This is a genomic window from Agrobacterium tumefaciens str. B6 (assembly GCF_001541315.1).
In the GTDB taxonomy this organism is placed as follows: domain Bacteria; phylum Pseudomonadota; class Alphaproteobacteria; order Rhizobiales; family Rhizobiaceae; genus Agrobacterium; species Agrobacterium radiobacter.
Window position 1 is genome coordinate 57,672 of record NZ_LMVK01000006.1, and the last position, 57,244, is coordinate 114,915.

Sequence of the window (57,244 nt, forward strand, 5' to 3'; positions counted from 1 at the left end):
CCGGCCGCAGATTGCAGACACTTGCGGTAATGGCCGGAAAAGTGTGAACCGGATCACCAAACTTGTCGAGCGAAACCGGCTGGACATGATATTCCAGATCGGCGGTTTCCTTTTCCGGCGAGGAGCGGGTGAAGACGCCGAGCTGGCTCGGCGCCATCGACATCGGCCCGGAGCGGGTGAGCGCATATTCGAGACCGATCCGCGCCTTGCCGAACAGGGTGGACGCCCTTTCATTCAACGTCAGAACACCGGAAACCTTGTAGACCATGCGCAGTTGCAGATGGTCCTGCAGGTTTTCTCCTACACCCTGAACCTCCGCCACCGTATCGATACCGGCAGCCTGCAACACATCGCCACGACCGACACCGGAGAGCTCCAGAATATGCGGCGAGCCGATCGCACCGGCGGACAGCACCGTCTCGCGCCGGGCGCGCATCTTTTTCAAGACGCCGTCATGGAGGAACTCCACGCCCGTCACCCGGCCTTCTTCGATGATGAGCCGCTTGACATGCGCCTTGGTCAGAACCGTCAGGTTCTTGCGGCCAAGCGCCGGCTTCAGGAAGGCTTTCGCCGTGTTCCAGCGCCAGCCGGCCCGCTGGTTCACATCGAAATAACCGGCGCCCTCATTGTCGCCCCGGTTGAAATCATCGGTCGCGGGAATGCCGGCTTCTCCTGCCGCCTTCTGGAAGGCGTCAAGCACATCCCAGCGCACGCGCGCCTTCTCCACGCGCCATTCACCGCCGGCAGAGTGCAGGTCGCTTTTGCCGCGATAAAAATCTTCCGATTTCAGGAAATAGGGCAGGATGTCGTTCCACCCCCAGCCCTCGCAACCGAGCTGCCGCCAGAGATCATAGTCCCGCGCCTGCCCGCGCATATAGATCATGCCGTTGATGGAGGAGCAGCCGCCCAGCACCTTGCCGCGCGGATAGATCAACGAACGGCCGTTAAGCCCCGGCTCTTCCGCCGTCTTGAAACACCAGTCGGTGCGCGGATTGTTGATGCAATAGAGATAACCGACCGGAATATGGATCCAGTGGTAGTTGTCGTTGCCGCCAGCCTCCAGCAGCAGCACGCGGTTGTTCGGATCTTTCGAAAGGCGGTTGGCGAGGACACATCCGGCACTCCCCGCTCCGATGACGATATAGTCATATTCGCCCATGCTTTTCTCCATGCGCCGCCCTTGCCGCACCGTCCCGGACGCGGGGGAAGCCTTTCAAGTGTTTTCAAAAATCTCTAGCCGCGGTGCTGGAAGCCGAGTTTTCTCCCGAGCCACGACGCATAAAATTCGCCGATCAAACCACGCCGGAACACCAGAACGCAGGCCATGAAGACGAGGCCGGTGATGATGGTGACCGGGAAATCCGATGTCGCGAGATAGTTCTGCAGGGTGACAACGAGACCCGCGCCGAAGATAGGGCCGATCATGGTGCCGATGCCGCCGAGCAGCGTCATCAGGATCACCTCGCCCGACATCTGCCAGGTGACGTCGGTCAGCGTCGCGAACTGGAAGACCAGCGCCTTCAGACCGCCCGCAAGACCGGCCAGCGCCGCCGACATGACGAAAGCACCGAGCTTGTAACGCTGCACGCTGTAACCCAGCGAAATGGCGCGCTGCTCGTTTTCACGGATCGACTTCAGGATCATGCCGAAGGGCGAGTTGACGAAACGCCAGATGACCAGAAGTGCCAGGACAAAGGCGGCCAGCACCGTGTAATAAATATTGAGCGGCGCATTGAGATCGAGAAGGCCGAAAAGATGGCCGCGCGGCACGCCCTGCAAGCCGTCCTCGCCATGGGTAAACGGCGCCTGAAGGCAGAAGAAATAAAACATCTGCGATAGCGCGAGCGTAATCATGGCGAAATAGATGCCCTGACGGCGAATGGCGAAAAAGCCGATGACGAGGCCGAGAAGGGCCGCGCCCGCCATGCCGATGACAAGGCCGATCTCCGGCGTAACGCCCCATTCCTTCACCGAATAGGCGGTGAAATAGGCGGCGCCGCCGAAAAACGCCGCATGGCCGAAGGACAACAGCCCCGTATAACCGATCAGCAGGTTGAAGGCGCAGGCGAACAGCGCAAAGCACAGAAGCTTCATCAGAAAGATCGGGTAAACGAACATCGGCGCGGCGATCAACACGGCAAGACCCGCCAGTATGAGAACGGTCTTGATGGTTCCGGCGGTCGCGGAAACTTCCGTCTGCGGCAGCGTGCCGGCAGTGGGGCTATGGGTGGCTTTGGACATATCAGGCGTCCTTTCCGAAAAGTCCGGCGGGGCGGATGAGCAGCACAAAGGCCATGATGACGAAGATGACGATATTGGAGGCTTCCGGGTAGAACACCTTGGTGAGGCCCTCTGCGACGCCCAGCATGTAACCGGTGACGATGGCGCCCATGATCGACCCCATGCCGCCGACCACGACCACCGCGAAGACGACGATGATGAGGTTCGTGCCCATCAACGGCGAGACCTGATAGATGGGCGCGGCGAGAACCCCGGTGAACCCGGCAAGGCCCGCACCCAGCGCGTAGGTCAGCGTCAGGAGAACGGGCACATTGATGCCGAAAGCCTGCACCAGCGTCGGGTTTTCGGTGGCAGCGCGCAGATAGGAGCCAAGACGCGTCTTTTCGATCAAAGCCCGGGGGGCAATGCAGACGATGAGTGAAATCACGACGACGAAAGCGCGGTAATTCGGCAGGAACATGAAGCCGAGATTGGTGCCGCCGGCAAGCTCGCGGGGACCCGAATAGGGCGGGCCCGCCGCGCCATAAAGCCAGCGGAACGTGCCTTCCACCACCAGCGCCAGGCCGAAGGTGAAAAGCAGCCCGTAAAGCGGATCGAGATCATAAAGCCGCGACAGCAGGAAGCGTTCGATGATCGCGCCGAAAAGTGCGACGACAAGCGGCGTGACGATGAGCGCCACCCAGAAAGTGATGCCGAAATACTGAAGGCCGAGAAAGGCCACGAAAGCGCCGAGCATATATTGCGCGCCATGGGCAAAATTGATGACGCGCAGCAGGCCGAAAATGACGGCAAGGCCGAGCGACAGCAGCGCATAAAAGGACCCATTGATGAGGCCCACCAGCAATTGCCCGAGCAGTGCCTGAATTGGAACGCCGAAGATCATTGTCATGGTTAAACCCCCAGCACCTTGTTGAGCTCGCCCATGCGGCCGGAAAGCTCGCCGACCGGAAAATTGCTGACCATCTGGCCGTGATCCATCAGGTAGAAACGGTCAGCGATGCGGCTCGCAAAACGGAAATTCTGTTCGACCAGAACCACGGTCATGCCGCGGCTCTTCAGTTTCTGCAGCACCTCGCCGATGCGCTGCACGATGACGGGGGCAAGTCCCTCGGTCGGTTCGTCAAGCAGCAGCACCTTTACACCGGTGCGCAGGATGCGCGCCATGGCCAGCATCTGCTGCTCGCCGCCGGAAAGCTTGGTGCCGGGGCTGGTGCGGCGTTCGTAAAGATTGGGAAACAGCTCGTAGATTTCATCGAGCGTCATGCCACCGGATGCGACGACGGGCGGTAGCTTCAGATTTTCCTCGACGCTCAGCGTCGCGAAGATGCCGCGCTCTTCCGGCACAAAACCAAGACCGTATTTCGCCGTGCGATGCAGCGGCACCGGCATCAGATCCTTGCCGCCGAGCTTGATGACGCCCTTGCGGTTGCGGATGATGCCCATGATGGTGCGCAGCGTCGTGGTCTTGCCCACGCCGTTGCGCCCGAGAATGGTGATGGTTTCGCCTTCGCCGACCGTTAGATCGACACCGTGCAGGGCCTGGCTTTCGCCGTACCAGGATTTCAGGTTGGAGACTTCGAGCATTGCCGCCATATCAAGCCTCCTCCGTGCCCATGTAAGCCGTGCGCACGCGCGGATCGGCGGAAACGGCGGCATAATCGCCTTCCGCCAGAATTTCCCCCCGCTGCAGCACCGTGACGTGGTGGCAGATATCGGCCACGACCTTCAGATTGTGTTCGACCATCAGCACCGCACGGGTTTTGGCCACCTCGCGGATGAGCTCGGCGACATGCGAGACATCTTCCCCGCCCATACCGGCCATCGGCTCATCAAGCAGCAGCACCTTCGGGTCGAGCGCCAGCGTGGTGGCGATTTCGAGAACGCGCTTGCAGCCGTAAGAAAGATCGGCCGCAAGCGCATGTTTTTCCCGCGTCAGACCAACCGTTGCGATCAGCTCCTCGGCGCGCGCATTGAGCCTGTCGAGCGACGACAGGGGTAACCAGAATTGCGTTGAAAGGTTGTTGGGCCTTTGCAACGCCACCCGTACATTCTCCAGAACCGTCAGATGCGGAAACACCGCCGATATCTGGAAGGACCTGACGAGGCCGAGACGCGCCACCTTGTCCGGCGGCGTCCTTGTTATGTCCGTTCCCATGAAGGTGATCGCCCCGCCCGTCGGCTGGAGAAACTTGGTCAACAAATTGAAGACCGTAGTCTTGCCGGCGCCGTTCGGGCCGATCAGCGCATGAACGCGGGCGTGATGCACGTCGAGATCGACGTTTTTCACGGCTGCGAATGCACCGAAGGTCTTGGTGAGACCACGCGCCGAAAGAACGACGCGAGGTTCGGCCTGCCCGGCGGGGGCGGGAGCGATCGTCATGAAACTTTCCCCTTTATTGCGTCAGTCTTTTATTGCGTTACCAGCGGGCAACCGCTTTTTGCGGGGTCCATGAAGGCTTCCTTGCCGGGAATGGTGGCGAGCACCTTGTAATAATCCCACGGCTGCTTGCTCTCGTCCGGCTTCTTCACTTCCATGAGATACATGTCGTGGATCATGCGGCCATTGGCGGCCACATGGCCATCCTTCGAGAAGACGTCGTTGACGGGCATTTCCTTCATGGCCTTGGCGACGGCATCAGCATCGTCGGTGCCGGCCTTTTCGATGGCTTTCAGGTAATGCAGCACGGCGGAATAGGTGCCGGCATGCACCATGTTCGGCATGGCGCCGGTGCGTTCCTTGAAGCGTTCGCCGAATTTGCGCGATTCATCATCGCGGTCCCAATAGAACCCTTCCGTCAGCGTCAGGCCCTGGGCTGCTTCAAGACCGAGGCCGTGGACTTCGGCGAGCGTGAAGAGAAGGGCCGCAAGCCGCTGGCCGCCGGCGACGATGCCGAATTCGGCCGCCTGCTTGATGGCGTTGGAGGTATCGAGACCGGCATTGGCAAGACCGATGACCTTCGCGCCCGAGGACTGCGCCTGCAGCAGGAAGGAGGAATAATCCGTCGTGGCAAGCGGATGGCGCACGGAGCCCAGCACCTTGCCGCCATTGGCCTTGACGAAATTGGCGGTATTTTCTTCCAGCGAATAACCGAAGGCATAGTCTGCGGTCAGGAAGAACCAGCTGTCGCCGCCCTGCTTCACCAGCGCGCCGCCGGTGCCGACCGCCAGCGAATAGGTGTCATAGGCCCAATGGAAACCATAGGGGCTGCACTGCTTGCCGGTCAGTTCGGTGGTTGCCGCCCCGGTGTTGACGGTGATCTTCTTCTTGTCCTTGGAGAGCGCCTGCACGGCAAGGCCGACCGACGACGAGGTCAGTTCCATGATCGAATCGACCTGTTCGGTATCGTACCATTGGCGGGCGATATTGGAGGCCACATCCGCCTTGTTCTGGTGGTCGGCGGTCACCACCTCAACCGGCGCATTCAGCACCTTGCCGCCGAAATCCTCAACCGCCATCTTCGCGGCTTCATAAGAGTACTTGCCGCCGAAATTGGCGTAGACACCCGACTGGTCGTTCAGGATGCCGATCTTGACCTTGCCGTCTGAAATCTCGGCGGCATAAGCGGCGGTGCCCGCGGCCAGTGCCATGGCCGTGGATAAAAGGATACTCTTGCGCATGACTTCTCCTCCCAGAGATGATTGCGAGCCTCAGATGGGTCTGTGCAATGGTGAACGAAACCACTTGGGGGGTTTCCATGCCATTGCACCTGAACGGTCACACCGCCCTCCTCAAAGCGATGCATCCTGAGCCTAGACTTCTCGAATTCGGTCGTTGACACAAGAGCTGGGCATCATCAAATTGCGAACAGGAACTGTTCATTTTTGAACAGAACTCTTGATGGGAGACAAATATGGCCACCCCTTTCACCTGGGACGACCTGCAATATTTTCTGGCCGTGGCCCGCACCGGACAGCTCTCCTCGGCGGCGAGAAGCCTGCGCCCCAGCCCCGCCCCCGTCTCCCGCCACATCGACCGGCTGGAATTCTCGCTTAAAACCAAGCTGTTCGAGAGAAACCCGCGTGGTTACGAGCTTACCACGGTCGGGCGGCGGCTGGTCGATACCGTCGAGCGCATCGAGGCGGAAGCGGAAAGATTGCAATCGGATATTTCCGAAAGCGGCAGCCTGCTGCGCGGCGTGGTGCGGCTCAGTGCGCCCGAGGGTTTTTCCAATTTTTTCTTCGTGGAAAGGCTGAAAGACTTCGCCATCACCCATCCTCACATCATGGTGGAGATGGTGACGATCCAGCAGATCATGGCGCTGTCGAGGAAGGAGGCGGATGTGGCGGTCACGCTCGACCCGCCGAAAGCCGGTCCCTACATCAACGAACAGATCATCGATTACACGCTGCATATCTATGCCTCGCGCTCCTATCTCGCCAGCCACCCGAAAATCACCCGGCGCGAGGATTTGCCCGATCATTTCTTTATCGGCTACGTGCAGGACCTGATCTTCTCACCGGGCCTCGATTATATGCGCGACGTGATGCCCGGCCTGCGTCCGGGCTTTCAGTCCTCAAGCATTTTCGCGCAGCTGACGGCAACGCTGAGCGGCAGGGGCCTGTGCATCCTGCCGAATTTCATCGCGGCACGTTTTCCAGACCTGCAGATGGTGCTTGCCGGTGAGGTGGAACTGCGGCGCGGCTACTGGCTGACCAGCCACCACGATCTCGCCAATGTGCCGCGGGTACGCTCTCTGATGGATTTCATCCTCACGACGGCGCGCGCGCATGAAAATCTCTTCATCCTGGACCGCAGAACAATCGCCTGACGCGGTCATCGTTCACATTTCGGCGACACCGTGTTTACGGGTGGCCGGTTGGAGGATGCGCGTCCCTGCCTATATGACTGACAACAACGAAGCCGGTTTGTGACGACCGGCATCCTCCGACATCTGGAAGGTCATCATGAAAAAGATCGGATTCCTCTCCTTCGGCCACTGGACGCCGTCGCCCCAGTCGCAGACCCGCTCGGCTGCGGACACGCTGCTGCAATCGATCGACCTCGCCGTCGCAGCGGAAGAATTGGGAGCCGACGGCGCCTATTTCCGCGTGCATCATTTCGCCCGCCAGCTTGCCTCGCCCTTCCCGCTTCTGGCTGCCGTCGGCGCCCGCACGAAAAAGATCGAAATCGGCACCGGCGTCATCGACATGCGTTATGAAAACCCGTTCTACATGGCCGAGGATGCCGGTTCGGCCGACCTCATCGCCGGCGGCCGCCTGCAGCTCGGCATCAGCCGCGGCTCGCCGGAGCAGGTGATCGATGGCTGGCGTTATTTCGGTTACCGTCCGGCCGAAGGCCAGAGCGAAGAAGACATGGCGCGCCAGCACACCGAAGTCTTCCTCGAGCTTCTGAAGGGCGAAGGTTTTGCTGAGCCGAACCCGCGCCCGATGTTCCCGAACCCGCCCGGCTTGCTGCGGCTGGAGCCGCATTCCGAAGGGCTGCGCGAGCGCATCTGGTGGGGTTCGAGTTCCAATGCAACGGCGGTGTGGGCGGCAAAGCTTGGCATGAACCTGCAAAGCTCCACCCTGAAGACGGACGAAACGGGCGAGCCTTTCCATGTCCAGCAGGCGCAGCAGATCCGCACCTTCCGGGAAGCCTGGAAGGAAGCCGGTCATGCCCGCGAGCCCCGTGTATCGGTCAGCCGCAGCATCTTCGCCCTCGTCAACGATCGCGACCGGTCGTATTTCGGTTACGGCAACGAAGGTGATGACAAGATCGGCTACATCGACGACAAGACACGTGCGATCTTCGGGCGCAGCTATGCCGCCGAGCCGGAGCAGCTGATTGAACAGCTGAAGGCCGACGAAGCCATCGCCGAAGCCGACACGCTGCTCCTGACCGTGCCGAACCAGCTGGGCGTCGACTACAACGCCCATGTGATCGAGACGATCCTCAAGCAGGTAGCACCGGCACTCGGCTGGCGCTAAATTTGGAAAAATTGCATCATCCACACTCCGTCACCCCGGACTTGATCCGGGGTCCAGCGCGATCAAGTCTTTGATCGCGAAAGACTCTTTTCATGGCGCAGACGCGCCGTGGCTGGATGCCGGATCTAGTCCGGCATGACGGAGGACGGGCTTTCCCTCCCTTAAAATCCGGGCTGTATACCGCTGCTCATTTTACCGATTTGCCATAGCGGGCAAAGCTTTCAGCCAGAGGCGTGGTGCTGGCGCCGGGGTGTTCCGGGCGCTTGTAAACACCGTCACGGACATGGATCGGTTCTTCGAAATGATCTTTGATCCACGGAATATATTCGAGAATCGTCGATGCCGGGTGCCAGTAGCTCAGATGCACATGCACCTGGCTCATTTCGCCGGCATGCGGCACCACCGGCAGGCGATGGGCGAGCGCGAGATCGGCAACCTGGATATATTCGGTTATGCCGCCGAGCCGGGTCACATCCGGCTGGACATAGGCCACCGCGCCGGCATCGATGAATGAGCGGAACGCATCCACCGTGTAGAGCTGTTCGCCGAGCGCAATCGGAATGGACGTATTGCGCGCCAGCCGCGCGTGGCTCGTCACATCGTCATACCACAACGGCTCCTCGAACCAGTAGATATTCAGATCCTTCGCCGCCGCGCAGAAACGCTGGCAGGTCGGCAAATCCCATTTGCCGTTGCCGTCAATGGCGATGCGAATGGACGGACCGACACGCTTGCGGACGGCGGCAAGGCGGGCGATATCGATAGTCGGATCATCATGCCCGACCTTGATCTTCAGGCGGGTGAAGCCGTCCTCCTCCACCGCCCTCGTGCTGCCCGCCAGCAAATCCTCCAGCGTGAAGGAAAGCCAGCCTATATCGGTATTGTAAGCTTCCACCGCCGCCGTGCGCGCGCCGCCGAGATATTGCCAGAGCGGCACGCCCGCCTTTTTCGCCTTCAGGTCCCAGAGCGCCACGTCGATCGCGGCCAGCGCCAGATGGGTGATGCCGGCGCGGCCAACCCACTGCAGCGAGGGATAACGGGCAAGTTTCGTCCACAGCCTTGAATGGTCCGACGCATCCTCTCCCACCAGCAAGGGCGCATAACAATCGCTGATGCAGGATGTGATCAGCCTGTCGGACGGCAGATGCGCATGGGTGCCGGTGAAACCATAGCCCTCAAGGCCGTCACTGGTGGTGATCTTCGCGCCGACGACGCCCCAATGGGTGATGCTGTGGGTGGAATCGGAAATGGACTCCGAGGTCAGCGGCAGGTGCAGGATGAAAGGTTCGACGGCGGTAATTTTCATGATCGGTCATTCCTCGATGCTGATTGCTTCCGGGGAGGAACAGACGCCACCGCCCCGCGATCAGAGATCGCGCGGATGGCTTTCGGGAATTTGCAGGCCACCCTCCTCCAGCAGCCCGCTTCCGCTGGCAGATAGAGCTAAAGGAAAATCGGCTTTTGTAAAATAAAAAATTTTTTATTTTTAATATTCAGCCATTGCCTGTCCCGCGAAGCTGGGCAATGATGCAGCCATGAACACGCTGGTCAAAATCACGCTCGCCGAACAGGCGCATCAGGAACTGCGCGCACGCATCGTCAGCGGCAGATTGCGCGGCGGCGAACGCCTGTTGCCCAATGAGCTTGCCGCCGATCTCGGCATCAGCCCCACGCCGGTGAAAGAAGCCTGCCTGAAACTCGAAGCTGACGGGCTGGTGGTCAATTCCTCCCGGCGCGGCGTGGTGGTGCGCGATTTCACGGTGGAGGATGTGGAAGAACTTTACGCCGCCAGAATGCTGCTCGAAAAAGGCGCGGTGGAAGTGGCTTTCGACGCCGGCCAACTGGATGGAGCGCTGCACGCGGAACTTCTGGAAAGCCTGGCGAAACATCGTGAATTCGCCAAGGGCTCGACGCTGAACGAATTGTCGAAAGCGCTTTTTTACGATCGCAGCTTCCATACGACTCTTGTTTCGGCGGCGCGCATTCCCGTCATTTCCGGCTCGCATGGGCGCATTCTCGACCAGACCCACACGGTTTTCGTCTCGATCCTCGGCGATTACGCCCGCTCGGTCGAGGAACACCAGAATATCGCCGACGCCATTGCCGCCGGCAGCAAGGTCCAGATCATCGATGCCCTGTGGCGGCATCTCGAGCGCAGCCGGCAGAACACGCTGCGCCAGGTCCGGCTGCTCAAAGAGGCCGGCGTCTGATCCATTCAAAAGACAAGGGGAGGAACTGACATGCGCGAAAACCCGAGCGTCGCAACTCCATCGGCGCGAGCCGCGACCATCTCGCTCCGCACGGGGATTTCGCGTCGATGACAGACCGGCTTTCCGCTGCAACCCTGCCCCACCTACAGCAAACAGTTGCAACACCCGCCTATGAGCGCGAGAAGATCACGCCCGGCATCGTGCATCTCGGCGTCGGCGCCTTTCACCGGGCGCATCAGGCGGTTTTCATCGATGATTGCCTCAACCGCGGTGAGACGCAATGGGGCATCGTCGCCGCATCGCTGCGCAGTCCGGACACACGCGACGCCATCGAACCGCAGGACAATCTCTACACCTTTTGCCTGCGAGACGGCCAAAGCGAGCGCCTGCGCATCATCGGCTCCATTCTGGAAACCATCGTCGCCCCGGAAGAGCCCGAACGGCTGGTGGAGCGGATGGCCGATCCGCGCGTTCTCATCGTCACCCTGACCGTGACGGAGAAGGGTTACCTGACCAATCTCGCCTCCCGCAGCCTGCTGCGCGAACACCCTGATATCGTCCATGATCTCGAAAACCCGGACAGGCCACGTTCCATCTTCGGCTTCATCCTTGCGGCCACGCGGCGCAGGCGCAAAGAGCGTTCTCGGCCCCTGACGCTGCTGTCCTGCGACAACCTGCCCGCCAACGGCCATGTGCTGCAAAAGCTGCTGCTGGAATTCGCCAGCCTTGCGGATAAGGAACTGGCCTCCTTCATCGAAGCCAATATTGCCTGCCCCTGCTCGATGGTGGACCGGATCGTACCCGCCACCACGGATGCGGACCGGGATGCGATTTCGGTTGCACTCGGCCTGCGTGATGCCTGGCCGGTCGTTGCCGAACCCTATTTCCGTTTCGTCATCGAAGACCGCTTTCCGCATGGAAGGCCGGCGCTCGAGAAATCGGGCGTGGAATTTGTCGGCAATGTCGAACCGTATGAGCATATGAAGCTCAGAATGCTGAACGGTTCCCACAGCGCCATAGCCGCCATCGGCCAGATTGCCAGCCTTGCGACGGTGGCCGATGCCTGGGGTGAAAAGACCGTGCGCGATTTCATCGACGCCTATTGGCGCGAGGTCGGCCGGACGCTGGACCCTGTCGTCGATGGTGCGGAATTCGCAGCCGGCCTGCGGGAACGTTTCGCCAATCCCTCTCTGCAGCACAAGACCATGCAGATCGCCTCCGATGCTTCGCAGAAGGTGCCGCTGCGTATTCTTGCGCCCTTACGCGAATTGCTGGAGGAAAACTCCGGAAGCGGCGCTGTCATTTTTGCCGTGGCCCTCTGGATCAGGTCATGCGCGGACAGGAACGAAAAGGGAGAGCCGATCACGATTCTCGATCCGGCCTTCAGGGAGTGGGATGCGCCGGATCAGCTGGCAATGGCACCGGACGATGTTATCGACCGCTTTCTCGCGTTCAAACGCACGTTCGGCGATGATCTGCCCGGCAATGAAACCTTCGTCTCGAACCTGAAAGCCGCCTATCGCAACATCAGGGAACTTGGCGCACTCGCCGCCATCGGCATATTTTTGAAGTCCTGAAAGACGAACAGGCCGGAAATCCGGCCTGTTCTCAACTTTGGCGTCTCGCGTTTAAGCCGTCGCGGCCTGCCGTGCCGCCTTGCGGCGCTCCACGCGGGCGCGGATGGCGTCGGCATCCGTGATCGGTGTCGCGGCAAAAAGCTGGCGCGTATAGGGGTGCTTCGGGTTGGCGAAAAGTTCCTCGCGCGTGCCCTGCTCCACTGCCTCGCCCTTGGAAATGACCAGCACGTCATCGGCGATGTAGCGCACCACAGAAAGATCGTGGCTGACAAAAACATAGGTCAGTTCGAATTCTTCCTGCAGATCTCGGAGCAGGTTCAGCACCTGCGCCTGCACCGAAAGATCGAGCGCGGAGACCGGTTCATCCAGCACCAGCAGCGCCGGGTTCAGCATCAGTGCGCGCGCGATGGCGATACGCTGGCGCTGGCCGCCCGAGAACATGTGCGGATAGCGGTTGAAATGCTCAGGACCGAGGCCAACCTTCACCAGCATGGCTTCGGCGCGCTCGCGGCGCTCGGAAGCCGGCATTTTCGTGTTGATGAGCAGCGGCTCCATCAGCACATCACCCACTTTCTGGCGCGGGTTGAGGCTGCCATAGGGGTTCTGGAACACCATCTGCACCTTGGAGCGCATGACCGTATCGGGGCGGCGCTTGGCGATATCGACCGGCTTGCCTTCGATCTTGAGTTCACCGCCGGATGCCGGGTCGATCAGCGCGATGATGCGGGCAAGCGTCGACTTGCCCGAACCGGACTCACCGACGATGGCGAGCGTCTTGCCGCGCTCGACGGCAAAATCGATGCCTTTGAGGGCCTGAACCGTCTTGGCGCCGCCAAAGATGCCGCCGGGAACGTGATAATGGCGGGTAATGCCCTTGCCTTCGACAACGATACTCATTGAACGCCCTCCTTGCCGAAGAAATCGGAAACCGTGGGCAGACGGTCGCCGGTGGCATTTTCCGGCAGGGCCGAAAGCAGTGCCTTGGTATAGGGATGCTGCGGGGCCTCGAACAGGCTTAAGACATCCGCCTCCTCCATCTTGCGGCCCTTATATTGCACGACGACGCGATCCGCGGTTTCCGCCACGACGCCCATGTCGTGGGTGATGAGGATCAGCGCCATGCCATATTCCGTCTGCAGATTCATCAGGAGATCGAGGATCTGCTTCTGGATCGTCACGTCGAGCGCGGTGGTCGGCTCGTCGGCGATCAGCAGGCGCGGCTTGGAGGCGATCGCAATCGCTATCATCACGCGCTGGCACTGGCCCCCCGACATCTGGTGCGGATAAGCCTTGAGCTTGGTTTCCGGCTCGGGAATACCCACGGCACGAAACAGTTCCAGAGCCCGGGCACGCGCGGCAGCGCCGCTCATGCCGAGATTGAGGCGCAGAACCTCCTCGATCTGGAAACCGACCGTAAATGACGGGTTGAGCGAGGCGACCGGCTCCTGGAAGATCATGGTGATCTCGCGGCCGATCAGCTTGCGGCGCTCCTGCGGCGACATGGCGAGCAGGTTGATGCCGTCAAAGGTCATCTCATCGGCGGTGATCGTCGCCGTATCGGGCAGAAGCCCCATGACGGCGAGCATCGAAACCGACTTGCCGGAACCGGATTCGCCGACGATCGCCAGCACTTCGTGCTTGTCGACGGAGACATCGATGCCGTCGACGGCCGTGAAGGCGCCGGTGGCGGTGGCGAATTTGACGGTGAGGTTCTTGATTTTCAGCAGGCTCATTGCTCAGCTCCGCTTCAGTTTGGGATCGAGCGCATCGCGCAGGCCGTCACCCATGAGGTTGATGGCGAGCACCGAGATCAGGATCGTCAGGCCCGGAAGGGTGACAACCCACCAGGCGCGCAGGATGAATTCACGCGCTTCCGCCAGCATCGTGCCCCATTCGGAAGCGGGCGGCTGTGCACCCATGCCGAGGAAGCCGAGGGCTGCGGCATCGAGAACCGCAGACGAGAAGGAGAGCGTTGCCTGAACGATCAGCGGCGCAAGGCAGTTCGGCAGGATGGTCTTGAACATCAGCCGTAAATTGCCGGCGCCGGCCACGCGGGCGGCGGTGACATATTCGCGCCGGAGTTCGCTCATGACGGCAGCACGCGTCAGGCGGGCGAAATGCGGCTGGTAGACGATGGCAATGGCAATCATCGCATTGGTGAGCCCCGGCCCGAGGACCGCGACCAGGACCAGCGCCAGAAGCAGTGACGGAAACGCCAGAATGACGTCCATGACGCGCATGATGACGGTATCGACCCAGCCACCGAAAAAGCCGGCGACGAGACCGATAACGATGCCGCCGACAAGGGCGATGGAGACGACAACGACGCCGATGAACAGCGAATATTGTGCGCCATAGATCAGGCGGGACAGCATGTCGCGCCCGACCGCATCGGTGCCGAAGAAGAAGCCGGCACGACCGCCTTCCTGCCAGACCGGCGGGACGAGCAGCGCATCGCGATATTGCTGGGTCGGATCATGCGGCGCGATCAGGGGCGCAAAGACCGCGATGAGGACGAGGAGAATGAAGACGGCAAGGCCGATGACGGCGCCGCGGTTCTGACGGAAGTAGAACCAGAAATCGGCGATCATCCGGCGGCGGATGGCGGCGTCCGAAAGGCGGACGCCGGGGGTGGTGATCACATCGGTCATTTGTGACGGATCCTCGGATTGATGAGGCCATAGGTCAGATCGACAAGCAGGTTGACGACCATTACCAGACCCGCGATCAGAAGCAGGCCGCTCTGCACGACCGGATAGTCGCGGCGCGAGATGGAATCGATCATCCACTTGCCGATGCCCGGCCAGGAAAAGATGGTTTCGGTCAGGATGGCGCCAGCCATCAGCACGCCGATCTGGAGGCCGATGGTGGTGATGACCGGGATCATGGCGTTGCGAAGCGCATGGACGCCGACAACGCGGGCGGGCGACATGCCCTTGGCGCGTGCGGTCCGCACATAGTCCTCGCCCATGACTTCCAGCATGGCCGAGCGCGTCTGGCGGGCAATCACCGCCAGCGGAATGGTGGCAAGCACGACCGACGGCAGGATGAGATGCGAAAAGGCCGACAGGAAGGCGCCCTTCTGCCCCGAAATCAGGCTGTCGATCAGCATGAAACCGGTAACGGAGGGGAAGAAATACATCAGCGAAATGCGGCCCGACACCGGCGTCCATTGCAGGATGCCGGAGAACATGATGATCAGCAGCAGGCCCCACCAGAAGATCGGCATGGAGAAGCCGACGAGCGCGGTGGTCATGGAAATCTGGTCGAACCAGGAACCACGACGGATGGCGGCAATGACGCCGACCGGCACGCCGATCAATGTTGCGATGATGATTGCGACGAGACCAAGCTCGACCGTCGCGGGGAAGAGCGACAGGAACTCGGTGAGAACCGGCTTCTTGGTGACCAGCGAATTGCCGAGATCGCCCTGAAGCAGCCGTCCGAGGAAATGAAGATATTGCTGCCAGACGGGCTGGCTGAAGCCGAGCTGTTCGGCAAGCTGCGCATGCCGCTCAGGCGAAATGCCACGCTCGCCCGCCATCAACAGCACGGGATCGCCCGGCAGGACGCGCACGAAGGCGAAGGCGACGAAGGTAATCCCGAGAAATGTCGGAACGAGGTAGAGGAGTTTGCCGAGAATGAACCGGATCATGGTTTTTTCCTGAAAAGACGCGCGGAAGAACAGGGTCCTTCCGCGCGTCCGTTGTTTGGGATTATTCCGCGATGTCGACGTTTTCGAAGGTGAAGTCACCAAGCGGGCTCATGGTGAAGCCGGAAACCTTGGCGGACATCGGAACGAACTGCGTGGAGTGCGCAAGCGTCGCCCACGGAGCCTGTTCCTTGAAGATCACCTGCGCCTGCTCATAAAGCTTGGTGCGTTCGGCAACGTCAGTGGTCTGCTTTGCCTTGGACAGCAGTTCGGAGAACTCCTTGTTGCACCACTGGGCACGGTTTGCACCGCCTTCGCCGGTTGCAGCGCAGGAGAGCAGAACGCCCATGAAGTTGTCAGGGTCACCGTTGTCGCCGGTCCAGCCGAGGATGACGGAACCGTCGCGGTTCACTTCAGTCGACTTCTTGAGGTATTCACCCCATTCGAAGGAGACGATCTCGGCCTTGACGCCAACCTTCGCGAAATCCGACTGGATCAGCTCGGCGGTGCGGCGGGCGTTCGGCATGTAGGGACGCTGAACCGGCATCGCCCAGATCTTCATCGTCAGATCCTTGACGCCAGCGGCTTCGAGAGCCTTCTTGGCTGCTTCCGGATCGTAAGGATCGTCCTTGATGCTGTCGTTGTAGGACCACATTGTCGGCGGGATCGGGTTCTTGGCAACCGTGCCGGCGCCCTGGAACACGGCGTCGATGATCGCCTGCTTGTTCATCGCCATGTTCAGCGCCTTGCGGACTTCCGGCTTGTCGAAAGGCGCAACGGTCGTGTTGTAGGCGAAATAGGCGACGTTCAGACCGGGCTGCTCGTCGAGCTTGAGGTTCTTGTCGGCGCGGATGGTGGCCAGATCAGCAGGAGCCGGATAAGGCATCAGGTGGCATTCGCCAGCCTTCAGCTTCTGCAGGCGAACGGCGGCATCAGGCGTGATCGCGAAGATCAGATCGTCAATCTTCGGCGCGTCACCCCAGTAGTCGGCGTTCTTCTGGTAGCGGATGACCGCATCCTTTTGATAGGCGACGAACTTGAACGGACCGGTGCCGATCGGCAGGTTGTTGAAGTCTTCCTTGGTGCCCGCCTTATCAAGCGTATCGGCATATTCCTTCGACACGATCGAAGCGAAAGGCATCGCGATATTGGCGAGGAAAGGCGCTTCCGGACGGGTCAGCACGAACTTGACGGTGTAATCGTCGACCTTGACGATTTCCTTGATCAGCGACGGCATTTCCATGGAGTTGTAATATTCGTAGGTGATGCCTGCGATATACTGGTTCCACGGGTTCTTCGCGTCGCCCTGGCGGTTGTAGCTGAAGATCACGTCATCGGCGTTGAAATCGCGGCTCGGGGGGAACTTCTCGTTGGAGTGCCACTTCACACCCTTGCGCAGGTGGAACGTGTATTCGAGGCCATCGCTCGAAACATCCCATTTTTCAGCGAGACCGGGCTCGACTTCGGTCGTGCCCTTCTTGAACTCGGTCAGACGGTTGTAGACCGGATGCGCGGAAGCGTCGAAGGTGCCGCCTGCGGTGTAGGGCGACGGATCGAAGCCTTCCGGCGATGCCTCGGAGCAATAAACGAAGGTCTTCGCCATGGCTGGCATGGCGGAAGCCATCGCAAGCGCAGAGGCGATAAGCAAACTGCGGGTCAGCGTTTTCATCTGGTGGTCCTTTCCCTCTTTTTCTGAGTTCCTGCGGCCCCTGCGGGCCTACCTCTTCTGGTCAGCGGCGACGCGGAGACCCGTGTCGCCGTTCGGTCTTTTGCCTCCCGACCAATTACCCGGCGACCGGCTGAAACAGCCGGTCGAGGTTCGTCTCCGGTGGACAGAACCAGCGCGGCCCCGCCTCCGTCATATAAGCAATATCCTCGAGACGGACGCCGCATTCGCCATAAACGCACAGCATCGGCTCGATGGAAAAACACATGCCCGGCTCAAGCGCCGTGGCATTTCCTGCAACGATATAGGGTTCTTCGTGAATATCCAGCCCAAGCCCGTGACCGGTGCGGTGCGGCAGGCCGGGAACCTGATAATCCGGCCCAAAACCAGCCGCTATCAGGCTGTCGCGCGCCGCCTTGTCCACATCCGAGCAGACAGCGCCAAGGCTCGCAGCCGCAAAGGCAGCAGCCTGGGCATCGCGCTCGGCGTTCCAGAGAAAACGCTGCCGTTCCGTCGGCTTGCCGAAGACATAGGTGCGGGTGATATCGGAACGATAGCCATGAAGAATGCCGCCGAGATCGACCAGCACCATGTCACCTTCGTTCAGCGTCTGCGCATAGGGCACGCCATGCGGATAGGCCGTCGCCTCGCCGAACTGCACCGCCACGAAAAGCGGCTTCAGGCCCAGCGCAATGTGGGCGGCGTTGACGAAATCGGCCACTTCGGTGGTGGAAATGCCGGGACGCAGGCCTTCTAACACGGCTTTCTGCACGCCGTAGCTGGCGTCCATCGCGGTCTGGATGAGGGCGATTTCGGTCGCGGATTTGACCTGCCGCTGGGCAACGATCATCGGCTGGGCGGAAATGATCCGCCCTTCGAGACGCTGCATCAGGGCAGATGCGAAAACAAAGGGTGTTGCGGGATCGATGGCGACAAAATGACCGGGACAGGAAAGTGCGCCGATACGTCTTGCCATCAGGTCGAAGGGACTTTCATCCTCTTCCCAGACGGCGACCTCACCCGGAATGCGGATGAGCGTCTGAAGCTTTGGCTCCTCGAAGGTCGGGCTGACATAGACCGGTGCGCCCTCGGCAGGAACGAGAGCGCCGTGAATGCGCTCGGAAAGGCCAAGCGACAGACCGGTATAATAGGTCAGCGACGACGATGCATCGAGCCAGACCGCCTTCACATTTTGCTGGATCATCCGCGCTTGCAGGCCGCGTAGCCGCAATCTGAACTCGTCTTCAGCGATCGATGAAACCGCGATCGGCTGAAACCGCTTCAGCGCCTCTTGAAAGTCTGCCATTCTCTCCCCGCCGCTTTCGGGCCGCAGACACAGGCGTGCCGGCAACCTCCCAAGCGTTCTTTTGCCCATGCTTAAACACAGGCCGAGGGCTAGGCAATGGCCCGGCGGGGCACGCCACCACAAAACTGTGCAAATTCATCTAGACATAACGAAAATGTGATCGACGCGCGCCCGATTTAAGCCCTCATTGCCTTGACGCAAAAAATCAAAATCCCCCGGAAATTCACGGGGAGTTTGCGGCCAGCCTTCAACGCAGAGCGGGCACACCAGAGGACGACAGCGAGAGGCGCTCAAGAAAAGACGCCCAGAAAAGGAAAAAGCCTGCCGCGGGAGGAGGTGCGGCAGGCTTCAAACTTGATCGGTGATTGGGAGGAGGAGTACCACCGATCCACATCGAGCGACACTGGGAGGAGGAGTGCGTCGCTTCGATGATTTGAATATAGCGGTATCGGCGATTTTTAACAGAGCAAGTCTCGCAATGCAGCATTGCATTTCTGCATAGCTCAAGAATTCCTGCCCGGTTTTTCAGCACTCCCCAAAATCGTGAGAAAATCAGCTTTCCCGATAGACCTGGAAACCGGCAAAGGACTGGTTGACCGGCATCAGTTCGAGGCTGTTGATGTTGATATGTTTGGGCTGCGAGGCGACCCAGTGGATGGTGTTGGCAATATCGTCTGCCGTGATCGGATTGACGCCCTTGTAGAGATTATCCGAGGCTTCCTGATTGCCGCCGGTGCGCACCAGCGTGAATTCCGTTTCGCACATGCCCGGTTCGATCGAGGTTACCCTGACGCCCTTGCCATGCAGGTCGGAACGCAGGCCGAGCGAGAATTGCCGCAGGAACGCTTTGGTACCGCCATACACATTGCCGCCCAGATAGGGGTAGTGCGCAGCAACAGACGAAAGGTTGATAACAATACCCTTGCGCTCGATCAGCGTCGGCAGCAGATGGTGGGTGACGTTCAGGAGACCAGTGATGTTGGTGTCCACCATGGTCTGCCAGTCTTTCAACGGCACCTGCGGCGCGGGCGCCGTGCCGAGTGCAAGGCCGGCATTGTTGACGAGAATGTCGATATCCCTGAATCCATCAGGCAAGCCGGCCAGCGCCTTTTTTGTCGCCTCCTCGTCGGTGATATCGAAGGCGACGCCATGAAAGGCGGAACCGAGTTCAGCCGAAAGCGCCTCCAGCCGTTCCGCCCGCCGGCCCGTGCCGATGACCTTCCAGCCTTCCTTGACGAAGCGCTGCGCCGTGGCCTGTCCGAAACCGGATGTCGCGCCGGTGATGAGGATGGTTCCGCTCATGATGATGCCTCCACTATATCAGTTCGTTCGGGGTCAATCGGTGTCAATAATTTTTCAGCCGCCGCCGTGAGGCAGCGTCTATAGGCGTCCAGATCCGTATACAGGGCCTCTTCGGGCGCGTCGCCGACGATGATGATCCCGCCGCGCCGCAAAATCCCGCCATGCAGCATCAGATTGTCGACCATGTCGAAATTCTCAATCGACAGCCCGTCCGGTCCGCGATAGCGGCCCGTTTCATCCAGGGTGGCAACGCCGCCATAATGCGCCTTGATACGGGTGAAATGATTGGCCGCGACATTGGTATAGGCGAAAACCGGCTTGCCCAGCGCGCACATGAAGCCCAGCTCGTAGCTCGTTCCCGTATCGGCGGCGATGCCGCGGAACGGCGTGAGATTAGCAATGATCGCGTCCGCTTCCAGCATCATCTGCTCATCGACGGCATTGATGTTGCAACCGTGGCCGATCCTGGTGTCCGCCGGCGGAATCTGCAGATCACCCGGCGAAAGCGGTATGAAACCGGCTTCCCGCGCCAGCGAGGCCTTGAGGTCGAGCATTTCACGCGCATTCGGGAGGAAGACTTCCGGGCCGGCGAGATAGATTTTCTTTGTCATCGGGAATTCATGCGATCTGTCAGGAAAGGATGTTCCGAACCTAACCCGGGCTGTTTCGCAAAGGCAAGCCGAAGGAGGACGGAAACGACCCATAAAACGGTATCGTCCAGACGCTCTTTCCGTTATAGCCGGTGCCATAAACAGGAAATTTCCGGAGCAAGACATGGCAGCCACCATCCGCTATCACGAAGGCGATATTTCCGCCGAAGATGCAGCCCGCTACACCGGTGCTATCGCCATCGACACGGAAACGCTGGGGCTGGTGCCGCGCCGCGACCGTCTCTGCGTCGTCCAGCTTTCGCCGGGCGATGGCACGGCTGACGTCATCCGCATCGCCGCCGGCCAGACGCAGGCCCCGAACCTCGTCCGCATGCTGGCCGATCCCGCCCACCAGAAGATTTTTCACTACGGCCGTTTCGATATCGCCGTTCTGTTCCATACCTTCGGCGTGACGACCACACCGGTCTTCTGCACCAAGATCGCCTCGCGGCTGACCCGTACCTACACGGACCGGCATGGCCTTAAGGACAATCTGAAGGAAATGCTGGAAGTCGACATCTCCAAGGCGCAGCAATCCTCCGACTGGGCGGCCCAGCCCCTGTCGCCCGCCCAGCTCGAATATGCCGCCTCCGACGTGCTCTATCTGCACGCACTGCGTGACAAGCTGACAGCCCGCCTCATCCGCGACGGCCGCCTCGACCATGCCGACGCCTGTTTCGCCTTTCTGCCGACCCGCGCGAAACTCGATCTCCTCGGCTGGGAAGAAACCGATATTTTCGCCCATAGCTGAGCCTTCAGCCGCTTCGTTTAAGCACTGATTTACCAGAACTGCCTATTCTCGGCCGCAACTTTGGGCGGCCGGGAACTTTGAAGATGATCACTCCGCTACAGCAGACGGCGGGCATTGCAGTCAGCGACCTCATGCGCTCGATGGTGGAAGCCATCGAGGACCGCCAGCGCGAAGAGCAGGAAAAGGCGAACGGCACCCAAAAGGACGATGCGGTCAAGACCAACCCGCAGCCGGACGAAAGCCATCGCGCCGCCAATGAAAAGATAAGCGCCTATCTGTTCGGCATCATGAAGCCGGACGCCGATGCTTTCGCCTCACTTGTTTCCCGCTTTTCCTCCGCCCTCGGCATCACACAGGAAGCCGACGAGTCTAGCTTCTCCTTCGCCAAAAGACTTCAGGATGCCCTGACGCTGACGGACAGTTTCGAAAAAACCGATGCGCAGAGAAAAGCCACGAAAATTTCCCTGACATCTTTCGGTGTTTCGGAGGGACAGGTCGTCGAGGTGCTGAATAATGGCGCCACCACCAAGACCGATCCCATGGCCGCCCTCGCCGCCCGCATCGCCAAGGGCGCCGGCCTGACGGGCAACGAAGATAATTTCGGCGATGAGATGTCGAAAGCCATCATGGCGATGCGCGCGACTTTGCCGAAAAATGTCAGTGAACTGGAAGAAACCACCGGCCTCAAGCAACTCGGCATCTCCGCCAGACAGATGATCGCCGCCATCGCCAACCCCTATGGCGACGAGGCGCGCGCCGTGAAAGGTGCGCTGGACACGCAGGCGCAGGGCACACGCTTCATGACGCGGGAGACCCTGAAAGTCATTCAGCGTCTCGAAGATGTCGCCGATCCCAAAACCAAGGAAGAGTTGCAGGCCGAACGCGGTAAAGAGCGCATTGGCGAAATCAACGATGCGGAAGTGAAGGCGGAGCGGGAAGAGGATATCCAGGCCCTCGATGCGCAGGGCAAGCTTGAAGACGTGCAGGAACTCCAGGACGTCGTGAAGGAGCATATCGATGCTTCCGGCGAGGAAAAGACGGTAGACGCCGATCCGCAGGCGTCAGCCGACATATCATCGGAAACCGCCCTGATCTCCGTGCTTGCGGCTGCGCCTGCTGATGAAGCCGAGCCGGCGAAGAACGAAGATGAACCTGCCGAGACAGACGCAGCCACCAATCCGGCCGATGCGGAAGACGACGCCGAAAAACTGCTCGATGCGCAGACACTTGTCGAAGAGACCCGCAATGCCATTCTGCCGGTTTCGATCGATGACAATGGCCTTTATGAACTGCTGAAGAAAAAGGCGGCATGATTGCCGCTTCCGAAAGTCACTTGAGCGAAACATGATGTGAGTTCAGACATGACCGATATTTCCGGCCTATCCGGCAGCGTCGTTTACGACAATGAGCCCAATGCGGCGCAGGCCCTGCTGTCCATGGCCGCCCCGCCGCTTGTTCCCGATGACGGGGCCTTCACCGCAGCCGGCGAAGAGGACAATCCCATCGCCCCCATTGAAATGCAGCCAGAGCGAAGCCTTCCCAAGGCAAGCTGGCTGGATGCGATGCCACCGGAGGCTTTTGAGGCCGCAACCAGCGACCCCGATCATATTTCCTCTGTCAATTCCGACGATAACGGCCTTTACCGCATGTTCATCGGCGTCTCACCCTGATTGCGCCCGCACAGGCAATTCTTTGGTTAGCCAAATCTTAATATCTGCAAGCCAAGATTGAACCAGATGATTCTGTATGCGCTGCAACCGACATTTGCGGCCACAGGCGTATACGGCGCTCCCGCATGAGCGGGCGAGATGACACCTGTCCATCACCGGCGCGGCGATTTTTCAACATTTAAGCCAGATGCGGACCAGAGAGCCAATGGGGATTGGCCCTTTCGCAGCCAGCGGCGGTCACCGATAGAAACGGAGCGCAGCATGTTACCGCCTGTACCGAAAATTGCGGCAACCGATGCCGCCTATGGAACCACGGTCCCGCTGATGCCGCGCGGGCAGGTGAAAGAGACCACACCGCCGCAACCGAGCAATCCCGTCCCTGAAAATAGCGGCAGCCTTTTTGCCCGGGCGGCAATCGCCTCCCTCACCAGCGAATTTCAGCTCTCCCGCAGCACCGCCGTTCTGGCGGAAGCGCTCGGCAAGCTGATGAACCTACCGCGGCGGGATGGCGAAGCGATCCAGACCTATGTGACGCGACTGACAGAGGCGCTCCGCCCCCTGCCGGCGCCACAACGTCTGGCGCTTGAACAACAGGTCGGCAAAGCCCTGCAGGGCCTGACACTTTCAATGCTCGCCGAAATCCTGAAACAGCCGACCGGGCCGGATGCTGCCCGCCTCGCGCTGCTGATCGAGCTCTCCCGTTACAAGGGAGCGGATCTGGCAGCAAAGGCGGTGGTCTCTTCCTATCAGCAAAACAATTCCTCCAATCCCACCCCCCTGCAATCGGCCCCGCCGAAACAACAGAACGCGCCGAGCCAGAATGCCGAAGGTCGCCCCTCTCCGGCCGTGACCGCACAGGCGGCAAATTCCTCGACCGCCAGCCGGCTTCTGCCTCTGCTGATCGGCCCGCTCGCCCTCAGTGGCGCAGCGGTGAAAGCCACGGTGGCGGCGCTAACCGCGCAGCTGGACCCTCGGCCCACGCTTTCCACCCCGCCTGCCGACACACATGATACGCCAAGCAATGCCGCAAAGCCGGATGGAAGAGCCGAAAACACGGCACGTCCGCTTCTGCCACAGACCGGCACCGTGACAAAGGAAGTGCCGGCCGAAACCCGCCCGGCAAACCCGCCTCGCGCCGAAACCGGTGAAACGCGCCCTGCCCTGCCGCATCGAGAGATAACGAAGGCGGAGCAGAAAGAGCCCCGCACGGGCTTTAACCCACCGTCCGGTCCGCTCGCGGACGACGCCGAGACCATGAACACCCTGCTGCTTGCCGCCACGGCTGGCAAACTTCCTGCCAAGGCAGCCGGCACACAGCAGCCTCTGCCCGCGCCGCAAAGTGGCGCGCAGCAGCCCTCTGACGATCAGGCCTTGGAAAAACCCGCCCTCGCAACGGCCGCCGCCCGCCCCTCCGGCGAAGAAACGGAAACGGCGACCCATCGTCCCGAAACCCAGCTGCAGCCACGGGCCACGCTGGACCCGGAAGCGAGAATGGCGATGCTGGAGCAATCGGCCTCGCAATCATTGATCGCAGCCGCTCTGGTAAAAGACGGCACGCCGCTGCCGCTCGTTGCCTATCCGCCGGCGGATGAGGACTATGAATCGGAGACCCCGCCGCGCGGAGGCGGTCCCTTTTCCGAGGATGAGGGGGAAGGTGAGGCCGAGGCCGGCGCTGAAAACTCCGATCGTCAGGACGATACGGAAGAACGCATTGCTGCCAATGACACGACCGACGAGCGGGAAAGCACGCCTGCGGCGGCTTCCGACGACAGCGCGGAAAATTATTATCTCAAGATGAGCGGCATGCTCTGAGAAGAGCGCCGCTGCCCGCCCGCCGGCGCAACCTGAAAGCAACAAAAAACCCGCCGGAAAATTCCGGCGGGGTCTTCATTTCAAAGATCTTGGCGATTATTCGCCGCGGTTCTTCAGAGCCGCGCCGAGGATGTCGCCGAGCGAAGCGCCCGAGTCGGAAGAACCGAACTGTGCGACGGCTTCCTTCTCTTCAGCAATTTCCAGAGCCTTGATCGAAAGCATGACCTTGCGGTCCTTCTTCGAGAAGTTGACGACGCGGGCGTCGACAACCTGGCCAACGGAGAAGCGCTCAGGGCGCTGCTCGTCACGGTCACGGGAAAGGTCAGCGCGACGGATGAACGAGGTGAGGTCTTCGTGGTTGACGAGCTTCACTTCGATGCCGCCATCGTTGACGCCGATGACTTCAGCGGAAACGACTGCGTTCTTGCGCAGGTCGCCGGAAGAAGCGGCTTCGCCGACAGCATCCTTGCCGAGCTGCTTGATGCCGAGCGAGATGCGTTCCTTCTCGACGTCAACATCGAGAACGACGGCCTTGACCACGTCACCCTTGTTGAACTCTTCGATGACCTGTTCGCCCGGACGGTTCCAGTCGAGATCCGACAGGTGAACCATGCCGTCAACATCGCCTTCGAGGCCAATGAACAGGCCGAATTCGGTCTTGTTCTTGACTTCGCCTTCAACTTCAGTGCCGGCCGGATGGCTGAAGGCAAATGCCTGCCACGGGTTTTCCAGCGTCTGCTTGAGGCCGAGCGAGATACGGCGCTTGGACGGATCGACTTCGAGAACGACAACGTCGACTTCCTGGCTTGTGGACAGGATCTTGCCGGGATGTACGTTCTTCTTGGTCCAGGACATTTCGGAAATGTGGATCAGGCCTTCGATGCCCGGCTCCAGCTCGACGAATGCACCGTAGTCGGTGATGTTCGTGACCGTACCGGAGATCTTCTTGCCAACCGGGTACTTGGCGGAGATGCCATCCCACGGATCGGACTCGAGCTGCTTCATGCCGAGCGAGATACGATGGGTTTCCTGGTTGATGCGGATGATCTGAACCTTGACCTGCTGGCCAATGTTGAGGATTTCCGAAGGATGGTTGACGCGGCGCCATGCCATGTCGGTGACGTGCAGCAGGCCGTCGATGCCGCCGAGGTCAACGAACGCACCGTAATCGGTGATGTTCTTGACGACGCCGTCAACAACCTGGCCTTCTTCGAGGTTCTGAACGATTTCAGAACGCTGCTCGGCGCGAGACTCTTCGAGAACCGTACGGCGCGAAACAACGATGTTGCCGCGGCGCTTGTCCATCTTGAGGATTTCGAAGGGCTGCGGGTTGTGCATCAGCGGGGTAACGTCGCGGATCGGACGGATGTCGACCTGCGAACGCGGAAGGAAGGCAACAGCGCCGTCCAGATCGACGGTGAAACCACCCTTGACCTGGTTGAAGATAACGCCTTCGACGCGCTCGCCGGCTTCGAACTTGGCTTCGAGCTTGACCCAGCTTTCTTCGCGGCGAGCCTTCTCGCGCGACAGAACGGCTTCGCCGAGAGCGTTTTCGATGCGCTCGACGTAAACTTCGACTTCGTCGCCGACCTTCAGCGTGCCGTCCTTGGACTTCGCGCCGAATTCCTTCAACGGTACGCGGCCTTCAACCTTGAGGCCGACGTCGACGATGGCAACGTCCTTCTCGATTGCCGTTACGATGCCCTTGGCAACATAGCCTTCGGCAAGATCGTTAGAGGCAAAGGATTCTTCGAGAAGCGCTGCGAAATCTTCGCGCGTGGGGGTAGATACTGACATGAAATCTCCTGATTGCATCCGCGCTATGGCGAATACAAAAGCGCCGGTGGGCTAGTGTTGTTGATACCCGACCCCATGCCCGCCTTTTCAAAAGGCTTTCCGGCGCAAGGACATGACTTCGGGCAATTCCGGACTAAACGCGGACCGAATTCAAGCGGTTCCGCGAGAAACCTGTTTCTCCAGGGCGGCGTCGATGATCGTCCGCGCGGCCTGAAACGCCGCCTCTATACTCATTTCCGACGTATCTAGCAAGTGCGCGTCTTCAGCCGGCTTCAACGGGCTGTCGGCGCGGCCCATGTCGCGCTCGTCGCGTTTTTTCACCTCAGTGAAGATGGCATCATAATCGCCGCTGCCGCCATTGGCCAGAATTTCGTCGTAACGGCGTCGCGCCCGCACGTCGGCAGAGGCCGTGACGTAAAGTTTCACCGGCGCCTGCGGGCACACCACCGTGCCGATGTCGCGTCCGTCAAGCACCGTGCCCGGCTCCTTCAAGGCAAAACGCTGCTGCGCCTTGACGAGCGCGCGTCTCACCGGCGTCATCACCGCTATTTTGGACGCCGCCTCACCAATATCGTGCCGGGAAAGAACGGCGCGATCGAGCCCCGCAAGATCGACTTCCAGCGCCATCTTCTCGGCCACGGCCTCGTCATTGAGCGGCAGGCCGGCATCGAGAAGCGCCTTGGCGGTCGCCCTGTAGGTCAGCCCGGTATCGAGATGGTGGAAACCATAGGTCTCGGCGATCCTGCGTGATAGGGTTCCTTTGCCCGCCGCGGCCGGCCCGTCTATGGCGATCGTGAAGGTCATGAAGCTTTCCGCCTGTGCATCCGTCATTGATATAATAGAGTGTGTCATGCCTCCCTATTTATATCAGCATCCCCGCATAGGGGTTGCGCCGAGGCAGGCGGCACCCGAAGTTTGTCTTTGACACGAAAGAGCGCAACGATTAAGGGGACCGGCTATAAATTTTACCGTCTATGCCGGTTTTACGGCGTACACACCGAAACTCATCCGACAATTTGAGGCTTAGACAGTGGCAAAAGCGGAACTTGGTACCAAGCGCACAGACCCCGATACCGGCAAGAAGTTCTACGATCTGAACCGCGATCCGGTCGTTTCTCCCTACACCGGCAAGTCCTGGCCGCTGTCCTTCTTCGAGGAAAGCACCGCCCAGGCCAAGATGGAGCAGGCTGAAGAAGAGGAAGTGGCGGAAGTCGATACCGAAAACACGGAAGTCGAACTCGTCTCGCTGGAAGATGCCGATGGCGACAACAGCGGCGACGAAATCCCTGATCTGGGTGACGACGATGACGTCGAAATCGACGACGATGACGACACCTTCCTCGAAACCGACGACGAAGATGACGACGACGACATGTCCGGCATCATCGGCGTATCGGGCGACGACGAAGAAGCTTGATTTTACTCGATAATTCGGCCCGACGACAAAAAAATGACGCCGGGCCGTTTTTTATGCTTGCACTCGTCGGAAAGCCGCAGTAGTAAGCCGCCACCGAACGGAACAACAACCGCTTCGGTTCCCGGAACCGGAAGAAATGCCGGAACCCTTATGGGGCTATAGCTCAGCTGGGAGAGCGCTTGCATGGCATGCAAGAGGTCAGCGGTTCGATCCCGCTTAGCTCCACCAAATCTTCTCAGACAATAAATTCTGCTTTCGGCCAACCGGTCCTATTCATCTTTTAGGCCATTTGACGTCATCGCCTATTGCAGCAGCGCCCGCACATCCTGCCCGTTGATACGGCACTCCAGGGAACCCGGCGCACTCACCTCCTCCACCACCCGACATTCGAGATATCTGCCGCGCAGCCGGTTCTCCAGCGCCTTGAAGGCGTTGAGGCCGCAGGCGTAACGGCGGCCGTCGGGGCCGGTGCAGACGCGGTTGCGTTCGACCTCCTCCACGCCGGCGAGGCGGAATTCCTGGCCCTTGAAGGTAAAGCGGTTGCTGGAAATCACACGCAGGCGCTGGTCCGCATGCATTTTTATCGGATAGAGATCTGGCGGCGTCGGAATGCGCTCGTAATTTTGGCTACGGGGATCGACCCGCACCGGCGAGGTGGTCCACAGCAGTTCCGTATTGGCGGCAAGGCTCGCCGGTGCGGAGGTCGCCTCGCCATTGACGAGCGAGGCGATGCGGATGCCGGCTATGCCGAGGCCTATGGCAAGGACGATCTGAAACAGCAAAATTGCGATCTGCCTGACCATGTCACCGCAACATCAAAACAATGAACGACATAAAATAAATCGGCCGTCTTTACGAAAGTGACCGGCCGCATATCACATCAATAAAACCTTGCACGCACTGACATCCCGCACGGTGCCCATGGCCATGATCGGGAGCTGGTCGCTATCCAGGATCACCCGTCCGGTTGTCCGCAACCAGCGGAAACCGCCGGATTTGAGCTGAATGCGATATTCCTGATCATAGAACACGCCATTTGTCAGCGAATTATAAACCGCCTTGGCGACGCGTGCGCGCGAGCCGCTTTCGATCTGCGCGATGAAATCTTCGACCGGAATGCCGCAGGCGGCTTTTTCCGGCGAGAATTCGCGCAGGCGGGCCGCCACGGCATCGAGATAGATCAGGTTCTGCCCGATGTTCCAGGTATAATAACCCACAAGTGTCTCTTCGAGCGATATGTTCTCCAACATCGGCCTTCTACCGTCTGAAATGCTTGTGCGGGTCTGTAACATACCAGACGATAGACGGCTAACCACAAGAATTCATCCTTTTGTCTGATGAGACGCGGTTTTGTGGGCGGCGGATTATCGACAGCCCATTTCGGCCGCCATGTTGGCGAACCAACCTTCCTGTGCCAAAGAAGGTTGACCCTAGAGCCAACGACCAGAGGAGCCGCCGTGACCATCGGGCTTGCCCATGCCGAACTCATCGCCGTCGTCACCGCCATCACCACGGATGAGCCGCGGGTCATGACCGTTCGCGAAGGCGCAGCACTTCCGTCGGGGCCGTTCGAATTCGGGCACAGAACGCTCCAGAGCGGGTTGCGGGAATGGATCCACGAACAGACCCACCACCCCGTCGGTTATCTCGAACAACTCTACACCTTCGCCGATCGCGACCGTAACAACGACATTTTAGGCGGAAGAACCATCTCCATCGGTTATCTCGGGCTGGTTCGCGAGCAGGAAGCATCAGGCGGCAAACGCGCCCTGTGGCACGGCTGGTACGAATATTTCCCATGGGAAGACCATCGCCAGGGCCGCCCTGGGGTTTTGGACACCATTATCGACAATCTGCGCGCATGGGCGGATTCCGATCCCAACTGCAAAAGCCAGCGCCATTTGCGGGCGGATTTCACCTTCGGTCTCGATGGCGGCGGCTGGAACGAGGAACTGACCCTGCAGCGTTACGAGCTGCTGTATGAAGCCGGGCTGGTCGAGGAAGCGCAGGGCGATCCGCGGGTCAATTTCGGCAGGCCCATGTTCGCCGATCACCGCCGCATTCTCGCCACCGGCATTGCGCGATTGAGAGCCAAGATCAAATACCGGCCGGTGGTTTTCGAACTGATGCCCGATGCCTTCACGCTCCTGCAGCTGCAGCGCGCCATCGAGGCGCTGGCCGGACTGACGCTGCACAAGCAGAATTTCCGCCGGCTGATTGAACAGCAGCAGCTGGTGGAAGAAACCGGCGACATGGCGACCGAAACCGGCGGCCGCCCGGCAAAGCTTTTCCGCTTCCGCCAGACCGTTCTCGATGAGCGCGCCCTCTCGGGTACAAAACTGCCCCTCTCCCGCAATTGACATATGCTCACAATGAGAATATCTCTTTGCCCTGGATATACTCAAACAGAGTATAAATGGGAGAGTGCCGTGAACGAACAGATATCCGCCGCAAGCCTCTATGATCGCGTCGCCCGGGTGATTCCCAAGGCCGAATGGATGGGCTTTCAGGACGATGTGGATGCGATCCTCGAGTTGAAGCGCAAACGTAACGCGGTCATCCTCGCCCATAATTACCAGACACCGGAAATCTTCCATGGCGTCGCCGACATCGTCGGCGACAGCCTTGCCCTTGCCCGCAAGGCGATGGAGGTGGAGGCGGATGTGATCGTTCTCGCCGGCGTGCATTTCATGGCCGAGACGGCAAAGTTGCTCAATCCGCAAAAAACCGTCCTCATTCCGGATATGGGCGCGGGCTGCTCGCTGGCGGATTCCATCACGCCCGAGGACATTGCCCTTCTGCGCAAGGCCTATCCCGGCGTTCCGGTTGTCACCTATGTGAACACGTCCGCTGCGGTGAAGGCGGCCTCCGACATCTGCTGCACGTCAGGCAATGCCCGCCAGGTGGTGGAATCGCTCGGCGTGCCGCGCGTGCTGATGCTGCCGGATGAATATCTGGCGAAGAACGTGGCGAAGGAAACCAATGTCGAGCTGATCGCCTGGCGTGGCCATTGCGAGGTGCATGAGCTTTTCACCGCCGATGACATCAGAGAACTCAGGGAGAGCCATCCCGGCGTCACCGTGCTGGCGCATCCGGAATGTCCGCCCGATGTCGTGGAGGCTGCAGATTTTTCCGGCTCCACCGCCGTCATGTCTGACTATGTCGGGCGCGAGCGCCCCGCCCGCGTGGTGCTTCTGACGGAATGCTCGATGAGCGACAATGTCGCCGTACATCACCCGGATGTCGAATTCATCCGTCCCTGCAATCTCTGCCCGCATATGAAGCGCATCACGCTTGGCAACATCCGCACAGCCCTTGAGGAAAACCGCCACGAAGTGACGGTCGATCCGGCCATCGCCGTCGCCGCCCGCCGCGCCGTGGAAAGGATGCTGGAAATATGAGCGAGCGCCTCTCGTCGCATGCGGGCTGGACGGTCATTGTCGGCAGCGGCATTGCCGGCCTGATGGCGGCGCTGACGCTTGCGCCGCAGCCTGTGCTGCTTATCACACGCGGCGTTCTCGGCGGCGAGACGTCCAGCGCCTGGGCGCAGGGCGGTATTGCGGCAAGCCTCGGCCCCGACGATAGTGCAGCCCTCCACCTTGCCGATACGCTCGCCGCGGGTGACGGCCTCTGCGATGCTGAAATGGCCGCAGAGATCGTTTCCGCCGCCCCCGCCGTCATTGAGGCACTGGAGCAGGCGGGGGGGCGCTTTGACCGGGATGCCGCGGGCAGGCTCGGCTTCGGGCTGGAGGCCGCCCCTGGCAGAAGGCGCCTCCTGCATGCCGAAGGCGGCGGTTCGGGCGCGGCGATCGTCAGGGCTCTCGCCGCCGCCGTTCTACGCACGCCCTCTGTCACCGTTCTGGAAGGCACGGAAGTGCGCCGCCTGCTGACGGAAGACGGCGTTATCGCTGGTCTAGCCTGCATCGGCCCCAAAGGCTGCTTCACTTTGCCGGCCACACAGGTCGTTCTCGCCACAGGCGGCCTCGGCGGGCTCTATGAGGCGACGACCAATCCATCCGGCAATTTCGGGCAGGGCATCATGCTCGCCGCCCGCGCCGGCGCCACCCTCTCCGACATGGAATTCGTCCAGTTTCACCCAACGGCGCTTTCCTCGCCCCGGCGGCCGCTGGCGCTGGTGAGCGAGGCGGTGCGGGGCGAAGGCGCGCTTCTTCTTAATGAAAACGGCGAACGTTTCATGGCTGATGTTCCGGGTGCGGAACTCGCCTCGCGCGATATTGTCGCCCGCGCCATCGACCGCGAAATGCTGCGCGGCGGCAGGGTCTTTCTCGATGCCCGCAAGGCGCTCGGTTCGGGCTTTTCCGCCCGTTTCCCGTCGATCGACCTGCTCTGCCGCGAGGCAGGGATAGACCCCGCCCGCGAACTCGTGCCGGTCCGCCCGGCGGTGCATTACCATATGGGCGGCGTCGCCACCGATGGCAGAGGCCGAAGCTCGTTGCCGGGCCTTTGGGTTGCCGGCGAAACCGCCTGCACGGGGCTGCATGGCGCAAACAGGCTTGCCAGCAATTCCCTGCTGGAAGCGGCCGCGATGGGCATGCGCGCAGCGGAAGACATTGCCGGCAAGCGCACTTATGCAGGAAAACAGCCAGCCGATATCGCACCCCTCCCCGTGCCTGACTTCCCGGCAGTCGACCTCTCTCCCGTCCGGCCCATCGTTTCCCGCCATCTCGGTATCGTGCGACATGCGGAAGGACTGACGGGCGCGATCCGTGATCTTCTGCCATTGACTGAGCGGAACGGCCCGGCATCCGATCCCGCCCTTGTTGCGCTGGCCGTCGCCGTCTTCGCGGCGCAACGCACGGAATCGCGCGGCGCGCATTTCCGCGACGATTTTCCTGAAAAGGACGCAGCCGCGACAAGGCGCAGGCTGAGCCTTAGCGACGTGATTACCATCGCCCACGAATTTTCCTCTTCCAGCCATTCTTCGGCCAGCCTTGCGCGGAGCGCCTGACATGATCCTTTCTCCCCTGCCACGCCTCATCATCGAACCGCTCGTGCGCAACGCCCTCTTGGAAGACCTCGGGCTGGCGGGCGATATCACCTCCGCCGCCGTCATTCCCGCCGATCATCGCTCGGTCGTCGTCATGGCTGCGCGCGAACCGGGCGTTATTGCCGGTCTCGATGCGGCGGACCTTGCTTTCCAGCTGGTAGACCCGGCCATCGTGATGAAACGGCATGTGCAGGATGGGGCAAGCGTGGCCCCCGGCGATATCATCGCGACGATCGAAGGCCCCTCGCGCGGCCTTCTGACGGCGGAGCGCACGGCGCTGAATTTCCTTGGCCACCTGTCGGGCATCGCCTCCGTCACCGCAAAAATCGTTGCCGCCATTGCCGGCAGCAAAGCCTCGGTCGCCTGCACCCGCAAGACGACGCCGGGGCTGAGAGCACTGGAAAAATATGCCGTGCGCGCCGGCGGCGGCATGAACCATCGTTTTGCGCTCTATGACGCTGTTCTCATCAAGGACAACCATATCGCCGTGGCCGGCGGCGTGCGCGACGCCATCCGCCACGCCCGGCAGGGCGTGGGGCATCTCGTCAAGATCGAGGTGGAAGTCGATACGCTTGCGCAGCTGCGTGACGTCATGGACGAGGGCGTCGATGCGGTTCTCCTCGACAATATGGCCCCCGAACAGCTGCGCGAGGCCGTAGGGATCGTCGCCGGTCGCGCCATTACCGAAGCGTCCGGCCGCATCAATCCGCAAACGGCCGCGGCCATCGCCGCAACCGGCATCGACCTCATTTCCGTCGGCTGGCTGACCCATAGCGCACCGGTTCTCGATATCGGGTTGGATTTTGAGAGCCAGGGTTGAGTTTGCGATAGCGTGCACGCCGCACGGAACAAAAGTTCTGCGTCATCGTTAGTATCCCGCCTGGGGTCAATTCAAGGCGGGGGGACGTGCGCAAAAAATGCGGGTCCAGTGCCTTCTGACCTCTTTAGAAAGGAAAGGCCTGTTATGGAAGACGCACAAGTTGGCTGGATTGCAGCAATCATCATCGGTGGCGTAGCCGGATGGCTCGCGGAACAGTTCATGAAAAGCAATATGGGTGTTTTCATGAACATTATTCTCGGCATTATCGGCGCCATCGTCGCCAATTTCCTTCTGGGGCTCGTGGGCATTTCGCTCGGAGGCTGGATTGGTTATCTCATCGCCGGTTTCATCGGCGCCTGCATTCTCATCGCCATCGGGCGGGCATTTCGCCGCTAAGGGGAGGACACCATGAGCTTTTTCGACAAGATCAAGAACGCTATTTTCGGCAAGGCCGAGGCCGCGCCGCAGACTTCGGCTCCGGCCGGAACACCGTCGACCACCGCCAGCCCGACTGCAGCAAGCCCGGCCGCGCCCGCCCCGACAGCGGCGGCCCCGGCCCCCGCCGGCAATGTCGACGTCGCTTCGATTCTAGATGCGGCTGTCAAGAAGAACGGCCAGAAGCTCGACTGGAAACGCTCCATCGTCGATCTTCTCAAGGCTCTCGACCTCGACAGCAGCCTGACGGCCAGAAAGGAACTCGCCGGCGAGCTCGGTTATACCGGCGACACCTCGGATTCGGCGACCATGAACATCTGGCTGCACAAGGCCGTCATCAAGAAACTGTCCGAGAACGGCGGCAAGGTTCCGGCCGACCTTCTGGATTGAACCGATAAACGGGAGAGCCGCGATGGACGACTATTCCAGCCTTCGAGAGCAGATCGGCCAGGACCTCGACACCCTGCACAGGACCGAGCATCCGAAGTCGATCTTCGAGATCGCCGACGACTATCTTCTGGGAAATCCAAATCTCAACAGAGTCATCGTCGAAGACATCATCAAGGAAGAAGCGGACAAGCGCGGCATCGCGATCCACTGAAGCCGCGCATCGCAGGCACGGCTGTTGTAACAAAAGGGCGGCATCCTAACCGGATGCCGCCCTTGTATATTTGGCAGAGTTGCATCATCCGCATTCCGTCACCCCGGACCAGATCCGGGGTCCAGCGCGATCAAGTCCTTGATCGCAAAAAGACTCTTCTCATGGCGCAGACGCGCCGTGGCTGGATGCCGGATCTAGTCCGGCATGACGGAGGAGAGGTTTTCGCCAAAGCTTTATTTATCCAGCTTCGCTTCGGCCTTTTTCGCGTTTTCTTCCATCAGCTCATACCACATCGCGTTCATGACGGCGAAGATGGCGGCGAGAGGCAGGCCGAGCAGCCAGGCGAAATACCACATGTTCGATCTCCTTCTTTCTTGATCAATAAGCGTGACCGCTGTCGTCGCGGATCGCCTTTTCGTCCACCTTGCCCCACAGCACGCGATAGACCCATGATGTATAGGCGACGATGATCGGGATGAAGATGAGGGCGACGACCAGCATGATGAACAGCGTCATATGGCTGGACGATGCATCCCATACCGTCAGGCTCGATTTCGGATCAACCGAGGACGGCAGGATGAAGGGAAACATCGCTAGCCCTACCGTTGAGATGATGCCGAAAATGGCGAGCGAGCTGGAAAGCAGCGCCAGCACCTCCTTGCGGGCCCTGAACAAGATGAAGGCCACGAGCGGGAAGACAAGACCGAGCGCCGGCGCCAGCATCATCCATGGATGCGCCGCATAGTTGGAAAACCAGACGCCGCTTGCGACCTCGACCGTCTTCGACAGCGGATTGGACGGACCATCGGTCACGATGTCAGAGGTGAAGCGATATCCATCGATACCGAGCCACAGAAAGACGCCGCCGAGCGCAAACAGAACTGACGTGGCAAGGGCCGCGATGCTGCCAAAAGCGCGGGCGCGGGCCGCCACCGGACCATCCGTCTTCAGCACCAGCCATGCCGCACCATGCATGATGAGCATGGCGACGGATACGAGGCCGCAGAGGATGGCGTAGGGGTTCAGAAGTTCGAACAGCGTCGTGCCGTCGTAGAAAATCCTGAGGTCGTCATTCAGGTGGAAGGGAACGCCCTGCAGCACATTGCCGATCGCCACGCCGAAGATCAGCGCGGGAACGAAGCCGCCGATAAAGAGCGCCCAGTCCCAGCCGGTGCGCCATGCGGTGCTTTCACGCTTGGAGCGATATTTGAAACCGACCGGCCGCAGGATCAGCGCAAACAGGGTGGCGAACATCGCCAGGTAAAAACCTGAAAACGACACCGCATAAAGCGGCGGCCAGGCGGCGAAAATCGCGCCGCCGCCAAGGATGAGCCAGACCTGATTGCCTTCCCAGACCGGGCCGATGGAATTGATGACGACACGCCGCTCGATATCCGTTTTCGCAACGAAGGGCAGCAGCGCGCCGGTGCCGAGATCGAAGCCACCGGTAACGGCAAAACCGATCAGCACCACGCCGAGCAGCAGCCACCAGATAACGCGGAGGATTTCGTAGTCGATGAGTTGGTGCAATATCATGATCGTTTACTCCGCAGCGACGAGTTTTTCAGGAACGAGCGGCGCTTCCGGCTCACGGTCCGGATCAGGCCCCTTGCGGATCGCCTTCAGCATCAGCCCCATCTCGATGATGAACAGCACCGTGTAGATGGCGATGAAACACAGGAGCGTGATGAGTACCGTGGAGGCGCTGAGGCTGGAGACGGCCGCCGCTGTTGGCAACACGCCCTCGATGATCCATGGCTGGCGGCCGAATTCGGCCACGACCCAGCCCATCTCCGCCGCGATCCACGGCAGCGGAATGGCGAAGACCGCCACTTTCAGCAGCAACGGATAGTGATCCAGCCGGCGGCGGGCCGAAAGATAAAAGAACGTCGCCGTCAGAAGGATGAAGAACATGCCAAGGCCGACCATGATGCGGAACGCCCAGAACAGTGTCGGCACATGCGGAATGGTATCCGCCGCAGCTTTCGCAATCTGCTCTTCGCTCGCCTGGCGCGGATCATCGACATATCGTTTCAGCAGCAGGGCATAACCAAGCTCGTGGCCGAGTTCCGCAAAGGTGCCGCGCACCTCTTCGGGCAGTTGCGCGCCTTTGCCGGTGGCGCGTATCTGCGTCAGCGCGTCATAGGCCTTGATGCCGTCGCGGATGCGGGTCTTGGCCTGCTCCACCAGATCGTTGATGCCCGGAATTTGCGTATCGAGCGAGCGGGTGCCGATAAGACCCATCACCCACGGGATCTTCACGGCAAAATGCGTCTCGCGCGCTTCCTGATCGGGAAAACCGATGACCGTGAAGGGTGCCGGGGCGGGCTCCGTTTCCCACATGGCCTCGATGGAAGCGAGTTTCATCTTCTGGTGTTCGGTCGAGAGATAACCGCTTTCATCACCCAGCACGACGACCGACAGCGCCGATGCGAGACCGAAGGAAGCGGCGACCGTCATCGAACGCTTGGCCAAATCGACATGGCGGCCTTTCAGCACATACCAGGCCGAAACACCGAGCACGAAGATGGAGGCCGTCACGTAACCGGCGGAAACCGTGTGAACGAACTTCGCCTGCGCCACCGGGTTGAACAGGACCTCGAAGAAGTCAGTCACTTCCATGCGCATGGTCTGGGGATTGAAGGCAGAGCCCGTGGGGTTCTGCATCCAGCCATTGGCGATCAATATCCATAGCGCCGAAAAATTCGAGCCGAGCGCCACGCACCATGTCGCGACGAGATGGCCGAGTTTCGACAATTTATCCCAGCCGAAAAAGAACAGCCCGACGAAGGTGGCTTCCAGGAAGAAGGCCATCATGCCCTCGATCGCCAGCGGCGCACCGAAAATATCGCCGACATAGTGGCTGTAGTAGCTCCAGTTCATGCCGAACTGGAATTCCATGACGATGCCGGTGGAAACGCCAAGCACGAAGTTGATGCCGAACAACGTGCCCCAGAATTTCGTCATCTGCCGCCAGATCGTGCGGCCGGTCATGACATAGACCGTTTCCATGATGGCGATCACCACCGACAGTCCGATCGTCAGGGGAACGAACAGAAAGTGATACAAAGCCGTCACCGCAAATTGCAGGCGCGACAGCGCCACTATGTCGAGTTCCATAGTCTTACCCACCTTTTCCGGAAGGCCGGCCTTCCATTTCAAAGACGACGCCGGCTCTCAAAAAATCTCAGTCCGGGCGCAGTGTCTTCAGCACTACGCCGTATTCCGGGGCGCCGCTTTGACATTCATCAAATTGACGCCCCTCTTTCAGCACGATGATGCGCTCGGCAAATTCCGCCTCGCGGCGATTATGGGTGATCATCACGACAGTCTTTCCCTGCGCCCTGGCAAACAGCCGGGTGAGGACGTCGCGGGCAGTCTCGCCGTCGAGCCCCTCCGTCACCTCGTCGAGAAGCCAGAGCGGCCGGTCGGCGAGCAGGAAACGGGCGAGCGCCAGCCGGCGCGACTGGCCGCCGGAAAGCCCCTGGCCCGCCTCGCCAAGCCTTGTCTCCAGCCCGGCGGCCAGGGATTTGACGTGTTCGGCCAGGCCTGCCGCCGTCAGCGCATCCCACAATTCATCCGCGGTTGCGGCGGGTTTCGCCAGCCGCAGATTGTCGGCGATGCTGTCGCGGAAAAGCTGGCTGCGTTGCGTCATGAGAGTGGACGGCAGCGCGCTGACCGTGCCCGCAGCCGGCCGCAATTCACCCGCCAGAAGCTGGATGAGGCTCGTCTTGCCCGCGCCGCTCGGGCCGACGATCGCAAACCTCTCCCCCGCAGCGATTGCAAGGTTGATATTCGTCAGGACCGGATTGTCGTTCCCCTCCCGCTCCAGACGCACATCTTCGAGTTTTGCCGCCATCCCGCTGACCGGCAAGACGGGACAGCGACCCTCAACCGTTGCCGAGAGACGCGGCGCGATGCGCCGTGCGGAGAATAGCGTACGCCCAAGTTCCATCGCCCCACGACGCAGCGCCGTGAAAGGCTCCAGCGCAGCAAAACAGACGAGCAGCCCGAGCGCCGCAGCAGGCGCGCTCACCGCCCCCTGTTCCGCAAGCCAGGCCATGCCGAGAAGGGCTGCGCTCAAAAGAACGGCCGCTACAACTCCGAAGGAAAAACCGGCATTGGTCTCTATACGGTTCAGGTTATCGTCGCAGGCAGAGAGGTAATCATCCGCCCGTTTCACCGCCGCGACCTGCGCGGAAAGGCGGCCGGTGGTCAAGAGCTCCGTCTGTCCGCTCACGAGGTCGGCCGTGCGGGCCCGAAGCGCTTCAAGCCCGATTGCCCGGCGGCGCGAGAATGTTTCCGCCCGCAAGGCGGAGCGCGCCGAAATTCCAAGCCCCGCCACGATCAGGAAAGCTGCCGCCAGAATGCCGGCCATCGGATGGAGAAAACCAAGCCCGAAGCCTGTTGCGATCGCTGCGAGGATCGCCACGGCAGCGGGAACCAGCACGCGCAGATAAAGCGAATCCAGCGCGTCGATATCCGCTGTCAGCCGGTTCAGCAGGCGGGCAGGCCTTGCCTCCAGGGATTTCGCGGCCTGCGGCGCGGCAAAACCGCGAAACAGCTTTTCCCGAAGGGCTGCAAGCACGGAAAGCGTGGCTTCATGGGTGGTCATGCGCTCGCCATAGCGGGCGGCGGTGCGCGCCAGCGCCAGAAGACGAATGGCGGCCGAAGGGGCAAAGGCATCGAAGGCATAGGCCGTTGCGGGCAGAAGACCGGCAATCGCCGTTGCGGTGATAAACCAACCGGAAACGCCGAGAAGGCCAATGCCCGCCAGCACCGTCGTTACCGCCAGACCCGCGCCCGCCAGCAGCATGCCGCGCCGCGCCGACCAGAACAGGGCGATAACGGGTCTCAATATCGCAAAACGCGCGATCATGGCTGCCCCCTCGAATGGATCGCCGTCATATCCACGATCCTGTCCATGCGCGCCGCAAGCACCGGATCATGGGTCGCGACGATCAATGTCCTGCCATTTGCCAGTTGCAGCAGGTTATCCGTGACGAGAGCAGCCGTTTCCCGGTCGAGATGGGCTGTCGGCTCATCGGCCAGAACAAGCTGCGTGGCGGGGTCTGCGAAAGCGCGCGCAATGGCAAGCCGCACCGCCTCCCCGCCTGAAATGCCATATCCGCCATCACCGATCTGCAGATGCCGGCGTGCATGCGTCAATTCATCGAGCCCTGTGCGGCGCAGCGTCTCTTCCACCATGCCATCACTGACACCGGAACGACCGAAACGAATATTCGCCTTCAGCGAACCGGCAAAAAAGAACGGCTTCTGGCTGACCCAGCCGATCGTCCTGCGCAGCCCATCGGCCGTCGCATTGTCGAGCTTTACGCCGCCGATCCTGATCGAACCCTCTCCAGCCTCGGCCAACCCGGCAATCAAGGAGAGTACAGTGGATTTGCCACAACCGGAAGGCCCGAGAATCGCAACTCGCTCACCCTGTTGAACCGTCAGGTTGAGATTTTGGATGACAGACCGGGCGTTCGGATAAGCAAAGGAAAGATTGTCGATCTCCAAGAGGCCGGGCGTCGGGGATGGGACAGACGCCACATCCGCACCCTCTCCCGCGATGGCCGCACCACCAGCCGTCAGTTTGCCGAGCGCATCAAGCGCCGCTTCGCCGGCCGCGCGGTCGTGCCAGACGGCGGAGAGTTCCCGCAGCGGCTCGAAAAAGGCCGGCGCCAGAAGCAGGATGAAGAGACCTTCGGCTAGCGTCAGCTTGTGGCCCCAGGCGCCGAAATCCAGAAAACCGAGCAGATGAAAACCGATATAGACGGCGGTCATGGCAACGCCGAGCGCTGCGAAAAGCTCCAGCACCGCAGAGGAGAGAAAGGCGATCCTGAGCACCGCCATCGTCCGCTTCTTGAGGTTCTGCGCATCGGCGCTGAGACGCTCCGCCGTCAGATCGACGGCTTCGAGCGTGCGGATCGTTTCCAGCCCGCGCAGGCGATCAAGCAGGAAGGCATTCATATTGCCCGTCTCGGCAAGCTGCTTTTCACTGGCGGCCTTCGCCTGCCAGCCGATGAGCGCCATGAAAAGCGGGATGGTTGGCATGGCGAGCAGCAGCACCAGCGCCGCGATCCAGGTAAATGGCAGGATCGCCAGCACGAAAACCAGGGGAATGATGGTGGCCTTCATCCGCGCCGGCTGGAAACGGGAAAGATAGGGCACCAGCGCTTCCGCCGCCTCAGCCACGACGCCCGCCGCCTCACCCGAGGCGGTGCGCGACAGATCGAGCGGGGAAACCTTCGCCACAGCCTGCAGCGCTTCCAGCCGCCGTTGCGACAGCACCGCGCGGGCGGCACGAAACGACAGCCGCGCCGCCATCTTTTCCAGCCACGCCTTGACGAGGCCGAGGATGAGAACCGCAGCGGCGGCCGGCACGATCGCCATCATCGGCGCGCCATCGGCAATTCTTCCGACGGAAAAGGCAAGCAAAGCCGCCTGCGGCAGCCACAGTAAAGCCGCCAGCACATGCAGCAGGGCAACGGATCTCCCCACCACCGGCGCGCGTGTCATTTTCGCCCGCCCATCGGCTTTGTCGCGAGAGGTTCTGCGGTTCGCTTTGCGCCGACGCATCGCCTCGGGCGAGACTGCAGCCGGCGCGGGACAGACTGCCCCGTCACCATCGGCCCCATGGCGGATTTCCACTGACATGCTCACGGCCGCTCTCCTCACCCGTCCTTCTTCGCGCCACGGGGTCTGGCAAGGGAGACGATCTTGTCCTTGGCCTCCAGCAGCTTCGTGACCTTCGAACCGAGCGCGAGAAGCGACGCCAGCCTTTCCGTCTCCAGCCGCTTCACATCGTCATACCAGCCGGTGAGCTGCTCGATCAGCGTCTTCATCTCGTCGATGCGCTTTTGCGCATGCCGCTCATCTTCGTTTTCCGGCGTCTCCATCAGAATTTCACGCAGCACGCTGAGCGTCGGATCGATCTCGCGTTTCTTGCGCTCCTCGGCAAGGGTGCGGAGAATTTGCCAGACATCGTCAGGCGTCGTGAAAAAATCGCGCCGGTCGCCGGGAAAATGCTTGAGAATTGCAAGGTTCCACGCCTGCAGCTCCTTCAGGCTCATCGACACGTTGGAACGGGAAATGCCAAGCGCCTCCACAATATCGTCCGCACACAACGGCTGCGGCGAAATGTAAAGCAAAGCATAGACTTGGCCAACGGTGCGGTTAATGCCCCAGCGGCTGCCCATCTCACCGAAATGCAGCACGAAGGACTGAACGAGCGGGGAGAGATTGGTTGGCATTTCTTTGTTTCCTGAATTTTCAGTAATTTCTGAAATTTCGATAACGCAAAAAAAGACAGGCGGCAAATCACCTTTTTGACCTGCGTCAAAATGTGCAAATGGGCAGAGACGACATCGGTGAAGATGCTCGTGGGTGCAGCCAGGGCAAAATATGCGGCAGTCGTGTTGGGGCTTTATGACAGGCTGGGCGTTTGCTCGGGTTCGTCACCCTCTCTCCGTCATTCCGGCCTTGAGCTGGAATAACGCACTCCAAAGCAGCTGATGATATCGATAACATAGCTGCAGGCCGCCGCAGGCAAAAATCCACCCATAAAAAATCGGCGGCGGAAAGATCCGCCGCCGATCGAAACGTCCGCACATTCCCCGTGCGGCAAAAGCGCTTACGAAAAAGCGATCTGCACCTTCATGGCGCGACTGCGGTCGGAGGCGAATTCGAAGGCCGAGATGGCGTCGTCGAGATCGACGGTCTGGGTGATGAACGGCTTGACGTCGATCAGGCCCTTGCGCATCAATTCCACACCAGTGGCGAATTCCTCATGGAAGCGGAAAGAACCGCGCAGATCCAGTTCCTTGGCGGCGATCGCCATCATCGGCAGGTTCATATCGCCGCCAAGACCGAGCTGGACGATGATGCCGCGCGGACGAAGCGCCGTAATACCACCGGCAAGCGCCACCGCCGCACCCGAGCATTCATAGAGAACATCGAAAGTTCCCTTGTTCGCACCATAAGCGGCAAGCGCGTCGGGTTCATCCTTGCTGTTGATGACACGGTCCGCACCCGCCTCACGCGCCTTGGCGAGCGTGAAATCGGAAAGATCGGTGGCGACGATTTCAGCCGCGCCGGCACGGCGCGCGGCCAGAATGGAGAGGATGCCGATCGGGCCACAACCCGTGACAAGCACACGTTTTCCCAGCAAATCACCGGCGCGGCGGGTGGCATGCAGCGTCACCGCGAGCGGCTCGGCCATGGCGGCCTCGCCGGCGCTCAGGCCATCGGCCGGCACGCATTGCAGGGCGTCCGCCACCAGAACCTCACGGAAAGCACCCTGAATATGCGGGAAAGGCATGGCGCTGCCATAAAAGCGCATGTTGAGGCACTGGTTGTGCAGTCCTTCCTGGCAGAAGCGGCAGGTTCTGCAGGGACGGGACGGCGAAACGGCGACCAGACCGCCGACCTTCAGCCCTTCGACGCCCTCGCCCAGTTCTTCGATGACGGCCGAGACCTCATGGCCCAGCACCATCGGCTCACGAAGCCGCACCGCGCCGAAGCCTCCGTGATTGTAATAATGCAGATCGCTGCCGCAAATTCCGCCCCGGACCAGACGAAGCCGTACTTCTCCCGCTCCCGGCGCTTCCTCGGGCCGTTCCTCGATGCGCACATCCTTGGCCCCATGGGCAACAATCGCTCTCATAAATATCTCCCGTTCGACATCGCGCCTGAGCAGCACGACAAATAATCCGCATCCCTGTCACCGCCGCCTGCCGTGCATTTGCACGCCGTGCAGCCTCCCCGCCCGCCCGATCCGTACCGAAACCGGGCGTTTAAGCCTTGACATCCACGTCTGAAAGGGATGAATGTTATCGATAACATAAACCGGTATGAATGCAATGTCGAGAGACTGGAGGAAACAGTGGGCCTTAATTTGTTCGATCTTTCCGGCCGCCGCGCCCTGATCACGGGTTCGTCCCAGGGCATCGGCTTCGCGCTGGCGCAGGGGCTGGCGGAAGCCGGAGCGGAAGTGGTGCTGAACGGGCGCGATGAAGCGAAGCTGAAGGCCGCCGCCGCTGGCCTCAAGGGTGCGAAAACACTTGCCTTCGACGCCACCGATCATGGCGCGGTGCGCGAAGCCATCGACCGTTTCGAAGCGGATGTCGGCGCGATCGATATTCTCGTCAACAATGCCGGCATGCAGCACCGCACGCCGCTTGAGGATTTTCCGGCGGATGCCTTCGAGCGCCTGCTGCAGACCAACATCGCCTCGGTGTTCCACGCCGGACAGGCTGCCGCGCGCCATATGATCAGCCGTGGCCGTGGCAAGATCATCAACATCGCCAGCGTTCAGACCGCCCTTGCCCGCCCCGGCATCGCGCCCTACACCGCCACCAAGGGCGCCGTCGGCAATCTGACGAAAGGCATGGCGACGGACTGGGCCAAATACGGCCTGCAATGCAACGCCATTGCGCCCGGCTATTTCGATACGCCGCTCAATGCGGCTCTGGTTGCCGATCCCACCTTTTCGGCATGGCTTGAAAAGCGCACGCCGGCCGGTCGCTGGGGCAAGGTCGAAGAGCTTGTCGGCGCCTGCATCTTCCTGTCATCCGATGCCTCGTCCTTCGTGAACGGACATATTCTCTACGTCGACGGCGGCATCACCGCTTCGCTTTAACAAACACCAAAACCGGATGGCCGGCTGCGGCCGCCATCCGGTTTTGAACCGATGACACCACGACACTTTGGGAGGAGGCCGTGAACACCATGACCGAGAAGAACAAAGTCGCGCTGATCGGCGCCGGCGCCATGGGCGGCGCGATCGGCACACGGCTCATCGAGACCGGCAATCAGCTGACGGTTTTCGATCTGGATGCGGAAAAGGTGGCGGCGTTGACGAGCCTCGGCGCGCAGAGCGCCGGCACGGCGGCGGAAGCGGCTTCAGTTTCCGATGTGGTGATCCTCAGCCTCAATTCCCCGAAAATCGTTCGCATCGCCGTCTTCGGCAAGGATGGCGTGGCGGCGGGGGCAAAGCCCGGCACACTCATCATCGACATGTCCTCCATCGATCCGGAGGCGACCAAGGAGCTAGCGGCCGATGCTGCGGAAAAGGGCCTGCGCTGGGTGGACAGCCCGCTTTCGGGCGGTGCGCCCAAGGCGCTTGTCGGCCAGTTGACGCTGATGGCCGGCGGCAGCGAAAAGGATGTGGCCGATGCGCATCGCGTGCTGCGGCATGTGGCCAGCAACTATACCCACATGGGACCCTGCGGCGCGGGACAGACGACGAAACTCATCAATCAGGTTCTCTGCGGGCTGAATTTCCTTGCGGTGGCGGAAGCAACACAGCTTGCGCTGGATGCCGGCGTCAATGCCGCCAAAATCCCGCAGGCGCTGAAGGGCGGCCGCGCCGATAGCGCCATCCTGCAGGAATATATGCCGCGTTACGTGGCAAAGGATTACCGCCGCACCGGCCGTATCGACAATATGGTGAAAGACCTCAACGGCGCGCAGGATCTCGCCCGGCGCACCAACACGGCCATGCCGCTGACGGCACTTTGCGCCGAAGTGCACCGCATGCTGACGGCGGCAGGGCTGGGTGGAGAGGATCAGGCCGCACTGATGGAGTTTTTCAGCGGCGCGAAACGCACCTTTCCAGACTGATTGCCCGATGGGCATGAAATGGCAGGAGCCTGTTGATACAGCCCCCACGAGCCATTGCGAAATTGTCCTTCAGCGAAGATGATCGGGCGAATCGGCATGGCAATTGCCCCGATCATCGCAGACGCATGCATGCAAAGGACAATTTCCCGATGACTACCTCCACGACAGGCACGGGGATTGCCGGTCTGACCGTTTCCGGAAACGGTTTCATTGCCGAAATCGCTTTTGAGGGCGCGACGCTTCTGAGCTGGCGGCCGATCTCTGCCGATGGCGGAGAAGGCGAAGATCTTGTCGACGGATATTCGACGCCCGCCGAACTGCAATCGCAAAACGGCGTGAGAAACGGCATTCTCGCACCCTTCACCAATCGCATCCCGGATGGCCAGTTCAGTTTTGGCGGGCAGGCGCACCGCATTGAACCGGTGCTTGCCCACGAAGCCCTCGTCTTCCATGGATTTGCCAGAGCCCTGCCCTTCGCCCTCGCGCAATCTCTTGAGGAAAATGGCGCTCGCATCCTTATCTTCCGCACTGAAATATTGCCTGCGGATTTCAAGGGTTATCCCTACCGTCTCACCATCGAGGTGGAATATCGCTTCGCCGGCCATGAGGTCACCATCGACATACGCGGCATCAATCGCGACGACCGGCCCCTGCCTTTCGCCGCCGGCTGGCATCCCTATTTCCGCCTGCCCGGCACAACGTCTATCGACGACCTTCTTCTCACGCTGCCCTCGCGAACGGCGATTGAAACAGACGAGGACCTGATCCCCCTTCGCGACCCACAGGGCGGGATAGTCAAACGGGACGACACCCGCTTTCTCTATGCGCCGCTGGCCGGCCATGTACTCGATGTCTGCTTCACCGATCTGGTCGCATCCGAAAACGGGCTTTACGAGACGAGGCTCGAAAACCGGCACGATGGTTCGAGCCTGACGGTATGGCAGGAGCGTGGGCACATGCATGTCTTCACCGGCGATACGCTCGCCCGCGACAGGCGGCACTCCATCGCGCTTGAACCCGTGGAAACACCAACCAACGCCTTCAACCACCAGGAACTCGCGGATGCGATTACCCTGCAACCCGGCGAGACTAGAGGCTTCCGCTTTGGCGTCCGTTTCAAGGCGGCGCGCTGATAAGGCTCGATAAGCCCTCAGATATGCGTCGTCGGCAGCGAAGACGACAGCTTAACCGTCTCCATGGAGATATAGGCGGACATGTCGTAAAGCTGCACGCGGCGCAGGATCTGTTTATAGACCGTGTCGTAATATTCGACATTCGGCAGCACCAGCTTCAGAATATAGTCGAAATTGCCGGTCAGCCGGTGAACCTCGACGATCTCAGGTATGGTGCTGACGGCGGCATGGAACCGGTCCAGCCAGTCCTCCGCATGCAGGCCCGTTCTCACCAGCAGAAAAACCGTGGTCGGCAGGTTGATCTTCCGTCGGTCCAGCAGCGCCATCGTGCCCGTCACATAACCTTCCGTTCGCAGCCGCGTGATGCGGCGCGAACAGGCCGATAGCGACAGGGAAACCTCCTCTGCGATATCCGCGAGTGGGGTCTCGGCATTCTCCTGGAGAATCGCAAGGATTCGGCGGTCACGGTCGTCAATCATCCGTTAAGAATGCACCGGTTAACGCAACAGCGCAAGAAATTTGCGATATTATCTAATATGGCGCGTTACATTTGCATACTTGCCGCGCAATCCTCTAAAAAACGCATGCCGTTTTCGTTTCGGTGGTGGCATTCTTGTCTTCAATCAAACTTGATAAGGGAACTCTTATGAAACGGATCGGCCTGATCGGCGGCATGAGCTGGGAATCTACCGCAACCTATTACCGCATGATCAATGAGGCCGTGCGCGACAGCCGCGGCGGCCTGGTCTCGGCCGATATCGTCATGCATTCGCTCGATTTTTCCGAGGTCGTCGCCCTTCAGAAAGCCGATCGCTGGGATGAGGCAGGCGCACTTCTGGGCGCTGCCGGTGCACGCCTTGCCAATGCGGGCGCCGATTGCGTGCTGATCTGCACCAACACCATGCATCTTGTCGCTGACACCGTAGCGAAAATGTCCGGCGTGGCGCTGATCGACATCATCGATGAAACCGCAGCAGCCCTGAAGGCGGATGGACGCCGCAAGCCGCTTCTGCTCGCCACCCGCTACACGATGGAGCACGGCTTCTACACCGACCGCATGCGCCGCCACGGCGTCGACGTGGTCGTGCCCGATGCGGAAGACAGGGCTGCGATCCACGACATCATCTTCGGCGAACTCTGCCAGGGCGAGATCAAGTCCTGCTCGCGTGAACGCTATCTCGCGGTCATCGACAAGGCTCGCGCACTCGGCGTCGATTCCGTCATTCTCGGCTGCACCGAAATTTCGCTGCTGATCGACCCCGACGCCCTGCCGCTGCCCGGTTACGATTCGACCGCCATTCACGCGAAGGCCGCCGTCGGCTTCGCGCTCGGAAACAAGGCTTTCGACAGAGCCGCATGAATGTGCCGCCTCTTTGCCTATTCCGGTAAACCCGTCTGGCTCGACAGCCTGCTGATCGAGCCGGAAGCATCACTGGTCAGCCAGTCCATGGCCGCAAGGGAAGCGAAAACCGTCGTCAATGGCGATGGTTGCGGCCTTGGCTGGTATGGCGAACGCGGAACGCCCGGCGTCTTTCGTGATACCAGGCCAGCCTGGTCGGATGCCAATCTCGCTGCACTCTGCCACCAGCTTCGCTCGGGCATGTTCATGGCCCATGTCCGCTCCGCCACCTCAGGCGAAGTATCCCGCGCCAATTGCCACCCCTTTGCCCATGGCCAATATCTCTTCATGCATAACGGCCAGATCGGCGGCTACGAGCAGATCAGGCGCGACATCGACTCCCTTATCCCCGATGATATCTATGCATCCCGACGCGGCACCGGCGACAGCGAAGCAATATTCCTCATCGCCGCCGGCCTTGGCCTTGATGCCGATCCCGTGCGCGCAATTTCCACCGCCCTTCGTCTCTGTCAGGAAAAGATGGTCGCGGCGGGCGTTTCCTCCGCACTGCGCTTCAGCGCCGTGCTGATGGACGGCGATTGCCTGCACGCCTTCCGCTGGTCGAGCGATGACAAGCCGCCGACGCTCTACTGGCGCGGTCTGGAAGAAGGCATCGCGTTGAGTTCGGAGCCCTTTTCCTTCGATTGCACTCCCTGGTGCGCCGTTCCGCCGAATACCCGCGTGACGATCCGCGCCGGGGAAATGACGACAGAGCCTTTTTTCCTGCCGTAAACATCGTCTTCGACGACGGTGTTACTCCGTTTTCACACCGCCGCCACGCGAGACAAACATGGCTGTGGCGGCGACCCATTTATTTTCATTGAATTTTTGCGGCCGCGAAGGCTAGTGTGTGATTTAGAGCATCGGACCGAAACATATGCGCGGTTTTCGGTCTGGTGTGTAAAGATAATAGAGCGAAACAGATTTCAGGACCGGTGAACCATTTAAAAGTGTTGCAGCCTCTCTCCCTTTTTTGAACGATGCCCGGCATCGCGACCACCACGCAAACCTCTTCAGGAACGGCGGATAAAGGGCCGGCAATGCCTTCGGCGATCCTTGGGACGCGGAAGAAAAATTCTTATTTTTCATAAACCTAAGCCGTTCAACTTTCCGCAAAAAATGCTGTTGCCACACCTCCATATCGATGCATAAACTGGCATCAGCAAAGGCAACACGGATCGACCTCATCAGACCCTCTCCTCCCACCAAGGTGCTGACCGACCAATGATCAATAATCTAAACGCCGCCGATCTTCCCCGCCCCGCCCCGCGCAGTTCCAACCCGGAAATCATGGCGTCGGAAATCATCGAACGCCTCACCTACCGCATCGGTAAGGACGTCAAGGTTGCCAAGCCGCACGACTGGCTGACCGCAACCATCCTCGTCGTGCGCGACCGCATCATCGACAAATGGATGGAATCCACCCGCAAGGCCTATCACAACAATTCCAAGCGCGTTTATTACCTGTCGCTCGAATTCCTGATCGGTCGCCTGATGCGCGACGCCATCTCCAATATCGGCCTGATGCACGAAATCCGCGATGCGCTGTCCTCGCTCGGCGTCGATCTTGACGTCATCGCCGGTCTGGAGCCGGATGCAGCCCTTGGCAATGGCGGCCTTGGCCGTCTCGCCGCCTGTTTCATGGAATCCATGGCGACCGTCGATATTCCCGCCTATGGCTATGGCATCCGTTACGTGCACGGCCTCTTCCGCCAGCAGATGGCGGATGGATGGCAGGTGGAACTGCCGGAAACCTGGCTGGCGCATGGCAACCCCTGGGAATTCGAGCGCCGCGAAAGCTCCTATGAAAGCGGCGTCGGCGGATCGGTGGAGACGATCGGCGGTTATGAAGATCCGCAGCGCTTCGTCTGGAAACCGGCCGAACGCGTCATCGCCATGGCTTACGACACGCCGGTCGTCGGCTGGCGCGGCACCCGCGTCAACACGCTTCGCCTGTGGTCGGCGCAGCCGATAGATCCCATTCTTCTGGCCGCCTTCAATGCCGGCGACCATATCGGCGCATTGCGCGAAAGCAACAAGGCGGAAAGCCTGACGCGGGTTCTCTACCCCGCCGATGCGACGCCGGCCGGTCAGGAACTGCGCCTGCGGCAGGAGTTCTTCTTCTCCTCCGCTTCGCTGCAGGACATTCTGCGCCGCCATCTGCAGCAGTACCCGGATTTCACCTCGCTGCCCGACAAGGTTTCGATCCAGCTTAACGACACGCATCCGGCCATTTCCATCTGCGAAATGATGCGCCTTCTCTGCGATGTCCATGGCCTTGAATTCGACGAAGCCTGGAAGATCACACAGGGCACCTTCTCCTACACCAACCACACGCTTCTGCCGGACGCGCTGGAAAGCTGGCCGGTGCCGCTGCTCGAGCGCCTTTTGCCCCGGCACATGCAGATCGTTTACGCCATCAACGCCAATACGCTGCTCTTCGCCCGCAAGGAAAAGAAGATGGCGGATCAGCAGATCCGCTCCATCTCTCTCATCGATGAAGGCGGCGAGCGCCGTGTGCGCATGGGCAACCTCGCCTTCATCGGCTCGCATTCCATCAACGGCGTTTCCGCCCTTCATACCGAGCTGATGAAGGAAACGGTCTTTGCCGACCTGCACAGCCTCTATCCTGATCGTATCAACAACAAGACCAACGGCATTACGCCGCGCCGCTGGCTGATGCAGTGCAACCCCGGTCTGACCGGATTGATCAGGGAAGCGATCGGCGACGATTTCCTCGATGATGCGGAAAAGCTGACGGCACTCGACCGTTTCGCCGACGATGCCGGTTTCCGCGAGAAATTCGCCGAGGTGAAGCGTCTGAACAAGGTGCGGCTTGCCAATACGGTGGCGCAGCGCATGGGCATCCGCGTCGATCCCTCGGCCATGTTCGACATCCAGATCAAGCGCATCCACGAATATAAGCGCCAGCTTCTGAACCTTGTTGAGACTGTCGCCCTTTACGACCAGATCCGTTCCCACCCGGAACTGGATTGGGTGCCGCGCGTTAAGTTCTTCGCAGGCAAGGCGGCGCCGAGTTATCACAACGCGAAGCTGATCATCAAGCTTGCCAACGATATTGCCCGGGTCATCAACAACGATCCGGCCGTGCGCGGGCTTCTCAAAGTGGTGTTTGTTCCGAACTATAACGTCTCACTTGCCGAAATCATGGTTCCCGCCGCCGATCTTTCGGAACAGATTTCGACGGCCGGCATGGAAGCCTCCGGCACCGGCAACATGAAATTCGCGCTGAACGGTGCGCTGACCATCGGCACGCTCGATGGCGCGAATGTGGAAATGCTCGAACATGTCGGCGCTGAGAACATCGTCATCTTCGGCATGACGGCGGAAGAAGTGGCCAGAGCTCGCGCCGAGGGCCACAATCCGCGTGCCATCATCGAAGGGTCTGCGGAATTGTCGCAGGCTCTGTCGTCCATCGCGTCGGGTGTGTTTTCACCGGATGATCGTTCGCGGTTTTCCGCCCTCATCGACGGCATATACAACAGCGACTGGTTCATGGTCGCCGCCGATTTCGACGCCTATGCCGACGCACAGCGCAAGGTGGACGCGATCTGGAGCGATCAGGATAGCTGGAACACCAAAGCAGTGCGCAACACGGCGCGTATGGGCTGGTTCTCGTCCGACAGGACGATCCGCCAATATGCCACCGAGATCTGGAGAGCCTGATGAAAAAACCGCTCAATTCGGCCGAAGAGAAAAAGACTGGCGAAATCACGAAGGCTGAAATCGAGGCGATCAAGAGCGGTTTGCATTCCAATCCCTTTGCCCTTCTCGGCGTTCACGAGACGCCGGAAGGGTTTTCCGCCCGCTGTTTCATTCCGGGCGCCGAGGAGGTTTCCGTCCTCACGCTGGATGGAAATTTCGTAGGTGAATTGAAGCGGCTTGATCCTGATGGTTTTTTCGAAGGCCGGATCGATCTTTCAAAGCGCCAGCCGGTGCGGTACCGCGCCAGCCGCGACGATGCCGAATGGGCGGTGACCGACCCCTACAGCTTCGGCCCTGTTCTCGGCCCCATGGACGATTATTTCGTCCGTGAAGGATCGCATCTCAGGCTCTTCGACAGGATGGGCGCGCATCCGCTGAAACTCGAAGGCGTCGAAGGTTTTCACTTCGCCGTGTGGGCGCCCAATGCGCGGCGTGTTTCCGTCGTCGGCGATTTCAACAATTGGGATGGCCGCCGGCATGTGATGCGCTTCCGCAAGGATACCGGCATCTGGGAAATCTTCGCGCCTGACGTCTATGCCGGCTGCGCCTACAAGTTCGAAGTCCTCGGCGCCAATGGCGAGCTTCTCCCCCTAAAGGCCGATCCCTATGCCCGCCGCGCCGAATTGCGGCCGAAGAACGCTTCCGTCACCGCGCCGGAACTGACGCAGAAATGGGAAGATCAGGCCCACCGGGAACATTGGGCGCAGGTGGACCAGCGCCGCCAACCGATCAGCATCTATGAGGTGCATGCCGGCTCCTGGCAGCGCCGCGAGGACGGCACCTTCCTCAGCTGGGATGAACTCGCCGCCCAGCTCATTCCCTATTGTACGGATATGGGCTTCACCCATATCGAATTCCTGCCCATCACCGAACATCCCTATGATCCCTCCTGGGGTTACCAGACGACCGGCCTTTATGCGCCATCCGCCCGTTTCGGCGATCCCGAGGGCTTTGCCCGCTTCGTCAACGGCGCGCACAAGGTCGGTATCGGCGTTCTTCTCGACTGGGTTCCGGCGCATTTTCCGACCGATGAGCACGGGTTGCGCTGGTTCGACGGCACCGCGCTTTACGAGCACGCCGATCCGCGTCAGGGTTTTCACCCCGACTGGAACACGGCGATCTACAATTTCGGCCGTATCGAGGTCATGTCCTACCTCATCAACAACGCGCTTTATTGGGCCGAGAAATTCCATCTCGACGGCCTGCGCGTCGATGCGGTCGCCTCGATGCTCTATCTCGATTATTCCCGCAAGGAAGGCGAGTGGATTCCCAATGAATATGGCGGACGCGAAAATCTCGAATCCGTCCGCTTCCTGCAGAAGATGAATTCGCTCGTCTACGGCACCCATCCCGGCGTCATGACGATCGCGGAGGAATCCACCTCGTGGCCGAAAGTGTCCCAGCCCGTCCACGAGGGCGGTCTCGGTTTCGGCTTCAAATGGAACATGGGCTTCATGCACGACACGCTGAGTTATTTCGCGCGTGAGCCGGTGCATCGCAAGTTCCACCATCAGGAACTGACCTTCGGCCTGCTTTACGCCTTCACCGAGAATTTCGTGCTTCCGCTTTCCCACGACGAGGTGGTGCACGGCAAGGGATCGCTGATCGCCAAGATGTCCGGCGATGACTGGCAGAAATTCGCCAATCTCCGCTCCTATTACGGCTTCATGTGGGGTTATCCCGGCAAGAAGCTGCTGTTCATGGGGCAGGAGTTCGCACAGTGGAGCGAATGGAGCGAAAAGGGGTCGCTCGACTGGAACCTGCGCCAATATCCGATGCATGAGGGCATGCGCCGCCTCGTGCGCGATCTCAACCTCACCTATCGATCCAAAGCTGCCCTGCACGCCCGTGACTGCGAACCTGACGGCTTCCGCTGGCTTGTGGTCGATGATCACGAGAATTCCGTCTTCGCCTGGCTGCGCACGGCGCCCGGCGAAAAGCCGGTGGCGGTCATCTGCAACCTCACCCCGGTCTATCGGGAAAATTATTATGTGCCGCTGCCTCTGGCGGGGCGGTGGCGGGAGATTCTCAACACCGATGCCGAAATTTATGGCGGCAGCGGCAAGGGAAATGGCGGACGCGTTCAGGCGGTCGATGCCGGCGGCGATATCGGGGCGATGCTCGTCCTGCCGCCGCTTGCCACGATCATGCTCGAACCGGAAAACTGACAGACAGAGAGGGAGGACACCATGTCGGAAAAAAGAGTTCAGCCTTTGGCGCGTGATGCAATGGCCTATGTCCTCGCAGGCGGCAGAGGCAGCCGCCTGAAGGAGCTGACGGACCGCCGGGCAAAACCCGCCGTCTATTTCGGCGGCAAAGCGCGTATCATCGATTTTGCGCTTTCCAACGCGCTCAATTCCGGCATTCGCCGCATCGGCGTCGCCACGCAATACAAGGCGCACTCCCTCATTCGCCACCTGCAGCGCGGCTGGGACTTCTTCCGCCCTGAACGGAACGAGAGCTTCGACATTCTTCCCGCCTCCCAGCGCGTTTCCGAAACGCAATGGTATGAAGGCACCGCCGACGCGGTTTACCAGAATATCGACATCATCGAGCCCTATGCGCCGGAATATATGGTCATCCTCGCCGGCGACCATATCTATAAGATGGACTACGAATACATGCTGCAGCAGCATGTCGATTCCGGCGCCGACGTGACGATCGGCTGCCTTGAAGTGCCGCGCATGGATGCGACCGGTTTCGGCGTGATGCATGTGAATGAAAAAGACGAGATCATCGATTTCATCGAAAAGCCGGCCGATCCACCAGGCATTCCCGGCAATGAAGGCTTCGCGCTTGCCTCCATGGGCATTTATGTCTTCCACACGAAATTCCTGATGGAAGCGCTGCGCCGCGACGCCGCCGATCCGACCTCCAGCCGCGACTTCGGCAAGGACATCATTCCCTATATCGTAAAGCACGGCAAAGCCGTCGCCCACCGCTTCGCCGATTCCTGCGTCCGCTCGGATTTCGAGCATGGTCCTTACTGGCGCGACGTGGGCACCATCGATGCCTACTGGCAGGCCAATATCGATCTCACGGATGTGGTGCCTGACCTCGATATCTACGACAAGTCCTGGCCGATCTGGACCTATGCGGAAATCACCCCGCCGGCGAAATTCGTGCATGATGATGAGAACCGCCGCGGTTCGGCCGTGTCTTCGGTTGTTTCCGGGGACTGCATCATTTCCGGTGCGGCCCTCACCCGCAGCCTCCTGTTTACCGGCGTGCGCGCCAATTCATACTCCCGCCTTGAGAATGCCGTAGTACTGCCGAGTGTGAAGATCGGGCGTCATGCCCAGCTCAGCAATGTCGTCATCGACCATGGAGTGGTCATTCCGGAAGGACTGATTGTAGGAGAAGACCCAGAACTGGATGCCAAACGTTTCCGCCGCACTGAAAACGGCATTTGCCTTATCACCCAATCGATGATCGACAAGCTGGACCTGTAGAGCCCATGAATGTCCTTTCGGTTTCATCCGAAGTCTATCCCCTGATCAAGACCGGAGGGCTCGCCGACGTTGCCGGCGCGCTCCCCATCGCGCTCGAGGCCCTTGGCGTCAGGACGCGGACATTGATACCCGGATATCCGGCGGTGAAAGCCGCCGTGACGGACCCCGTCAAATGTCTGGAATTTACCGATCTGCTCGGCGAAAAAGCCGATGTGCTCGAAGTACGGCATGAGGGGCTCGATCTCCTCATTCTCGATGCGCCCGCCTATTACGAGCGCTCCGGCGGCCCCTATCTCGACCAGACCGGCAAGGACTATCCAGACAATTGGAAGCGCTTCGCGGCACTGTCGCTCGCGGCAGCCCGTATTGCCGCCGGCGCGCTTCCCGGCTGGCGGCCGGATATCGTGCATGCCCATGACTGGCAGGCCGCCATGGCGCCGGTCTATATGCGTTATGCCGAAACGCCTGAGATTCCGAGCCTTCTCACCATCCACAACATCGCCTTTCAGGGCCAGTTCGGCGCCAATATCTTCAGCAAACTGGCGCTGCCACCGCATTCCTTCGGCATGGAAGGCATCGAATATTATAATGATGTGAGCTTCCTGAAGGGCGGCCTGCAGACGGCAACGGCGCTCAGCACCGTCAGCCCGTCCTATGCCGAGGAGATCCTCACCCCGCAATTCGGCATGGGCCTGCACGGCGTCATCGGCAGCCGCGCCCATGTGCTGCACGGCATCGTCAACGGCATCGATGCCGATGTCTGGAACCCGGCAACGGACCATCTGATCCACGACAATTATTCGGCCGCCAATCTCAAGAACCGCGCGCTGAACAAGAAGGCGGTCGCCGAACATTTCCGCATCGATGATGATGACAGCCCGCTGTTCTGCGTCATCTCCCGCCTCACCTGGCAGAAGGGCATCGACCTCATGGCGGAAGCCGTGGATGAGATCGTTTCGCTCGGCGGCCGTCTCGTGGTGCTTGGCGCGGGCGATGTGGCGCTGGAAGGCGCGCTTCTGGCGGCGGCATCCCGGCACCATGGCCGCGTCGGCGTTGCCATCGGTTACAACGAACCCCTGTCGCATCTCATGCAGGCGGGCTGCGACGCGATCATCATTCCCTCGCGTTTCGAACCCTGCGGCCTCACCCAGCTTTACGCGCTGCGTTATGGCTGCATTCCGGTCGTCGCCCGCACCGGCGGCCTTGCCGATACGGTGATCGACGCCAACCATGCCGCCATCGCCAATAAATCGGCGACAGGCGTGCAATTTTCACCCGTCACGCTTGATGGTCTGAAACAGGCGATCCGCCGGACCGTCCGTTATTATCACGACCCGAAACTGTGGACACAAATGCAGAAACTCGGAATGAAATCCGATGTTTCCTGGGAAAAGAGCGCCGGTCTCTACGCCGCGCTTTACAGCCAGCTTATTTCGAAAGGCCATTGAAACAATGATCAAGACCATCAAGACGACGCCCTATCAGGACCAGAAGCCGGGCACATCCGGCCTGCGTAAGAAGGTGCCGGTCTTCGCCCAGGAAAATTACGCGGAGAACTTCATCCAGTCGATCTTCGACGCGCTCGAAGGCTTTGAGGGCCAGACGCTGGTGATTGGTGGCGACGGCCGTTATTACAACCGCGAAGTCATCCAGAAGGCGATCAAGATGGCCGCCGCTGCCGGTTTCGGCAAGGTTCTGGTCGGTCAGGGCGGCATTCTCTCCACACCCGCCGCCTCCAACGTCATCCGCAAATACAAGGCCTTCGGCGGCATCGTGCTTTCCGCCAGCCATAATCCCGGCGGTCCGACCGAAGATTTCGGCATCAAATACAATATCGGTAATGGTGGTCCCGCACCCGAGAAGATCACGGACGCTATCTATGCCCGCTCGAAAGTCATCGACAGCTACAAAATCTCGGATGCCGCCGATATCGATCTAGACAAGATCGGCAGCTTCAAGGTGGACGAGCTGACGGTCGAGGTGATCGATCCGGTTGCCGACTACGCCGCCCTGATGGAAGAGCTGTTCGATTTCGACGCCATCCGCACGCTTATCGCCGGCG

53 protein-coding genes and 1 tRNA gene (2 of these 54 only partly in view) are annotated in these 57,244 nt (G+C 60.4%); 27 read left to right on the forward strand and 27 right to left on the reverse strand.

Features of this window, described 5'->3' with window-relative positions; translation table 11 throughout:
* The 6 genes from ASB65_RS06760 to ASB65_RS06785 all read right to left on the reverse strand — a co-directional run.
* Positions 1-1,159: the 5' portion of a GMC family oxidoreductase gene (locus ASB65_RS06760; RefSeq protein WP_060723411.1), read on the reverse strand. 437 nt of this gene lie to the left of the window's left edge; the window shows 1,159 of its 1,596 coding nt (coding positions 1-1,159); the start codon lies at positions 1,157-1,159; its stop codon lies beyond the left edge, outside the window.
* 74 nt (positions 1,160-1,233) lie between these two features.
* Complete coding sequence (locus tag ASB65_RS06765) at positions 1,234-2,241, reverse strand: branched-chain amino acid ABC transporter permease (RefSeq protein ID WP_003508689.1); 1,008 nt, start codon at positions 2,239-2,241, stop codon at positions 1,234-1,236.
* A 1-nt stretch (position 2,242) separates the two neighbouring features.
* On the reverse strand, positions 2,243-3,130 hold the full coding sequence (locus tag ASB65_RS06770; RefSeq protein ID WP_060723412.1) for a branched-chain amino acid ABC transporter permease: 888 nt from the start codon (positions 3,128-3,130) through the stop codon (positions 2,243-2,245).
* A gap of 2 nt (positions 3,131-3,132) precedes the next feature.
* Complete coding sequence (locus tag ASB65_RS06775; RefSeq protein WP_020009981.1) at positions 3,133-3,834, reverse strand: ABC transporter ATP-binding protein; 702 nt, start codon at positions 3,832-3,834, stop codon at positions 3,133-3,135.
* 1 nt (position 3,835) lies between these two features.
* Positions 3,836-4,621, reverse strand: a complete 786-nt coding sequence (locus ASB65_RS06780; protein ID WP_060723413.1) for an ABC transporter ATP-binding protein — start codon at positions 4,619-4,621, stop codon at positions 3,836-3,838.
* A gap of 29 nt (positions 4,622-4,650) precedes the next feature.
* Positions 4,651-5,859, reverse strand: coding sequence for an ABC transporter substrate-binding protein (locus ASB65_RS06785; protein ID WP_060723414.1), 1,209 nt, complete (start codon positions 5,857-5,859; stop codon positions 4,651-4,653).
* A gap of 233 nt (positions 5,860-6,092) precedes the next feature.
* Here ASB65_RS06785 and ASB65_RS06790 point away from each other — a divergent pair, with 233 nt between their 5' ends.
* Together ASB65_RS06790 and ASB65_RS06795 are read left to right on the forward strand one after the other, a co-directional pair.
* Complete coding sequence (locus ASB65_RS06790; protein WP_060723415.1) at positions 6,093-7,010, forward strand: LysR family transcriptional regulator; 918 nt, start codon at positions 6,093-6,095, stop codon at positions 7,008-7,010.
* A 136-nt stretch (positions 7,011-7,146) separates the two neighbouring features.
* Positions 7,147-8,169, forward strand: coding sequence for an LLM class flavin-dependent oxidoreductase (locus ASB65_RS06795; protein WP_003508682.1), 1,023 nt, complete (start codon positions 7,147-7,149; stop codon positions 8,167-8,169).
* 187 nt (positions 8,170-8,356) lie between these two features.
* On the opposite strand, the gene ASB65_RS06800 is transcribed toward ASB65_RS06795, so the two are convergent.
* Complete coding sequence (locus ASB65_RS06800) at positions 8,357-9,475, reverse strand: mandelate racemase/muconate lactonizing enzyme family protein (protein ID WP_060723416.1); 1,119 nt, start codon at positions 9,473-9,475, stop codon at positions 8,357-8,359.
* A gap of 229 nt (positions 9,476-9,704) precedes the next feature.
* Between ASB65_RS06800 and ASB65_RS06805 the strand changes: the two genes are divergently transcribed.
* Positions 9,705-10,379 carry a GntR family transcriptional regulator gene (locus tag ASB65_RS06805; protein ID WP_060723417.1) on the forward strand — a complete coding sequence of 225 codons (675 nt, stop codon included), beginning with the start codon at positions 9,705-9,707 and terminating at the stop codon, positions 10,377-10,379.
* A gap of 107 nt (positions 10,380-10,486) precedes the next feature.
* Positions 10,487-11,956 (forward strand): mannitol dehydrogenase family protein, encoded by a 1,470-nt coding sequence (locus ASB65_RS06810; protein ID WP_060723418.1) that lies wholly within the window; start codon positions 10,487-10,489, stop codon positions 11,954-11,956.
* Positions 11,957-12,007: 51 nt separating this feature from the next.
* Here ASB65_RS06810 and ASB65_RS06815 read toward each other — a convergent pair whose 3' ends face one another.
* From ASB65_RS06815 to ASB65_RS06850, 8 genes are all read right to left on the reverse strand, one after another.
* A complete protein-coding gene (locus ASB65_RS06815; protein ID WP_003508678.1) occupies positions 12,008-12,853 on the reverse strand; it encodes an ATP-binding cassette domain-containing protein in 846 nt (281 codons plus the stop codon).
* Entirely contained in the window at positions 12,850-13,689 is an 840-nt protein-coding gene (locus ASB65_RS06820) for an ABC transporter ATP-binding protein (protein ID WP_020813549.1), read from the reverse strand. The genes ASB65_RS06815 and ASB65_RS06820 overlap by 4 nt, the downstream gene beginning before the upstream one ends.
* A 3-nt stretch (positions 13,690-13,692) precedes the next feature.
* A complete protein-coding gene (locus ASB65_RS06825; protein ID WP_003508674.1) occupies positions 13,693-14,607 on the reverse strand; it encodes an ABC transporter permease subunit in 915 nt (304 codons plus the stop codon).
* The gene (locus tag ASB65_RS06830; RefSeq protein ID WP_003508673.1) at positions 14,604-15,611 is read right to left on the reverse strand and encodes an ABC transporter permease subunit; all 1,008 of its coding nucleotides are present in this window, start codon (positions 15,609-15,611) and stop codon (positions 14,604-14,606) included. Before ASB65_RS06830 ends, ASB65_RS06825 begins: the two co-directional genes overlap by 4 nt.
* 61 nt (positions 15,612-15,672) lie before the next feature.
* Positions 15,673-17,277, reverse strand: a complete 1,605-nt coding sequence (locus ASB65_RS06835; RefSeq protein WP_060723419.1) for an ABC transporter substrate-binding protein — start codon at positions 17,275-17,277, stop codon at positions 15,673-15,675.
* A gap of 115 nt (positions 17,278-17,392) precedes the next feature.
* Positions 17,393-18,580 (reverse strand): M24 family metallopeptidase, encoded by a 1,188-nt coding sequence (locus ASB65_RS06840; protein ID WP_003508671.1) that lies wholly within the window; start codon positions 18,578-18,580, stop codon positions 17,393-17,395.
* A 552-nt stretch (positions 18,581-19,132) separates the two neighbouring features.
* Positions 19,133-19,882, reverse strand: a complete 750-nt coding sequence (locus ASB65_RS06845) for an SDR family oxidoreductase (RefSeq protein WP_060723420.1) — start codon at positions 19,880-19,882, stop codon at positions 19,133-19,135.
* Complete coding sequence (locus ASB65_RS06850) at positions 19,879-20,493, reverse strand: nucleoside 2-deoxyribosyltransferase (protein ID WP_060723421.1); 615 nt, start codon at positions 20,491-20,493, stop codon at positions 19,879-19,881. Before ASB65_RS06850 ends, ASB65_RS06845 begins: the two co-directional genes overlap by 4 nt.
* Before the next feature lie 163 nt (positions 20,494-20,656).
* Between ASB65_RS06850 and ASB65_RS06855 the strand changes: the two genes are divergently transcribed.
* From ASB65_RS06855 to ASB65_RS06870, 4 genes are all read left to right on the forward strand, one after another.
* Entirely contained in the window at positions 20,657-21,283 is a 627-nt protein-coding gene (locus tag ASB65_RS06855; protein WP_060723422.1) for a ribonuclease D, read from the forward strand.
* Positions 21,284-21,366: 83 nt separating this feature from the next.
* The gene (locus tag ASB65_RS06860) at positions 21,367-22,596 is read left to right on the forward strand and encodes a hypothetical protein (protein WP_060723423.1); all 1,230 of its coding nucleotides are present in this window, start codon (positions 21,367-21,369) and stop codon (positions 22,594-22,596) included.
* A gap of 48 nt (positions 22,597-22,644) precedes the next feature.
* A complete protein-coding gene (locus ASB65_RS06865; RefSeq protein ID WP_003508655.1) occupies positions 22,645-22,953 on the forward strand; it encodes a hypothetical protein in 309 nt (102 codons plus the stop codon).
* Positions 22,954-23,214: 261 nt separating this feature from the next.
* Entirely contained in the window at positions 23,215-24,765 is a 1,551-nt protein-coding gene (locus ASB65_RS06870) for a hypothetical protein (RefSeq protein WP_060723424.1), read from the forward strand.
* 96 nt (positions 24,766-24,861) lie between these two features.
* On the opposite strand, the gene rpsA is transcribed toward ASB65_RS06870, so the two are convergent.
* On the reverse strand, positions 24,862-26,562 hold the full coding sequence (gene rpsA, locus ASB65_RS06875) for a 30S ribosomal protein S1 (RefSeq protein ID WP_003508653.1): 1,701 nt from the start codon (positions 26,560-26,562) through the stop codon (positions 24,862-24,864).
* A 150-nt stretch (positions 26,563-26,712) separates the two neighbouring features.
* Positions 26,713-27,393 carry a (d)CMP kinase gene (gene cmk / locus ASB65_RS06880; RefSeq protein ID WP_060723425.1) on the reverse strand — a complete coding sequence of 227 codons (681 nt, stop codon included), beginning with the start codon at positions 27,391-27,393 and terminating at the stop codon, positions 26,713-26,715.
* A 199-nt stretch (positions 27,394-27,592) separates the two neighbouring features.
* On the opposite strand from cmk, the gene ASB65_RS06885 reads away from it, so the two are divergent.
* Together ASB65_RS06885 and ASB65_RS06890 are read left to right on the forward strand one after the other, a co-directional pair.
* Positions 27,593-27,979 carry a TIGR02300 family protein gene (locus ASB65_RS06885; protein ID WP_003508651.1) on the forward strand — a complete coding sequence of 129 codons (387 nt, stop codon included), beginning with the start codon at positions 27,593-27,595 and terminating at the stop codon, positions 27,977-27,979.
* Between the two features lie 152 nt (positions 27,980-28,131).
* Positions 28,132-28,207 (forward strand) — tRNA-Ala (locus ASB65_RS06890).
* Positions 28,208-28,281: 74 nt separating this feature from the next.
* On the opposite strand, the gene ASB65_RS06895 is transcribed toward ASB65_RS06890, so the two are convergent.
* Both ASB65_RS06895 and ASB65_RS06900 read right to left on the reverse strand, forming a co-directional pair.
* Complete coding sequence (locus ASB65_RS06895; protein ID WP_060723426.1) at positions 28,282-28,782, reverse strand: hypothetical protein; 501 nt, start codon at positions 28,780-28,782, stop codon at positions 28,282-28,284.
* A 72-nt stretch (positions 28,783-28,854) separates the two neighbouring features.
* Positions 28,855-29,229 carry a PAS domain-containing protein gene (locus ASB65_RS06900; protein WP_003508649.1) on the reverse strand — a complete coding sequence of 125 codons (375 nt, stop codon included), beginning with the start codon at positions 29,227-29,229 and terminating at the stop codon, positions 28,855-28,857.
* Positions 29,230-29,436: 207 nt separating this feature from the next.
* Here ASB65_RS06900 and ASB65_RS06905 point away from each other — a divergent pair, with 207 nt between their 5' ends.
* The 7 genes from ASB65_RS06905 to ASB65_RS06935 all read left to right on the forward strand — a co-directional run bounded on the left by ASB65_RS06905 (position 29,437) and on the right by ASB65_RS06935 (position 34,843).
* A complete protein-coding gene (locus ASB65_RS06905) occupies positions 29,437-30,339 on the forward strand; it encodes an NUDIX hydrolase (RefSeq protein ID WP_060723427.1) in 903 nt (300 codons plus the stop codon).
* A gap of 69 nt (positions 30,340-30,408) precedes the next feature.
* Positions 30,409-31,380 carry a quinolinate synthase NadA gene (nadA, locus tag ASB65_RS06910; protein ID WP_060723428.1) on the forward strand — a complete coding sequence of 324 codons (972 nt, stop codon included), beginning with the start codon at positions 30,409-30,411 and terminating at the stop codon, positions 31,378-31,380.
* Positions 31,377-32,948 (forward strand): L-aspartate oxidase, encoded by a 1,572-nt coding sequence (locus ASB65_RS06915; RefSeq protein WP_060723429.1) that lies wholly within the window; start codon positions 31,377-31,379, stop codon positions 32,946-32,948. Before nadA ends, ASB65_RS06915 begins: the two co-directional genes overlap by 4 nt.
* Position 32,949: 1 nt before the next feature.
* A complete protein-coding gene (nadC, locus tag ASB65_RS06920; protein WP_060723430.1) occupies positions 32,950-33,807 on the forward strand; it encodes a carboxylating nicotinate-nucleotide diphosphorylase in 858 nt (285 codons plus the stop codon).
* A 144-nt stretch (positions 33,808-33,951) separates the two neighbouring features.
* On the forward strand, positions 33,952-34,203 hold the full coding sequence (locus tag ASB65_RS06925) for a GlsB/YeaQ/YmgE family stress response membrane protein (protein ID WP_003508605.1): 252 nt from the start codon (positions 33,952-33,954) through the stop codon (positions 34,201-34,203).
* Positions 34,204-34,215: 12 nt separating this feature from the next.
* Positions 34,216-34,632 carry a DUF3597 domain-containing protein gene (locus tag ASB65_RS06930; protein ID WP_060723431.1) on the forward strand — a complete coding sequence of 139 codons (417 nt, stop codon included), beginning with the start codon at positions 34,216-34,218 and terminating at the stop codon, positions 34,630-34,632.
* 22 nt (positions 34,633-34,654) lie between these two features.
* Entirely contained in the window at positions 34,655-34,843 is a 189-nt protein-coding gene (locus ASB65_RS06935) for a hypothetical protein (protein WP_003508603.1), read from the forward strand.
* A 233-nt stretch (positions 34,844-35,076) separates the two neighbouring features.
* Here the strand turns inward: ASB65_RS06935 and cydX are convergent, their stop codons facing one another.
* From cydX to ASB65_RS06970, 7 genes are all read right to left on the reverse strand, one after another.
* A complete protein-coding gene (gene cydX / locus ASB65_RS06940; RefSeq protein ID WP_003508602.1) occupies positions 35,077-35,199 on the reverse strand; it encodes a cytochrome bd-I oxidase subunit CydX in 123 nt (40 codons plus the stop codon).
* Between the two features lie 22 nt (positions 35,200-35,221).
* Positions 35,222-36,379: a cytochrome d ubiquinol oxidase subunit II gene (cydB, locus tag ASB65_RS06945; protein WP_060723432.1), complete on the reverse strand. Its 1,158-nt coding sequence runs from the start codon at positions 36,377-36,379 to the stop codon at positions 35,222-35,224.
* A gap of 6 nt (positions 36,380-36,385) precedes the next feature.
* Entirely contained in the window at positions 36,386-37,963 is a 1,578-nt protein-coding gene (locus ASB65_RS06950) for a cytochrome ubiquinol oxidase subunit I (RefSeq protein WP_060723433.1), read from the reverse strand.
* 67 nt (positions 37,964-38,030) lie between these two features.
* A complete protein-coding gene (gene cydC, locus ASB65_RS06955) occupies positions 38,031-39,722 on the reverse strand; it encodes a thiol reductant ABC exporter subunit CydC (protein ID WP_060723434.1) in 1,692 nt (563 codons plus the stop codon).
* A complete protein-coding gene (cydD, locus tag ASB65_RS06960; protein ID WP_376905228.1) occupies positions 39,719-41,428 on the reverse strand; it encodes a thiol reductant ABC exporter subunit CydD in 1,710 nt (569 codons plus the stop codon). Before cydD ends, cydC begins: the two co-directional genes overlap by 4 nt.
* A gap of 95 nt (positions 41,429-41,523) precedes the next feature.
* Positions 41,524-42,102, reverse strand: coding sequence for a GbsR/MarR family transcriptional regulator (locus ASB65_RS06965; protein ID WP_003508593.1), 579 nt, complete (start codon positions 42,100-42,102; stop codon positions 41,524-41,526).
* A 380-nt stretch (positions 42,103-42,482) separates the two neighbouring features.
* The gene (locus ASB65_RS06970; RefSeq protein ID WP_060723436.1) at positions 42,483-43,514 is read right to left on the reverse strand and encodes an L-idonate 5-dehydrogenase; all 1,032 of its coding nucleotides are present in this window, start codon (positions 43,512-43,514) and stop codon (positions 42,483-42,485) included.
* A gap of 219 nt (positions 43,515-43,733) precedes the next feature.
* Between ASB65_RS06970 and ASB65_RS06975 the strand changes: the two genes are divergently transcribed.
* From ASB65_RS06975 to ASB65_RS06985, 3 genes are all read left to right on the forward strand, one after another.
* Positions 43,734-44,489: an SDR family oxidoreductase gene (locus ASB65_RS06975; protein ID WP_060723452.1), complete on the forward strand. Its 756-nt coding sequence runs from the start codon at positions 43,734-43,736 to the stop codon at positions 44,487-44,489.
* A gap of 89 nt (positions 44,490-44,578) precedes the next feature.
* Positions 44,579-45,472, forward strand: coding sequence for an NAD(P)-dependent oxidoreductase (locus ASB65_RS06980; RefSeq protein ID WP_035213322.1), 894 nt, complete (start codon positions 44,579-44,581; stop codon positions 45,470-45,472).
* Positions 45,473-45,621: 149 nt separating this feature from the next.
* Complete coding sequence (locus tag ASB65_RS06985; protein ID WP_060723453.1) at positions 45,622-46,605, forward strand: aldose 1-epimerase; 984 nt, start codon at positions 45,622-45,624, stop codon at positions 46,603-46,605.
* 17 nt (positions 46,606-46,622) lie between these two features.
* Here ASB65_RS06985 and ASB65_RS06990 read toward each other — a convergent pair whose 3' ends face one another.
* Positions 46,623-47,084 carry an Lrp/AsnC family transcriptional regulator gene (locus ASB65_RS06990; RefSeq protein WP_003508584.1) on the reverse strand — a complete coding sequence of 154 codons (462 nt, stop codon included), beginning with the start codon at positions 47,082-47,084 and terminating at the stop codon, positions 46,623-46,625.
* Positions 47,085-47,251: 167 nt separating this feature from the next.
* Between ASB65_RS06990 and ASB65_RS06995 the strand changes: the two genes are divergently transcribed.
* The 7 genes from ASB65_RS06995 to ASB65_RS07025 form a co-directional block, all read left to right on the forward strand.
* Positions 47,252-47,965: an aspartate/glutamate racemase family protein gene (locus tag ASB65_RS06995; RefSeq protein WP_003508582.1), complete on the forward strand. Its 714-nt coding sequence runs from the start codon at positions 47,252-47,254 to the stop codon at positions 47,963-47,965.
* Positions 47,966-48,736, forward strand: a complete 771-nt coding sequence (locus tag ASB65_RS07000; RefSeq protein WP_003508580.1) for a class II glutamine amidotransferase — start codon at positions 47,966-47,968, stop codon at positions 48,734-48,736. It abuts the gene before it with no gap.
* A gap of 492 nt (positions 48,737-49,228) precedes the next feature.
* Positions 49,229-51,691: a glycogen/starch/alpha-glucan phosphorylase gene (locus tag ASB65_RS07005; protein ID WP_081088406.1), complete on the forward strand. Its 2,463-nt coding sequence runs from the start codon at positions 49,229-49,231 to the stop codon at positions 51,689-51,691.
* A complete protein-coding gene (gene glgB, locus ASB65_RS07010) occupies positions 51,691-53,898 on the forward strand; it encodes a 1,4-alpha-glucan branching protein GlgB (RefSeq protein ID WP_003508576.1) in 2,208 nt (735 codons plus the stop codon). Before ASB65_RS07005 ends, glgB begins: the two co-directional genes overlap by 1 nt.
* 21 nt (positions 53,899-53,919) lie before the next feature.
* Positions 53,920-55,182, forward strand: coding sequence for a glucose-1-phosphate adenylyltransferase (gene glgC / locus ASB65_RS07015; protein WP_003508574.1), 1,263 nt, complete (start codon positions 53,920-53,922; stop codon positions 55,180-55,182).
* A 5-nt stretch (positions 55,183-55,187) separates the two neighbouring features.
* The gene (gene glgA, locus ASB65_RS07020; protein WP_060723437.1) at positions 55,188-56,630 is read left to right on the forward strand and encodes a glycogen synthase GlgA; all 1,443 of its coding nucleotides are present in this window, start codon (positions 55,188-55,190) and stop codon (positions 56,628-56,630) included.
* A gap of 4 nt (positions 56,631-56,634) precedes the next feature.
* Positions 56,635-57,244 carry the beginning of an alpha-D-glucose phosphate-specific phosphoglucomutase gene (locus ASB65_RS07025; RefSeq protein WP_060723438.1) on the forward strand. It continues 1,019 nt past the right edge of the window, so 610 of the gene's 1,629 nt are visible here — the first part of the coding sequence; its start codon is at positions 56,635-56,637; its stop codon lies beyond the right edge, outside the window.

Excerpts from the sequence above, each read along its gene's own strand:
- cmk (WP_060723425.1), bottom strand. The coding sequence starts at position 27,393 with ATGACGGATGCACAGGCGGAAAGCTTCATGACCTTCACGATCGCCATA.
- glgB (WP_003508576.1), top strand. The coding sequence starts at position 51,691 with ATGAAAAAACCGCTCAATTCGGCCGAAGAGAAAAAGACTGGCGAAATC.
- ASB65_RS06790 (WP_060723415.1), top strand. The coding sequence starts at position 6,093 with ATGGCCACCCCTTTCACCTGGGACGACCTGCAATATTTTCTGGCCGTG.
- ASB65_RS06830 (WP_003508673.1), bottom strand. The coding sequence starts at position 15,611 with ATGATCCGGTTCATTCTCGGCAAACTCCTCTACCTCGTTCCGACATTT.
- ASB65_RS06935 (WP_003508603.1), top strand. The coding sequence starts at position 34,655 with ATGGACGACTATTCCAGCCTTCGAGAGCAGATCGGCCAGGACCTCGAC.
- ASB65_RS06850 (WP_060723421.1), bottom strand. The coding sequence starts at position 20,493 with ATGACAAAGAAAATCTATCTCGCCGGCCCGGAAGTCTTCCTCCCGAAT.
- cydB (WP_060723432.1), bottom strand. The coding sequence starts at position 36,379 with ATGATATTGCACCAACTCATCGACTACGAAATCCTCCGCGTTATCTGG.
- ASB65_RS06950 (WP_060723433.1), bottom strand. The coding sequence starts at position 37,963 with ATGGAACTCGACATAGTGGCGCTGTCGCGCCTGCAATTTGCGGTGACG.
- ASB65_RS06855 (WP_060723422.1), top strand. The coding sequence starts at position 20,657 with ATGGCAGCCACCATCCGCTATCACGAAGGCGATATTTCCGCCGAAGAT.
- ASB65_RS06765 (WP_003508689.1), bottom strand. The coding sequence starts at position 2,241 with ATGTCCAAAGCCACCCATAGCCCCACTGCCGGCACGCTGCCGCAGACG.
- ASB65_RS06835 (WP_060723419.1), bottom strand. The coding sequence starts at position 17,277 with ATGAAAACGCTGACCCGCAGTTTGCTTATCGCCTCTGCGCTTGCGATG.
- ASB65_RS06865 (WP_003508655.1), top strand. The coding sequence starts at position 22,645 with ATGACCGATATTTCCGGCCTATCCGGCAGCGTCGTTTACGACAATGAG.
- ASB65_RS06970 (WP_060723436.1), bottom strand. The coding sequence starts at position 43,514 with ATGAGAGCGATTGTTGCCCATGGGGCCAAGGATGTGCGCATCGAGGAA.
- glgA (WP_060723437.1), top strand. The coding sequence starts at position 55,188 with ATGAATGTCCTTTCGGTTTCATCCGAAGTCTATCCCCTGATCAAGACC.
- ASB65_RS06785 (WP_060723414.1), bottom strand. The coding sequence starts at position 5,859 with ATGCGCAAGAGTATCCTTTTATCCACGGCCATGGCACTGGCCGCGGGC.
- ASB65_RS06860 (WP_060723423.1), top strand. The coding sequence starts at position 21,367 with ATGATCACTCCGCTACAGCAGACGGCGGGCATTGCAGTCAGCGACCTC.
- ASB65_RS06995 (WP_003508582.1), top strand. The coding sequence starts at position 47,252 with ATGAAACGGATCGGCCTGATCGGCGGCATGAGCTGGGAATCTACCGCA.
- ASB65_RS06900 (WP_003508649.1), bottom strand. The coding sequence starts at position 29,229 with ATGTTGGAGAACATATCGCTCGAAGAGACACTTGTGGGTTATTATACC.
- ASB65_RS06870 (WP_060723424.1), top strand. The coding sequence starts at position 23,215 with ATGTTACCGCCTGTACCGAAAATTGCGGCAACCGATGCCGCCTATGGA.
- ASB65_RS06930 (WP_060723431.1), top strand. The coding sequence starts at position 34,216 with ATGAGCTTTTTCGACAAGATCAAGAACGCTATTTTCGGCAAGGCCGAG.
- ASB65_RS06895 (WP_060723426.1), bottom strand. The coding sequence starts at position 28,782 with ATGGTCAGGCAGATCGCAATTTTGCTGTTTCAGATCGTCCTTGCCATA.
- ASB65_RS06810 (WP_060723418.1), top strand. The coding sequence starts at position 10,487 with ATGACAGACCGGCTTTCCGCTGCAACCCTGCCCCACCTACAGCAAACA.
- ASB65_RS06770 (WP_060723412.1), bottom strand. The coding sequence starts at position 3,130 with ATGACAATGATCTTCGGCGTTCCAATTCAGGCACTGCTCGGGCAATTG.
- ASB65_RS06815 (WP_003508678.1), bottom strand. The coding sequence starts at position 12,853 with ATGAGTATCGTTGTCGAAGGCAAGGGCATTACCCGCCATTATCACGTT.
- ASB65_RS06775 (WP_020009981.1), bottom strand. The coding sequence starts at position 3,834 with ATGGCGGCAATGCTCGAAGTCTCCAACCTGAAATCCTGGTACGGCGAA.
- ASB65_RS06840 (WP_003508671.1), bottom strand. The coding sequence starts at position 18,580 with ATGGCAGACTTTCAAGAGGCGCTGAAGCGGTTTCAGCCGATCGCGGTT.
- ASB65_RS07000 (WP_003508580.1), top strand. The coding sequence starts at position 47,966 with ATGTGCCGCCTCTTTGCCTATTCCGGTAAACCCGTCTGGCTCGACAGC.
- ASB65_RS06825 (WP_003508674.1), bottom strand. The coding sequence starts at position 14,607 with ATGACCGATGTGATCACCACCCCCGGCGTCCGCCTTTCGGACGCCGCC.
- ASB65_RS06795 (WP_003508682.1), top strand. The coding sequence starts at position 7,147 with ATGAAAAAGATCGGATTCCTCTCCTTCGGCCACTGGACGCCGTCGCCC.
- ASB65_RS06990 (WP_003508584.1), bottom strand. The coding sequence starts at position 47,084 with ATGATTGACGACCGTGACCGCCGAATCCTTGCGATTCTCCAGGAGAAT.
- rpsA (WP_003508653.1), bottom strand. The coding sequence starts at position 26,562 with ATGTCAGTATCTACCCCCACGCGCGAAGATTTCGCAGCGCTTCTCGAA.
- ASB65_RS06845 (WP_060723420.1), bottom strand. The coding sequence starts at position 19,882 with ATGAGCGGAACCATCCTCATCACCGGCGCGACATCCGGTTTCGGACAG.
- ASB65_RS06780 (WP_060723413.1), bottom strand. The coding sequence starts at position 4,621 with ATGACGATCGCTCCCGCCCCCGCCGGGCAGGCCGAACCTCGCGTCGTT.
- ASB65_RS06800 (WP_060723416.1), bottom strand. The coding sequence starts at position 9,475 with ATGAAAATTACCGCCGTCGAACCTTTCATCCTGCACCTGCCGCTGACC.
- ASB65_RS07005 (WP_081088406.1), top strand. The coding sequence starts at position 49,229 with ATGATCAATAATCTAAACGCCGCCGATCTTCCCCGCCCCGCCCCGCGC.
- ASB65_RS06980 (WP_035213322.1), top strand. The coding sequence starts at position 44,579 with ATGACCGAGAAGAACAAAGTCGCGCTGATCGGCGCCGGCGCCATGGGC.
- cydC (WP_060723434.1), bottom strand. The coding sequence starts at position 39,722 with ATGATCGCGCGTTTTGCGATATTGAGACCCGTTATCGCCCTGTTCTGG.
- cydD (WP_376905228.1), bottom strand. The coding sequence starts at position 41,428 with ATGCGTCGGCGCAAAGCGAACCGCAGAACCTCTCGCGACAAAGCCGAT.
- ASB65_RS06925 (WP_003508605.1), top strand. The coding sequence starts at position 33,952 with ATGGAAGACGCACAAGTTGGCTGGATTGCAGCAATCATCATCGGTGGC.
- ASB65_RS06820 (WP_020813549.1), bottom strand. The coding sequence starts at position 13,689 with ATGAGCCTGCTGAAAATCAAGAACCTCACCGTCAAATTCGCCACCGCC.
- glgC (WP_003508574.1), top strand. The coding sequence starts at position 53,920 with ATGTCGGAAAAAAGAGTTCAGCCTTTGGCGCGTGATGCAATGGCCTAT.
- ASB65_RS06915 (WP_060723429.1), top strand. The coding sequence starts at position 31,377 with ATGAGCGAGCGCCTCTCGTCGCATGCGGGCTGGACGGTCATTGTCGGC.
- ASB65_RS06985 (WP_060723453.1), top strand. The coding sequence starts at position 45,622 with ATGACTACCTCCACGACAGGCACGGGGATTGCCGGTCTGACCGTTTCC.
- ASB65_RS06965 (WP_003508593.1), bottom strand. The coding sequence starts at position 42,102 with ATGCCAACCAATCTCTCCCCGCTCGTTCAGTCCTTCGTGCTGCATTTC.
- nadC (WP_060723430.1), top strand. The coding sequence starts at position 32,950 with ATGATCCTTTCTCCCCTGCCACGCCTCATCATCGAACCGCTCGTGCGC.
- ASB65_RS06805 (WP_060723417.1), top strand. The coding sequence starts at position 9,705 with ATGAACACGCTGGTCAAAATCACGCTCGCCGAACAGGCGCATCAGGAA.
- cydX (WP_003508602.1), bottom strand. The coding sequence starts at position 35,199 with ATGTGGTATTTCGCCTGGCTGCTCGGCCTGCCTCTCGCCGCCATCTTC.